Origin of the sequence: Roseovarius azorensis, from assembly GCF_900109455.1 — a bacterium.
Lineage (GTDB): Bacteria > Pseudomonadota > Alphaproteobacteria > Rhodobacterales > Rhodobacteraceae > Roseovarius > Roseovarius azorensis.
Genome location: NZ_FOAG01000004.1, coordinates 112582 through 166198, shown reverse-complemented (window position 1 = coordinate 166198; position 53617 = coordinate 112582). Strand labels below are relative to the sequence as shown.

Genomic DNA, 53617 nt, shown 5'->3' with positions numbered 1-53617 from the left:
GCGGTCGAGAACATCTGATCCTCGACCGAGCGGCCCGACCAGTAGACGGCGGAAAACGGTTTCTTCATCCAGACATCCGACCAGTAGCCGTCATTGGGTTCGCGCACCGGTTTGAGGGTGATACCGCATTTGGCAGCGGAGTTCTGGAACAGGACAGCCGCATCCACCGCGCCGACAAAGGCCGCGTCGGCGGCCGACAGAGACACTTCCAGGCTGTCGAGTCCCGCCTGCTTGAGGTGGAACTTTGCCTTGTCGGGATCATAGGCTTTCTGCTCCAGATCCTTGTTGTGGAAACGCTGCCCCTCGCCGATCGGGTGGTCGTTGCCGACCGAGCCGTAGCCGAACAGGATCTTGTCCACCAGTTCCTGCCGGTCGATGGCGTATTTCAGCGCCAGCCGGACATGGTTGTCGGTGAACGGATCGGTGGTGGTGTTCATCGCGAACGTATAGTGCTGCGTGCCCGCGACCGAATTGATCTGGATATCCGAACGGCGCGCCAGCATGCCCACTGTCTTGAGATCCAGCCGGTCCACGATGTCCACATCGCCCGAGACGAGCGCGGTGGTGCGGGCGTTCTGATCGACGATGGCCAGCACCTGCGCGCTGTCGAACCATGCCACGTCGTCGCGCCAGTGACCCGCGTGGCGCTCAACCGAGAAGGACACGCCAGGCTTGAATTCCTTGAGCACATAGCTGCCGCAACCGTCACCCGAGCGCCAGTCGATGCTGTCGCCCTCGGCCTTGCAGATCACCAGGTGATAGTCGCTGAGGATGAAGGGAAAGTCGGCATTGCCGCCATCGAGCGTAAAGACGACCGTGTCATTGCCTTCGGTCGCGATATCGGTGACAGAGGCCACGAGCGGCCCGGCCGCCGAGGTCGATCCCTCGCCACGGTGAAAGTTGATCGAATTCGCCACATCCTCGACCGTCACTTCCTTGCCCGAATGGAATGTCACGCCAGGCCTGATCTTGAACCGCCAGACCGAGGCGTCGTCAGAGGCCTCCCAGCTTTCGGCCAGTTCCGGTTTCAACGAGCCATCGGCGGCCACCTCGGTCAGGCGACCGTGAATGGCAAAGGACATCGAGGTGGTAAAGCTGTTTTCATAGGTGCCCGGGTTGAGCGTGTCGGTGGTCTGCCCATGCCCGATGGCGGCGCGCAGATGCCCGCCGCGGTTGGGCGCGGCAATCGCCCGGCCTGTCGGCAGGGTGGCGGCAAGGGCGGTGGCCGCCGTGGTCGCCATAAAGCCGCGGCGGTTGATGCGGCCCGAGTTGAGTAGTGTCATGATGGTCGTCTCCCTTTGGTTTATGTCCCAGACCTGCCTGTGCCCATGGTCACGGTTCTCGCGGCCCCCTGCCGCGCGGCGGTCGGTTTATACCTGCCAAGGCTAATATGACGTTGTGATGAAATACAACGCTATTCTGGCAGGGGGGGCGTCGGCTGATGTGTGCGGGTCCTCGTTATTATTGATTGACGAGTCAATTAAACACGATTAGGCCAGTCTGGCAACACATCTTTGAGAGGGGGCCGGATGCCGAAAACTGGAATGGAGCCGATCCGGCGCACGGCGCTCGTCGAGGCCACGATTTCCGAGATCGGCGCCCACGGCACGCTGGATGTGACGGTCGCGCAGATCGCCCGGCGCGCGGGCATGTCGAGCGCGCTCGCACATCACTATTTCGGCTCCAAGGAACAGATGTTCGTGGCCGCCATGCGGCATATCCTGACGCTCTACGGCGCCGAGGTGCGCGGCGCGCTGATCATGGCCAAGGGACCGCGCGAGCGGATCGAGGCGATCATCCGCGCCAGTTTCACGCCGGCGCAGTTCCGTCCCGAGATGGTGTCGGCCTGGCTCAATTTCTACGTGCAGGCCCAGCGCTCGGATGCGGCGCGGCGGCTCCTGCACATCTATCAGCGCAGGCTCCGGTCGAACCTGCATCATGCGTTCCGCCAGTTGGCCCCGGCGGAGGCACGCACGCTCACCCGCGGCCTCGCGGCGATGATCGACGGGTTATATATCCGTCAGGCGCTGCGCGAGGGACCGATGCAGCCCGCGCTCGCGGTCGATGTGCTGCTGCATTATCTCGACACAAGCCTACCCGAAAAGGAGGTGCAATGACCGCCCCGAACATCCTGATCTTCATGGTCGATCAGCTCAACGGCACATTCTTTCCCGATGGTCCCGCCGAATGGCTGCACGCGCCCAACCTCAAGAAACTCGCGGCGCGCTCGACCCGTTTCGCCAATGCCTATACGGCCTCGCCGCTCTGTGCGCCGGGGCGGGCCAGCTTCATGTCCGGCCTGCTGCCTTCGCGCAGTCGCGTCTATGACAATGCCGCCGAATTTGCCGCCGACATTCCCACCTATGCCCATCACCTGCGGCGCGCGGGCTATCAGACCTGCCTTTCGGGCAAGATGCATTTCGTCGGCCCCGATCAGCTGCATGGATTCGAGGAACGGCTGACCACCGATATCTACCCCGCCGATTTCGGCTGGACGCCGGACTATCGCAAACCCGGCGAACGGATCGACTGGTGGTATCACAACATGGGATCGGTGACCGGGGCGGGCGTGGCCGAGATTTCCAACCAGATGGAATACGACGACGAGGTAGCCTATCACGCGACCCGCAAGGTCTATGATCTGGCGCGCGGCGCGGACGCACGGCCCTGGTGCCTGACCGTCAGCTTTACCCACCCGCACGACCCCTATGTGGCACGCAGGAAATACTGGGATCTTTACGAGGATTGCGCGCATCTGCTGCCGGAAATCCCGGCCATGGCCTATGAGGATCACGATGCCCATGCAAAGCGCATCTTCGATGCGAACGACTGGCGTAATTACACGATCACCGAGGATCACATCCGCCGCGCCCGCCGCGCCTATTTCGCCAATATCTCCTATCTCGACGACAAGATCGGCGAGGTGATGGCGGCGCTCACTGCCACCCGTCAGGAGGCGGCGATTCTCTTTGTCTCGGATCACGGCGACATGCTGGGCGAGCGCGGCCTGTGGTACAAGATGTGCTTCTACGAGGGCTCTGCCCGCGTGCCGCTGATGATCTCGGCGCCGGGCATGACGCCGGGCCTCGTGACCGATCCGGTCAGCACCATCGACATCTGCCCGACGCTCTGCGATCTGGCGGGCGCGGACATGTCGGAAATCATGCCCTGGACCGAGGGTCAATCGCTCGTGCCGCAGGGGCAGGGGGTCGCACGCGATGCGCCGGTCGCGATGGAATACGCCGCCGAGGCCTCCTATGCGCCGCTCGTGTCGTTGCGCTATGGCAGGTGGAAATACAACCGCTGCGGGCTCGATCCCGATCAACTCTTCGATCTGGAAAACGACCCGCAAGAGCTAACCAATCTCGCGGACGACCCGGCCCATGCCGGCACCCTGGCGCAACTGCGCGCCAAATCCGAGGCACGCTGGGATCTTGACGTCTTTGATGCTGCCGTGCGCGAGAGCCAGGCCCGCCGCTGGGTGGTCTACGAGGCGCTGCGCCGGGGCGGTTATTACCCCTGGGATTATCAACCGCTGCAAAAGGCGTCCGAACGCTACATGCGCAACCACATGGACCTGAACGTGCTGGAAGAAAACAAGCGCTTTCCAAGGGGCGAATGATGGAAGCCGACTACATCATCGTCGGGGCAGGTAGTGCGGGCTGCGCCATGGCCTACAGGCTGGCCGAGGCGGGAAAATCCGTGCTCGTGATCGAGCACGGAGGTACGGACGCTGGCCCCTTCATCCAGATGCCCGGCGCGCTCAGCTATCCGATGAACATGAAACGCTATGACTGGGGCTACATGACCGAGCCAGAGCCGCATCTGGGCAATCGCCGCCTCGTGTGTCCACGCGGCAAGGTGATCGGCGGATCAAGCTCGATCAACGGCATGGTCTATGTGCGGGGGCATGCCCACGACTTCGACCACTGGCGCGATCAGGGCGCGGCGGGCTGGGGCTATGCGGATGTGCTGCCCTATTTCAAGCGGATGGAGAACTGGCACGACGGCGGGCACGGCGGCGATTCGGGCTGGCGGGGCACGGAGGGGCCGCTGCATGTGAGCCGAGGAAAACGCGACAACCCGCTGGTACGCGCCTTTGTCGAGGCGGGGGTGCAGGCGGGCTATCCCGAAACGCAGGATTACAACGGCCACCAACAGGAAGGTTTTGGTGCATTCGAGATGACGGTCTGGCGCGGGCAACGCTGGTCGGCGGCCAATGCCTATCTTCGCCCCGCCCTCAGGCGCGGGAATTGCGATCTGATCCGCGGTCTCGTGAGCCGGGTGGTGATTGAAGAGGGCCGCGCCGTGGGGGTCGAGATGATCCGAAAAGGTCAACTCGAGGTGGTGCGCGCCAATCGCGAGGTGATCCTTGCCGCCTCGTCGATCAACTCGCCCAAGCTGCTGATGCTGTCCGGCGTGGGGCCGGGCGCGCATCTCGCGGAGCACGGGATCGGGGTGATCGCCGACCGGCCCGACGTGGGCCGGAACCTTCAGGACCATCTGGAACTCTATATCCAGATGGCAGCCAGCCAGCCGGTCAGCCTCTACAAGTACTGGAACCTCATGGGCAAGGGCTGGGTCGGGCTGCAATGGCTCTTGTCCCGCACCGGCCCGGGGGCCAGCAATCAGTTTGAAAGCTGCGGCTTTATCCGGTCGCGGGCGGGGGTTGATTACCCGGATATCCAGTTCCATTTCCTGCCCATCGCAGTGCGCTACGACGGCAAGGCAGCGGCCGAAGGTCACGGGTTTCAGGCCCATGTCGGCCCGATGCGCAGCGAATCGCGTGGCGCGGTGACCCTGCGCAGCGCCGATCCCGGCGATGATCCGGTGATCCGCTTCAACTACATGAGCGCCGAGAGCGATTGGGTCGATTTCCGCCAGTGCATCCGCCTCACCCGCGAGATCTTTGCGCAGGAGGCGTTCGCGCCCTATATCCGGCACGAGATTCAGCCGGGGGCGGCGGTGCAGAGCGATGACGAACTTGACGATTTCATCCGCGCCCATGCCGAGAGCGCCTATCATCCCTGCGGCACCTGCCGGATGGGACGCGCAGACGATCCCCGCGCCGTGGTCGATCCCGAGGGGCGGGTGATCGGGGTAGAGCGGCTGCGCGTCGCCGACAGCAGCATTTTCCCGCGTATCACCAATGGCAATCTCAACGCGCCCTCGATCATGGTCGGCGAAAAGATCGCCGATCACGTGCTGGGCCGCGCCCCCATGCCGCCCGAGAATTCCGAACCCTGGCTGCATCCCGACTGGCAGCACGCGCAGCGTTAACTTTTCGTCAAGGCTTTGGCTTGATTTCACCCTTTTCGCTCCCGATAAGGGGGTATGTTAAGGATTTGTTCACTTGTCGTTCTGACATTTGGCACGGTTTCCCAAGCGGCGGCGCAGGGATTTTCCGGTCCGGTCCGGGTGATTGACGGCGATACGCTTGATGTGGGCGAGCGCCGCGTGCGCCTGCACGGGATCGACGCGCCGGAACTGGGTCAGATCTGCACCAACCCGGATGGCGCGCGCTGGGATTGCGGGACATGGGTGGCGCAACAGGTGCGTGCGCGGATCGGCGGCCGTCAGGCCCGATGCGAGGCGGTCGAGCAGGATCGCTATGGCCGCACCGTGGCGCGCTGCGCGGTGGCGGGGCAGGATATCGGGCGGATGCTGGTGGCCGAGGGGCTGGCGCTGGCCTATCGCAAATTCTCGATGGCCTATGATCTGGACGAAAAGGGCGCGGTCGTCGCCGGACGCGGTCTGCACGGCACACTGATGGCGCGACCCGAAGATCACCGCCGCAGCGTCCGTGAAGAGAACGCCGCCCCACAGCCCGCGCCGGAAGACGGTTGCGCGATAAAGGGCAATATCAGCGCGAAGGGCGCACGCATCTACCACATGCCCGGCCAGGAACATTACGACCGCACCGTGATCCGCTCCGACCAGGGCGAGCGCTGGTTCTGTTCACAGGCCGAAGCCCGTGCGGCGGGGTGGCGCAGGGCAAAACGCTGACTCCCGCGCCCCCGCGCCACGCCATGAAACCGGTCGGAGCGGCACGTTCAAACCGGCTTGCGTTCCCCCCGCCGTGCGTTTAAAGCGACGGCTGCGCGATCCGGTGCCGTGCCCCACGCACCGCACCCGCGCCAAAGACCAGAAGAACGCCGCTGTAGCTCAGCTGGTAGAGCACGTCATTCGTAATGATGGGGTCGGGGGTTCGAGTCCCTTCAGCGGCACCAGTCTTCACACTCTGCGGTCGTGGCGCGGGGGCTGCGTGCGGCCCATCCGGGCCGACCTGTCCAAGGATCATGCGCCATGCAGATTGCCTATGTTTCGGCCCCCGGGGCAGGTGCTGTCGACCGGCTGGTGCTGGGGATGGCGCGGCGGCTGACGGCGGCGGGTCTGCGCACCTGCGGCATCGTTCAGATCAACACGGAACGGTCGGGCGGCGCGGTCTGCGACATGGATGTGCATGTGCTGCCCGATGGTCCCGTGCTGCGGATTTCCCAGCGGCTCGGGTCCGGTGCGCGGGGCTGCCGGCTGGAGCCGGCGGCGCTGGAGGAGGCGGCCGGACTGGTTCTGGCGGGGCTGGCGCGGGGGGCTGACGTGCTCATCGTCAACAAGTTCGGCAAGCACGAGGCCGACGGGCGCGGGTTCCGGCCGGTGATCGCCGAGGCGCTGGCGCTGGATATCCCCGTGCTGGTCGGTGTGAGCGCATCCAACCGCGACGCCTTTCTGGCATTCGCAGGGGACATGGCGGTGGCGCTGCCCCCCGGGGATGACGCCTTGCCGGGCTGGTTGACGGGATGCCGCGGGGGCATGGGCGCTCCGACGGCCTGATCGCGGATCCGGCAAGGTCTTCACCCTTCGCGGGATCACGGCCAAAGGGCCCCGGATTGCTCCGGGGCCCTTGTCTGTCTGCCTCTGGCGCGGCTCAGTGGGCGTGCGCCTTGTCCCAGTCCGCACGCTTTGGAAGCGTCTCGAACGTATGCTCCGGCGGCGGCGAGGGCAGGGTCCATTCCAGCGTATCGGCATATTCGTTCCACGGGTTCGGCCGTGTCTCGCGGGCGCCGCGGAACAGCGCATAGATGACCACGCCAAAGAAGAACACGAAGGACGCGAAGGAGATGAAGGCCCCGACCGACGACCACCAGTTCCAGACCGCAAAGGCCTCGGGATAGTCGATGTAGCGGCGCGGCATGCCCTGACGGCCCAGGAAGTGCTGCGGGAAGAAGGTCAGGTTCGCCCCGATGAACATCGTCCAGAAATGCAGCTTGCCGGCCCATTCGGGCAGCATGCGGCCCGTCATCTTGGGGAAGTAGAAATAGATCCCCGCAAAGATGGCGAATACCGCGCCAAGGCTCATCACGTAGTGGAAATGCGCCACCACGTAATAGGTGTCGTGATAGGCGCGGTCCACCGCCGCCTGTGACAGAACGATACCCGTCACCCCGCCCACGGTGAAGAGGAAGAGAAAGCCGAAAGCCCAGAGCATCGGCGTGCGGAATTCGACCGAGCCGCCCCACATGGTGGCGATCCAGCTGAACACCTTGACGCCCGTCGGCACCGCGATGACCATCGTGGCAAGCATGAAATAGCTCTGCTGGGTCAGCGACATGCCCACCGTGTACATATGGTGCGCCCAGACGACAAAGCCCAGAACCCCGATCGCGATGAGCGCCCAGACCATCGGCAGGTAGCCAAAGATCGGCTTGCGCGCGAAGGTGGCGATCACGTGGCTGATGATGCCGAAACCGGGCAGGATGATGATATACACCTCCGGGTGGCCAAAGAACCACAGGATATGCTGATAGAGGATCGGGTCGCCGCCGCCGGAGGGATCAAAGAAGGTTGTCCCGAAATTGCGGTCGGTCAGCAGCATGGTGATCGCCCCCGCCAGAACCGGCAGTGCCAGCAGGATGAGCCATGCGGTGACAAAGATGGACCACGAGAACAGCGGCACCTTGAACAGCGTCATGCCCGGCGCGCGCATGTTCAGGAAGGTGGTGATCATGTTGATCGCGCCCAGGATCGACGAGGCACCGGAGACGTGAACGGCAAAGATCGCCAGATCCATCGACATGCCGCTCTCGGTCGTCGAGAGCGGCGGGTAGAGCACCCAGCCCACGCCCGAACCCGCCTGCCCGTTGCCGCCGGGCGCCAGAAGCGAGGCCACACCCAGCGCGGTGCCCGCCACATAGAGCCAGAACGACAGGTTGTTCATGCGCGGAAAGGCCATGTCCGGCGCGCCGATCTGCAGCGGCATGAAATAGTTGCCAAAGCCCCCGAAGAGTGCGGGAATCACGACAAAGAACATCATCAGCACGCCGTGATAGGTGATCATCACGTTCCACAGGTGGCCGTTGGGCGTGCAGTCGGCGACGTCCGAGGCGAAGAACCGGGCGCCTTCCATGCACATGTACTGAACGCCGGGTTCCATCAGTTCCATCCGCATGTAGACGGTGAACAGAACCGAAATCAGACCGACAACTGCCGAAGTGACCAGATAGAGGATACCGATATCCTTGTGGTTCGTGGACATGAACCACCGGGTGAAAAACCCGCGCTGATCGTCGTTCTCGTGGCCGTGAATGGCTGCATCTGCCATTGGGTGCCTCCTGCTGGTGTTTGTGCGGCGCGGCGAGATACCGTCTCACGCGCGCATGATCCCTTCGGGTTTTAGAATGTCTACAAGGGCGCGGCAATGCGCGAATGTGATGCAGTTCGAAGAATTTTGTCGCACCCTTTGGGGGGCTTGCGCGGCGGTCAGGACGAGGCGGCGTCGCCCCGCACCCGCCATGACAAGAGCCGCACGGCAGCAGCCGCACGGCTCCTGCGCTGCGATGCGGGCCGCTTACTCCGAGAAGGTCGCCAGATAGGCGGCCACATCCTCGGCGCCCTTGGCCAGCTTGAAGGTCATTTTCGACCGGCTGCCGAGAAAGGCGCTGGGATCCTTGACGTATTCGGCAAGGGTTGCCTCGTCCCAGACCTCGCCCGCCTCGGCCTTGGCGGCCAGTCCGTCGGAATAGTTGAAATCCTCGACGCCGCCCATGGTGCGGCCGATCACGCCATAGAGGTTGGGGCCGGTCTTGCCGCCCTTGACGATCGTCTCGGCGTCCGAAGCGATCATGTGGCAGGCCTTGCACTTGTTGAATTCCTTTTCGCCCTGGGCGGCGTCGCCTTCGGCCAATGCGGGCAGGGCGAGCGCGATGAGCGTGGCGGATGCGGCGAGAATGGTTTTCATGGCTACCTCTTTGTCAGGGTTGAATTCGTCCCCACGGAACAATAGCCCGACGATGCAGGCTTGCAACCTCGTTCTTGGCATTGGCGGGGGATTGCCTCAGTCAAAACTCTGCGAGAAGCACCGCCTGAGCGCCATATCAAGATCATCCATGCTGACCGGCAGGCCGAGATCGACAAGGCTGGTCACGCCGTGCTCTGTGATGCCGCAGGGCACGATGCCTGAAAAATGCGACAGATCCGGCTCCACATTGATCGAAATCCCGTGAAAACTGACCCATTTGCGCAGGCGGATGCCGATGGCGGCGATCTTGTCCTCCTGCTTCTGCCCCGTGGGGCCGGGCGGTTTGTCGTCGCGCGTGACCCAGACGCCGACACGACCCGGACGGATCTCTCCCTTCACGTTGAATTCGGCCAGCGTGGCGATCACCCATGCCTCAAGCTGGCGCACAAAACAGCGCACGTCGCGACCGCGCTTTCCGACGTCGAGCATCACATAGACCACACGCTGTCCCGGCCCGTGATAGGTATACTGCCCGCCGCGTTGCGAGACATGCACCGGAAAGCGGCCGGGATCGGTCAGATCCTCGGGCCGGGCAGAGGTTCCGGCGGTATAGAGCGGCGGGTGTTCCAGCAGCCAGATCGCCTCTGGCGCGTCGCCAGCGGCGATTCGCGCGACCCGTTCTTCCATGGTGGTCACGGCATCGGCATAGGGCACCAGACCGGCGGAGATATGCCATTCCATGCCGTTCTGATCGGTGGAGAGCGGGGTTTGCAGCATCACGAAGGGACTCTTTTGCGCGTCTGGCCGGAATTCTGTGCTAGGATAACCCGGATTGTGCTGCACCTGATTAAGGGAGATGTGAGATGTTTTCAAAGCGATTTGTGATGACCGCGCTGGCCGCGAGCGTTGCGGCGGTGCCGGGCACACGGGTAACGGCGGATCTGGCGGACGGGATCGTCGGCGGTCTGGTCGGCGGTGCCGTGAGCGGGATCATCGTGAACGAGAGCGCCAAGGCGCGCGAACGCAACCGCACGACCACCACGACAACCACGCGCACCTACCGCGCGCCGGTCGACTCGGTGACGCGCCAGCAGGTGCGCGAGGAACAGACCGCGCTCAACTACTTCGGCTTTCCGGCGGGCACGCCCGACGGGGTGCGCGGACGCAACACGCGCGACGCGACCGCGCAGTTCCAGGCGCATATGGGCTATCCGGTGAGCGGCTATCTCGCCGATTACGAACGCCAGTTCCTGATCAGTTCCTATTACCGCGCGCAGAGCGGCGGGGCGATCACCTCGCAGATCATCGCGGAACGCGGGCAGGGCACGCGCGGATTGCTGCATGCCTACAGGGACGAGGCCACGGGCGTGCGCCCCGCCTATGGGACGGGCCCGGCACCGGCGCCAGCCGCACCGTCGCCGGTGATGGCGGCGGTCCCGCAAGAGGCGCAGGTGCCGCAGGCGACCGATCTGGCTGCACTGCCCAACCTGCTGGGCGGCGGTGGCGACGGGCCGTCGCTCGCGTCGCATTGCAATCAGGTCAGCCTGGTCACCAGTTCGAACGGTGGCTTCGTGACCGAGGCCTCGATGACCGATCCGCGCTTTGCCCTCAACGAACAATTCTGCCTGGCGCGCACCTATGCGATCGCCGAGGGCGAGACGATGGCCTCGGGACTCAAGGGGGTCACCTCGGCCCAGATGGAAGAACAGTGCCGCGCCTTTGGCCCGGCGATGCGCGATCATGTCGCGGCATTGTCGCTCAACCCGAAAGACGAGGTGATCCAGCAGGTGCGCGGGTTCGTCCTGCAAACCGGACAGTCCCCGGCGCAACTTGCGGGCACGGCCAAGATATGCCTGTCGGTCGGCTATCGGATCGACAACATGAACGTGGCGCTGGGGTCGTCGCTCCTGCTCACTGCGCTGGGCGAGGAGGTCTATGGCGAGTTGATCGGCCATCACCTCAAGGAGGGGTTCGGCACGACGCGGCGGCCTGATCTGGCCCTGGCCTGGTATCAGGGCGCCGTCGAAGCCGTCGACAACGGGGCCGAGCCGGTCTTTGCCCCCGGCGATGCCGGACGGGTCGATCTGATCCGCAAGGCGGCGCTGCAAACCTCTGACGGGGCGTTGCAATCGAGTGGCGAGACGGTGCAACCCGCGTCGTCGGCCCTGCCCACGTTCAAGCTGGACTGAGCAGGCGTAAACACCTCGGCAAAATCCGAAGGGGCAGCGTGTTTTGCCCCTTCACAAGCCGCATGGCATTGCTTATACGGCGCGCACCTACCTGATCACGTGCGGTCGTGGCGGAATTGGTAGACGCGCAGCGTTGAGGTCGCTGTGGGGTAACACCCGTGGAGGTTCGAGTCCTCTCGACCGCACCATCATCAGGCAACGGCGCCCGGCGCCCCGGTTCCGGCATCCCTTGCATGAGCATCAGAGGTCAGCCCGGACGCCCCTCAGACTGCAGACACCCGCCTTGACCGCATCCGACAGACCGCAGGAGAACTGCGTTCTCGATCTTGGACAGGTTGCGCAGATGCACATCCCGTGACCGACCGCAAAACTCGCGCCTTGAGAGGCCGGAGCGCCGCCTGATCCCCGTTGCGGCACGCAGGTCGAAATAGGCCAGGCCCATCCGCTCCGCCGCCTGTCGCAGGGCCTTCGCGATCTCGCCGTTGATCCGGCCATGCAGGGCCAGCGTGACCCCGCTCTGATCAAGCCAGTCCGCAAGGTCGCGCTCGGCAATCCCCAGCGCAGGCGCCAGATTGTTGCGTATCATCGTCCGCAGCGATCCCGTGTTGCGCAGGGCGATCGTGTTTAGGCCCTTGATCAGGATCCGCCGGTCCCCGGCGATCTCCTGGCAGTGGCGCAGATAGCGCCGGATCGCGCGTTTCCTGGTGCGGATCGCATCCTCGATCCGTGATCCGTCGCGCAGCGCCTGATAGTAAACGCTCAGTTCCGCATCGACCTGTCCGAAGCCGAAACAGATCATGTCCGGATTCAGCCGTTCGATACATCGTGAAACCCTGGAGTAAGAGCATTCCGGGTCTGCCTTGGGACGAAACCCCGCAGCTGTGGCCCCGCGCAGGCTGAAGATGTGAGAGGGATCGAATCCCTCCACGATGGTCGGACAAACACGCCCGTAGCGAAAGATTGCTCCGGGCGGTTTCAGACCGATCAGCCGCGAATGGGAATCACCGACACAAAGAAGGCTGCTCAACTGTTCGCCCCGGCAAGGATCATACGATTGTCCGGGACGCTGCGAGCATCAAGGGGGGCTTGTCAACATCCCGCGTCGCGCGCGTCAGTTTCGCAGCACAGCAGCGCCGACCGGCATCTGCCCCACGCGGGCCGGCAGGTAACCGCGACAGCGCGGCCACCTGCCAGTAACATTGTACCTACTCAAAACAGTTTACTCTTGAATGACTTGCACACTTGTTGCGGCAGGCCGGATGCTGTCAAATGCAGACGTGACTGCCCTGACGCCGGGCCATTGAGCGCTGCGTTTATGGCGGAATTTTGCGCGTGCGGCGGAGAGGTTTTGACATATCGCCGCCTGCGCAGCACTGGGGTTGCGGGCGATGCCGCGGCAATCGCGCTTGGGTTGTCCGATACATCGGACAGACTGAATCGATGTGAAAAAAGGGGATCGGGATGGAGATGAATCTGGGACTGCGACCGGAGATCGGGGGGCTTCTGGATCGGGTGGCGGCGATGGTGCGCGACGAGATCATGCCGTTGGAGGCCGAGTATCACGCCGAGACCGCAAAGGGCGACCGCTGGTCCTACACCCCCCGCCAGACCGAGATCCTCGAAGGGCTCAAGGCACGCGCCAGGGCGGCGGGCCTGTGGAACTTCTGGCTCACCGACAGCGCCCGGGGCCTTGGCCTGACGACGGTGGATTATGCCTATTTCGCCGAAACGATGGGCCGCACGCCGATGGCGGCAGAGGTGTTCAACTGCAACGCGCCCGATACCGGCAACATGGAGGTCTTTGAACGCTACGGCTCTGACGCGATGAAAGAACGCTGGCTGAAACCGCTGCTCGATGGCGCGATCCGCAGCGCCTATCTGATGACCGAGCCGGATGTCGCCAGTTCGGACGCCACCAATATCGCCATGTCCTGCGTGCGCGACGGCGATCACTACGTCCTGAACGGCGAGAAATGGTGGGCCACCGGCGCGGGCGATCCGCGCTGCGCGGTCTATATCGTGATGGTGCGCACCGGCGGCGATGATCTGTCCAAGCATCAGCGCCATTCGATGATCGTGGTTTCCGCCGACACGCCCGGCATCGAAAAGCTGCGCCCGATGCAGGTTTACGGCCATGACGACGCGCCGCACGGGCATATGCATTTCCGCTTTACCGATGTGCGGGTGCCGGTTGAAAACCTGCTTCTGGGCGAGGGGCGCGGGTTCGAGATCGCTCAGGGCCGCCTTGGACCGGGGCGTATCCACCACTGCATGCGCGCCATCGGCCAGGCCGAGGCGGCGCTTGAAATGATGTGCCGGCGCAGCCTGAAACGCGAGGCATTCGGCAAGCCGCTGGCGCAGCTGGGCGCCAATTACGACATCATCGCCGAATGCCGGATGGAGATCGAGCAGGCGCGCCTCTTGTGCCTCAAGGCGGCGTGGATGATGGACCAGGGCGATCCGCGCGCAGCCGCCCCCTGGATCAGCCAGATCAAGGTCGTGGCCCCGCGCGTGGCGCTCAGGGTCATCGACGAGGCGGTGCAGATGTTCGGCGCACAGGGGATTTCACAGGATGTGCCGCTCGCGGCGATGTGGACGCATGTGCGCACGCTGCGGCTGGCCGACGGGCCGGACGCGGTGCACCGCCGACAGGTGGCGCGGGCCGAGTTGCGCAAATACACTCAGGAAAGGGTCTGACACCGCATGTTCACGATATGGTGATCGTCTTGCGGTTTCAAAGTCGCCATCATCCGATTAGCTGGAGACTGACCAAAATCAAAGGAGAGGTCCAATGACTGCTGAATTTCGAGTTGAGACACCCCCTGTAAGCGACGATCAGGCCAAGGGAAAAGCAAAGGAACTGCTCGACGGCGCGCGCGCCAAGCTGGGGTTCGTGCCGAACATGTATCGCGGTATGGCCGTAAATCCGGGTCTGCTGGCGACCTATCTGCACGGCTACGCGCTGTTCCGCGAGTCGGGGAATTTCACCCCGCCCGAGCAAGAGGTGGTGTTCCTGGTGATTTCCGGTGCGAATGGCTGTGACTACTGCACCGCGGCGCACTCGATGCTGGCGGTCAAGATGTCCAAGCTGGGCGAGGCGCATACCCAGGCGCTGCGCGACGGCAAACCTCTGAGCGATCCCAAGCTGGAGGCGCTGCGCAAGTTCACTCATCACATGTGGCAAACCCGCGGTCTGCCGACACAGGCCGAGGCCGAGGCGTTCAAGGCGGCCGGCTATAGCGATGTGCATGTGCTCGAGATCATTCTGGCGCTCGCCGTCAAGACGATCAGCAACTATGCCAACCACGTCAACCACACCAATCTGGACGACGCCTTTGCATCCTTTGCCGTGGGCAAGACGGTCGAACCCGCCTGAGCCCCGATATCAGGAACTGCGTCCCCCGGCACCGGGGGCGCAGAACAGCTCGTAAACCACCTCGAGCACCTTGCGCGGGCGGTCATCCGCGAGACTGTAATAGATCGCCTTGCCGTCACGACGTGTCGTCACCAGCCCCTCGAGGCGCAGCCGTGACAGCTGTTGCGATACCGCCGCCTGACGGGCGCAGAGCAGTTCTTCCAACTCGGTCACGGATTTTTCACCCGATACCAGATGGCACAGAATCATCAGCCGCCCCTCGTGGCTTATCGCCTTGAGGAAATTTGCGGCCCTGGTCGCATTCTCGACCATCCGGTCCATTTCGGCAGGATCAACTGTGTCATCAGGCACGGGCAGGGGCATTTCGATAGGATCCGCTCCTCGGTTTCGTCTGTATCTAGGGCGTTTTGCGCGGTGATGCAAAAACTGACGGGGAGGGCTTGCGGGAAAGTGAGCGGCTGTGGCCCCAAACCGGCACCACAGGCGCGCGATGCCACAAATTCGCGCGATGCCCTTGCAGCCCTTTGGGCGCAACACTAAGACTCGCTTAGGAACTGGCCCGATACGGTCAGCATGACACCCAAGGCCGGATGACTGACGTTCTGGCGCATTTGCAGGCGGGCGACGATGAAAGACCCTATGGACATCTATATGAATACCCTCGTGCCGATGGTCGTGGAACAGACCAGCCGGGGCGAACGGGCCTATGACATTTTTTCGCGCCTGCTGAAGGAGCGGATCATCTTCCTCAGCGGCCCGGTGCATGACGGCATGTCGAGCCTGATCGTGGCGCAACTGCTGCATCTCGAGGCGGAGAATCCGTCCAAGGAAATCAGCATGTATATCAACAGCCCCGGCGGTGTGGTCACCTCTGGCCTGTCGATCTATGACACGATGCAGTATATCAAGCCCAAGGTCAGCACCCTCGTCGTGGGGCAGGCGGCAAGCATGGGCAGCCTGCTGCTGACGGCGGGCGAACCGGGTATGCGATTCTCGCTGCCCAACAGCCGGATCATGGTCCACCAGCCCTCGGGCGGATATCAGGGGCAGGCCACCGACATCATGATCCACGCGCGCGAGACGCAAAAGCTCAAGGATCGTCTGAACGAGATTTATGTCAAGCATACCAGCCAGACCCTGAAAAAGGTCGAAGAGGCGCTGGAGCGGGACAATTTCATGTCGCCCGAAGAGGCCAGGGCCTGGGGACTGATCGACGAGATCGTCGAAAACCGTGCCAAGGGCGACAGCGAGGATAAGTAAGAGGTGATCGGCCCCGCTCCGGGGTCGGACATTTTCGGATTGTGGTGCTTTTCCGCCTGACTTAAGCTGGCGGAAAGGAATACGCACAGATAAACGGCCCCGACGCGACCGCAAGCCAGGTGGCAGCGCAGAGTCTGAAAGGTACGAGATGGCGAACAACTCAGGCGACAGCAAGAACACGCTTTATTGCAGCTTCTGCGGCAAAAGCCAGCACGAGGTGCGCAAGCTGATCGCCGGGCCGACCGTGTTCATCTGCGATGAATGCGTCGAGCTCTGCATGGACATCATCCGCGAGGAAACCAAGAGCGCAGGATTGAAGTCGAGCGAGGGCGTGCCTGCGCCGCGCGACATCTGCAAGGTTCTGGATGATTACGTGATCGGACAGATGCGGGCCAAGCGGGTGCTCTCTGTCGCGGTGCATAACCACTACAAGCGGCTCAACAATTCCGGCAAGAGCGATATCGAGCTGTCGAAATCCAACATCCTGCTGATCGGCCCGACCGGCTGTGGCAAGACGCTGCTGGCACAGACGCTGGCACGGATCCTCGACGTGCCCTTTACCATGGCCGATGCCACCACGCTGACCGAGGCGGGTTATGTCGGGGAGGATGTCGAGAACATCATCCTCAAGCTGTTGCAGTCCAGCGAATACAATGTCGAACGCGCGCAGCGCGGCATCGTCTATATCGACGAGGTCGACAAGATCACGCGCAAATCCGAAAACCCCTCGATCACCCGCGACGTGTCGGGCGAGGGCGTGCAGCAGGCGCTCCTGAAACTGATGGAGGGCACGGTCGCCGCCGTGCCGCCGCAGGGCGGGCGCAAACATCCGCAGCAGGAGTTCCTGCAGGTGGACACCACCAATATCCTCTTCATCTGCGGCGGCGCCTTTGCCGGTCTGGACAAGATCATTGCGCAGCGTGGCAAGGGCAGCGCGATGGGCTTTGGCGCCGATGTGCGCGACAACGATGCCCGTGGCGTCGGCGAGATATTCAAGGATCTGGAGCCTGAGGATCTGCTGAAATTCGGCCTCATTCCCGAATTTGTCGGTCGCCTGCCGGTGATCGCGACGCTTGAGGATCTCGATGAGGATGCGCTGGTCACGATTCTGACCCAGCCCAAGAACGCGCTGGTCAAACAGTATCAGCGCCTCTTCGAACTTGAGGGCGCGCGGCTGAGCTTTACCGAGGACGCCCTGACCGCGATCGCCAAACGCGCCATCCTGCGCAAGACCGGCGCGCGCGGGCTGCGCTCGATCCTCGAGGATATCCTGCTCGACACGATGTTCGAACTGCCCAGCATGGCGCATGTCGAAGAGGTAGTGGTCAACGAAGAAGCGGTGAACTCCGACGCCACACCGCTGATCATCTATGCCGAAACCAAGGCCAAGAAGGGCAGCGCGAGCGCGGGATAACCTGTCCGCTGGACCGGATTCACACCGCCCGCACCGAACCTGCCGGGGGCCTTGCGGGCACTGGACCTTTTGCGCGGGATCGGCCATATCGGACAGAGCAAGCTTCGGAGGTTCGGATGGGTATTTTGACGACGCTCCTGCGGTCGGTCACCTGGTGGAACGGGCAGACGCTCAACACGCAGTTCTATACCTGGCGCAAGGGCGTCAGGGTCGGCGAGGATGCGCAGGGCAACCTGTTCTACCGCAACCGCGACGACAGCCGCCGCTGGGTGATCTTCAACGGCGAGGCCGAGGCAAGCCGCATCGATCCCGACTGGCACGGCTGGCTGCATCACACCTACCGCGAACCGCCCACCGACAGGCCGCTGCCGCACAAGACCTGGGAAAAGCCGCATAGCGAGAACCTGACCGGCACGCCGCTGGCCTATGCGCCAGCCGGTTCGATCCGGCGCGCGGTCCCGGCAGAGCGGCGCGACTACGAGGCGTGGTCACCGGAATAAGGACGAATGAATGTCTGAAAGCAAAACCGAAATACTGGTCGGCGGCGTGGTTCTGGCCGTGGCGATCGGCTTTCTTGTCTATGCGGGCAATACCACCGGGATGACGCGGGCGGGGGCCGAATACACGCTCAGCGCCAGCTTTCGCAGCGCCGACGGCGTCAGCGTGGGCACCGATGTACGCCTCGCCGGCGTCAAGGTGGGGCGTGTGACGCGGCTTGACCTTGATCCGGAAACCTATCGCGCCAGTGCGTTCTTTACCGTTCAGGACAGGATCCGCGTGCCCGATGACAGCGCGGTCTCGATTTCCTCCGAGGGTCTGCTGGGTGGCAATTTCGTCGAGATCCTGCCGGGCGGCTCCCCCTTTCATTTCGAGCCGGGCGACGAGATAGAATTCACCCAGGGGTCGGTCAGCCTGGTGTCGCTCCTGATGAAATTCGTCGCCGGCGGAGAGGACGAGGCCGCACAATGAAACGCCTCTGGCCTGGCTTTGCCCTCGGCGTGTTCGCCACGGTCGCGGGCGCACAGGAACCGGCCTCGGTTGGATCGGGGGCGGTGCTGCGCGGTCTCGACAAGATCAATGGCCAGGTGATTGACATCGACCTGGCCAATGGCGAGGGGGCGGATTTCGGCAGTCTCAGGATTGATCTGGCACAATGCCGCTACCCCGAAGGCAACCCGGCGGGCGATGCCTATGCGTTCCTGACGATCCGCGAACAGGTTGGCGGGCAAGAGCTGTTTTCGGGCTGGATGCTGGCCTCATCGCCCGCGCTCAACGCGCTTGAGCATCCGCGCTATGATGTCTGGGTGCTGCGCTGCAAAATCTGACCGGGGTCGGTTTCCAGCGGCAGCGCGGTGATGTCCGCCTCGATGGCCAGCGCCTCCTGCAACCGCCTGCGATATTCGGCACGCGGGATCTCCACCCCGCCCAGCCGGGCAAGATGCGGGGTCAGGAATTGCGTGTCGAACAGCACGAAACCACAGCGTTTCAGGTGATCGGTCAGATGCGCCAGCGCCAGTTTCGAGGTGTCGGTGCGGTATGAAAACATGCTCTCGCCACAGAACACAGCCCCCAGCGTGACCCCGTAAACCCCGCCCGCAAGCTGCCCCTCGCGCCAAACTTCCAGTGAATGCGCATGCCCCACCCGGTGCAGCGCCGTATAGGCACGATGAATGCGCGCACTGATCCATGTCTCGGGGCGGTCGGCGCACCCGTCCAGCACGCCCTTGAAATCGCGGTTCAGCGTGACCTCGTACCCGCCGCCGCGCATTCGCCTGGCCAGCGAGCGGGAGATGTGGAACCCGCCCAGCGGCAGGATGCCACGCCGCTGCGGATCGACCCAGAAAACGCTCTGATCGCCACGATGTTCGGCCATCGGAAACACCCCCGCCGCATAGGCTTCCAGCAGCAGTTCGGGGGTCAGGGCTGGGGTCATGGCGCGCCCGGTCAGTCCCGCAGGTTGGTTTCCAACCAGTGTTCCAGCCAGTGAATATTGTAATCGCCGCTCTGGATATCCTCTTCCTGCAAGAGCGCGTGAAAGAGCGGCACGGTGGTGTCCACCCCGTCCACGATCAACTCGCCCAGCGCGCGACCAAGCCGGGTAAGCGCGCTCTGCCGGTCCTTGCCATGCACGATCAGCTTGGCGATCAGACTGTCGTAATAGGGCGGGATCTTGTAGCCGTCATAGAGGGCCGAATCCATCCGCACACCCAATCCGCCGGGCGCGTGAAACTGGGTGATCTTGCCCGGTCGCGGCGCGAAATCCGGCAGTTTCTCGGCGTTGATGCGCACCTCGATCGCGTGCCCGTTGATCACCAGATCCTCCTGCGTGAACGACATCGGCAGCCCCTCGGCCACGCGGATCTGTTCCTGCACAAGGTCCACGCCAAAGATCGCCTCGGTCACCGGATGCTCGACCTGCAACCGGGTGTTCATCTCGATAAAGAAGAACTCGCCCTTTTCATAGAGGAACTCGATCGTGCCCGCGCCGCGATACTTGATCCGCGCCACGGCATCGGCGCAGATCTTGCCGATCCGGTCGCGCTCCTCGGTGGTGATGCAGGGGCCGGGGGCCTCTTCCAGAACTTTCTGGTGCCGCCGTTGCAGCGAACAGTCACGCTCGCCCAGATGCACGGCACTCCCTTTACCGTCACCAAACACCTGAATCTCGATATGACGCGGCGTGGTCAGGTATTTCTCGATATAGACCTCGTCATTGCCGAATGCCGCCTTGGCCTCGGAGCGCGCGGTCATGAACGCCTTTTCCAGCTCGGCGGCGCTTTGCGCCACCTTCATGCCACGCCCGCCACCGCCCGCCGTAGCCTTGACGATCACCGGAAATCCGATGTCGGCGCAGAGCGCCTGCGCCTCCTTGAGGTTGGCGACGCCCCCCTCCGATCCGGGCACACAGGGCACGCCTAGCGCCTTCATCGTGTCCTTGGCGGTGATCTTGTCGCCCATGATACGGATATGCTCCGCCGACGGGCCGATGAAGGTCAGGTCGTGATCCTCGACGATCTGCACGAAACTGGCATTTTCCGACAGAAACCCATAGCCCGGATGGATCGCCTGTGCGCCCGTGACCTCGCAGGCGGCGATGATCGAAGGGATCGACAGATAGCTCTCGGACGACGGCGGCGGGCCGATGCAGACGGATTCGTCGGCCATGCGCACATGCATCGCATCGGCATCCGCCGTGGAATGTACCGCCACGGTCTTGATCCCCATCTCACGCGCCGCGCGGATCACGCGAAGGGCAATCTCGCCCCGGTTGGCGATCAGGATTTTCTCGAACATGCGCGCCAGCCCTTATTCGATGATCATCAGCGGCGACCCATATTCGACCGCCGCGCCATCCTCGATCAGGATGCGCTTGACGGTGCCGCCACGCGGGGCGGGAATATGGTTCATCGTTTTCATCGCCTCGATGATCAGCAATGTGTCGCCCTCGGCAACCTGCGTGCCGACGCTGACGAATGCGGGCGCGCCCGGCTCTGCCTGCATGTAGACGGTGCCGACCATGGGCGAGGTTACGGCGCCCGGATGGCTTGCCGGATCCTCGGCCGGGGCGGAATGGGATACCGCTGCGGGGGCTGCGGCGGGCGCGGGGGCCACGGCCTGCGGTGCGGGGGCGCTGACATGGGTGGTGACGACCTCGCCCCGGCGGCTGACGCGCACGTTCAGCGTGTCGTCCTGACCGTATTCACGCTTGACCGACAGTTCGGTCAGATCGTTCTCGTTCAGCAGTTCCGCGAGGGCCCGGATAAAGGCCACGTCCGATTCATGGGATTTGTTCGACATATGCTTCCTCGACCACAGCGATGATGCCCGGCACAGGGCTCATGGCATTCGTTTTCGCCGCTTATAGGGCAAGGCCGCGCCTGAGAAAAGCGGCCATTGCCCCGACAGGTGACGCCGGACGGGTAATTTTGCGCCATCAGCGCCTCGTCAGAGCGGCATGCCGGAAAGTTTTGCCACCAGTTCCGCCAGCTTGCGCGCCTGGAATTTCTCCAGCAGACGCGCGCGGTAGACTTCGACGGTGCGATAGCTGAGCCCGAGATCAAGACCGATTTCCTTGGAGGTAAGCCCCCGGCAGGTCAGGATCGCCACCTCACGCTCGCGCTGTGTGAGCGGCACCAGCGGCCGCTCGTCCGAGAGATCCGAGAATGACCAGATGCCGCGCTGAAAAGGAGCCTCGGGCGTCAGCGACTGACCGCGCACCCTGCACCAGAACAGCGTGCCATTGCGCCGCTTCATAACGCGCTCGTCGGCATAGCGCCCGGTCTTGCGCATTGCCGCAAGGCCACGCTCGCCGATGCGACGGTAATCCTCGATCGAGGGGTAATAGCGCGCGAGAGGCATATTGACGTAATCCTCGGGCCTGTCGCCGAAGATTGCCGCGAATTGCAGGTTGCACGCTCTGATGATGCGATGTTCCAGCAGGACAAGGCCCACGGGGGCATGATCAAAGGCGAGTTTCTCGATCTCCATGCCGCGTTTATGGCGCGCCGCGCGCGGCAGGCCAAGCGATTTGCGTATATCTACGGAATTGTGCAACGCGCGCGCTGGTGCTTTGGTGAGGCATCAGGGAGGCACTACAATGAATATCGGAATCTGGCTGGAGCGGGCGGCACAGGCATGGCCCGCGCGCGCAGCGCTATATCATGGCCGCGCGCAGGTCGCGGATTACGCGGGCTTCGACCGCACGGCCCGCGCGGTGGCCGGCTGGTTGGCGGCGCGGGGGGTGACGCCTGGCGACCGGGTGGCGATCTTCATGGGCAACGCGCCCGACTACCTGCTGGCGCTCTACGGCATCTGGTATGCCGGGGCTGCCGCCGTGCCGATCAACGCCAAGCTGCATGGCGCAGAGGCCGCATGGATCATCGCCGACGCGGGCGCGCGGGTGGTGCTGGCCGATACGCCGCATCAGACGGCGCTGGCCGAGGCGGGCGTCGCGGCCTTGGCACCCGCTCAGGGCACGCCGGTCGAACGGCCCGCGCACCGCGCGCCGGATGACCTGGCCTGGCTCTTCTACACCTCTGGCACCACCGGACGGCCCAAGGGGGTGCGGATCACGCACCGGATGCTGATGGCCATGTCGCTCAGCTATCTGGCGGATGTGGATCAGGTGAGCGCCGACGACGCCACGCTCTACGCCGCCCCGATGAGCCACGGCGCGGGCCTCTATGCCCTGCTGCATGTGCTGCGCGGCGCGCGGCATGTCTGCCCCGCCTCGGGCGGCTTTGACGAGGGGGAAATCCTCGATCTCGCCCGCCATCATGGCCGCGTGCACATGTTCGCCGCCCCCACCATGGTCAAGCGGCTGACGGCCCACGCCCGCGCGCATGGCCAGACCGGCGAGGGGCTGCGCAGCATCGTCTATGCCGGCGGGCCGATGTATCTGGCGGATATCCTCGACGCGGTGGATCATTTTGGGCCCATATTCCTCCAGATCTACGGGCAGGGCGAATGCCCGATGGCGATCACCGCGCTGCCCCGTGCGGATGTCGCCGACCGCGCCCACCCCCGCTGGCGCGAGCGGCTGGCTTCCGTGGGCCGCGCGCAATCGGTGGCCGAGGTGATTGTCGCCGATGCCGTGGGCCGGGAATTGCCGCCGGACGAGACGGGCGAAATACTCGTGCGCGGCGATGCGGTAATGCCCGGCTACTGGCAGAACCCGGAGGCCAGCGCAAAGGCGCTGCGCGGCGGCTGGCTCTGGACCGGCGATCTGGGGCGGATGGACGCGGACGGCTATGTCACGCTTCAGGACCGCTCCAGGGACATGATCATCTCGGGCGGTTCCAACATCTACCCGCGCGAGGTCGAAGAGGTGCTGCTCACGCATCCCTCTGTCGCCGAGGTGGCGGTGGTCGGCGCGCCCGATGCGGAATGGGGCGAGGTGGTGGTGGCCTTTGTCGTCAGCCACGGCGCTCTGGACGAACGGGCGCTGGATGCCCATTGCCTGACCCAGATCGCCCGATTCAAGCGACCCAAGCGCTATATCGCGGTCGCAGACCTGCCCAAGAACAGCTACGGCAAGGTGCTGAAAACCGAACTGCGGGCGCGGCTCGATCCCTGATCAGTCGTCCTTGAGGATGCGATCCGCCTTCTTGCGCACCAGCACCGTGCGCAGATCGTGCATCGCCAGCAGCAGCGGGTCGGTCACTGCCTCCAGTTGCTCGTCCGTGGCGCGCGACTGCGCCCAGTGGGTCGTGGTGTTCAGGTAGTCCACCGCGCGCAGGATGTCGTCGATATCGCGGTGCTCGATCAGCTTCAGCCGTTCGGCCATCCATTCGGTGATCGCGGCCATGTCCCTGTCGGACAACTCGCGGTCGCCATGCGGCTTGATCTCGGACTTGCGGATATTGACCACGGCGATCTGATCCATGTCGATGCGCCGCTGACGGTTCTCGGTGTCCACCCGGAACACGAACGCGCCGTTCTCGCGGACCCTGAAATAATATTCCGGCAGATCGCCCGCCATGATCCCCCCGTTACCGCAGCCCGGCGCAGAACCTCTGTATCCGCGTGCAGGCGTCTTCCAAGGCCTCGTCCGACGTAGCGTAGCTGACACGAAAGTTCGGGGAAAGTCCGAAGGCGGCGCCAAATACCACCGCCACTCCGGTTTCCTCCAGCAGTGCCGTGGCAAAGGCCTCGTCGTCCATGATCAGTGCGCCGCCTGCGCTCGTCCTGCCGATCAGCCCGGCAATCGAGGGATAGACGTAGAACGCGCCGTTCGGCGTAGGGCATTCCACCCCCTCGATCTGGTTCAGCATCGCCACCACCAGATCGCGGCGGCGTTTGAACACCGCGTTGTTCGCGGCGATGAAATCATGGCTGCCATTCAGCGCCTCGACGGCGGCCCATTGGCTGATCGTGCAGGGGTTCGACGTGCTCTGGCTCTGGATCTTGCGCATCGCGGCAATCAGATCCTGTGGCCCCGCCGCATAGCCGATCCGCCAGCCGGTCATGCAATAGGCCTTGGAGACGCCATTGCAGGTCAGCGTGCGCCCGTAAAGCGCCGGTTCCACCTGCGCGGGCGTGCAGAACTCGAAATCGTCGTAGGCCAGATGCTCGTACATGTCATCGGTCATCACCCAGACATGGGGGTGCCGCATCAGAACATCCGTCAGCCCCTGCAACTCGTCCCGTGAATAGCCCGCCCCGGTGGGGTTGCTGGGCGAATTGAAGATGAACCAGCGGGTTTTGGGTGTTATTGCCGCTTCCAATGCCTCGGGCGTCAGCCTGAATCCGGTCTCGATGCCCGCCGGTGCGCTCACCGGCTCGCCGCCCGCCAGCAGCACCATGTCGGGATAGCTCACCCAATAGGGCGCGGGGATCACTACCTCGTCACCCGGATTGAGCGTCGCCATCAGCGCATTGTAGAGAATCTGCTTGCCGCCGGTGCCAACGCTGACCTGCGCAGGCACGTAATCAAGCCCGTTGTCGCGCTTGAACTTGGCGCAGATTGCCGCCTTCAGCTCCGGGATGCCGTCGACGGCGGTGTATCTGGTCTTGCCCTCCTGAATGGCCCGGATGCCCGCCGCCCGGATATGCTCGGGTGTGTCGAAATCCGGTTCGCCCGCGCCAAGGCCGATCACGTCGCGTCCGGCGGCTTTCAGCTCCTGCGCCTTGGTCGTGACGGCGATGGTGGGCGAGGGTTTGACGCGCGATAATGTCGCGGAAAGGCGGGACATGGACGGCTCCGGTTTGAATTTGCCTGCCAGATCTCTTAGGCTGCCCTCAGAGGTTGATCAAGCATGATCGCCGGAAAGGAAAACAATGACCACAGACACGACCGACAGCTGGTTCGACCCGGATGTGACCACCTTTGGCGACCGCGTGGCGGGCGCGCGCGAACGCGCAGGCATGAGCCAGGAGGATCTGGCCCGCCGTCTCGGCGTCAAGCTCAAGACCATCAAGGCCTGGGAAAACGATCTGGCCGAGCCGCGCGCCAACAAGCTCTCGATGATGTCCGGGCTCCTGAACGTGTCGCTGCTCTGGCTCCTGTCGGGCGAGGGCGAGGGGCCGGATGCGCCCGGTACCGGCGAGCTATCGTCCGATATCACCGGCATGCTGACCGAGATCCGCGATATCCGCGCGCAGCTTGCACTCTCGACCGACCGGCTGGGGCGGCTGGAAAAGACCCTGCGCGCCAGGTTGCGGGAACAGGCCGGTGAGTGAGGCGCATGACCATCGCCTGAAACGCCTCTCGATGCGCGCCATGCGCCGCGGGATCAGGGAAATGGACATCATCCTCAGCCGCTACGCCACGGCCCGGCTGACCGAAATGAACGGCGCGGATCTCGACGGTTTCGATGCGCTGCTGTCCGAGAACGATCAGGATCTCTACCAATGGGTTACCGGCCAGACGGCCCCGCCCGCGCGCTATGCCGGGCTTGTTGCCGACATAGCCGGCCATGCCTGCGCGGGAAAATGACTCGCATTTTAGGCGCTCTTGTCACGGTTTAACCGATTATTGGGTATTTTCGGACAATCTCCCCTGCAGGCAGTTTTGCAGGGGATAGTAGCATGAGCTTTCACAAGCCGCTGAATGCGCCCAGGGATCACACCGGATTCATCACCGGCTATCTTGAGGCGCTGTCGCTGGTCGAACGGCTGCACCGGTTGCTGCTCGATGTCATCAAGGACGAATTCGAACGTGTCGGCATTCTGGAAATCAACGCGGTGCAGGCGCTCTTGCTCTTCAACATCGGCGATCACGAGGTCACCGCCGGCGAGTTGAAGACGCGCGGCTACTACCAGGGCAGCAATGTCAGCTACAACCTCAAGAAACTGGTCGACATGGGTTATATGCACCACCAGCGCTGCGAGGTGGACCGCCGCTCGGTCCGCGTGCGGCTCACCGAAAAGGGCCGTCATATCCGCGATGTGGTGACGACGCTCTTCGAACGCCACGCCGAGGGGCTGGAGGCGCGCGGCGTTCTGGGTCCGGACGGGGTGGATCACATCACCACCGCCCTGCGCCGGGTCGAACGCTACTGGACCGACCAGATCCGTTATATCTACTGATCCACCGCGCTCAGCATGAGATCGCTGATCTCGCGGTAAAGCTTGCGCGCCATCGCCCGCTCGAAATCCTCGAACCCCTGCGCCACCTCCAGAAACGCCCCCGGTCCACGCAGCACCTCGGCCCGGTAATGCTCCAGCACCGCCGCGTCATGGCCCAGAATGACCAGCCCGTTCACCGTGATCCCGGAGAACGGAAAATGCCGGTAGGCCAGCGCCGGGCCGAACCCCTGATTGTTGACCCCGTCGCCCGACACGTCGATCACCCGCCGCGCGCAATCCGGCGCCCGCGTCATCAGCTGCGCGCCATAGCCCAGCGCCGACCCCAGAGCGGTAGGGTAATCCGAGGTGGACCGCTCCATCCCCGCCAGCACCGCCACCGCGCGGGTGATATCCGCCTCTGACCGCAACAGCACCCAGTCGAGATGCAGCTTTTCCTGGAACCGCCCGCTCCATTCATAGACCGCCAGCGCCACATCGCCGGCGCCGCCGCGCAGTATCGCCTCCCGGATCTCGGGCGCATCCAGCGCCGAGGCCAGCCCGATCCGCTGCAGATCATACTCCCGCGCATCGACCGAAGACGACACATCCAGCGCCAGCACCAGCGCCAGACGGCACGCCGCCGCCGCCGGTCCCGCCGCCACCAGCGCGATCAGGGCTGCCGCCAGCCTCACCAATGGCCGGTGTTTTCCATGCTCGCCCATGGCTCTGCCGGTTCCAGCGCAGCCCCCTCCTGCAACAGCTCGATCGAGATATTGTCGGGGCTGCGCACGAACGCCATCCGCCCGTCGCGCGGCGGCCGGTTGATCACCACGCCATTGTCCTGCAGATGCTGGCACATCTCGTAGATATTCCCGACCGAATAGGCCAGATGCCCGAAATGCCGGCTGTCGCTTGGCAGCCCCTCATCGCCATCCCAGTTCCAGGTCAGCTCGACCGGGCACTCCTCCTGCCCCTCGGGCGCCATGAACACCAGCGTGAACCGCCCCCCCTCGTTGTCCCAGCGCCGCGTCTCCTTCAGCCCCAGCAGCCGGTAAAACGCCATCGACGCCTCCAGATCCCTGACCCTCACCATCGTGTGCAGATATCTCACGCGCATCGTCACCCTCCATTCTCAACGGTTGGCTCAGAGGATAGTGGCCCCGGCCCGCGTGTCGAGCCAAAACCGCAGACCGCCCCCGATGCAGAAACCACCCGATATTGGCTTGGCCCAATGGGCATCCGCAAGATATAGTAGGCTCCGACTCATCCCCCGACTCATCCCCCTGACGAAAGGCCCCGCCATGCCCCTCAGCCCCGATCAACAGGCCGAAATCGACGCCCAGCGCGGCCAGACCCACACCACCCGGCGCGCCACCGCCGAGGGGATGGAAAAACACCTCTACACCGCGCACCCGGTGCTCGACCACGGATTTGTCCGCGTCATCGACTACATGGGCGACGATGCCGCGATCTGTCAGGCGGCGCGCGTGTCCTACGGGCGCGGCACCAAATCGGTGCAGAATGACGAGGGGCTGATCCGCTATCTGATGCGCCACTGGCATTCGACCCCTTTCGAGATGTGCGAGATCAAGCTGCACGTCAAACTGCCGGTCTTTGTCGCGCGTCAGTGGATCCGCCACCGCACTGCCAACGTCAACGAATACTCCGCCCGCTACTCGATCCTCGACCGCGAATTCTACATTCCCGCGCGCGACGCGCTCAACGCGCAGTCGGTGGTCAACAACCAGGGCCGCGGCGCGGCCCTCAGCGGCGAAGAGGCAGAGCGCGTTCTGCGCTACCTGCGCGACGACGCCATGCGCTGCTATGACCATTACGAGGAAATGATCGGCCAGGACGGCCAGCAGGGCCTTGCCCGTGAACTCGCCCGCATGAACCTGCCCGCCAATATCTATACCCAGTGGTACTGGAAAACCGACCTGCACAACCTCCTGCATTTCCTGCGCCTGAGGGCAGATAAACACGCCCAGTATGAAATAAGGGTTTACGCCGACACGATTTGCAACATCGTCGCCGATTGGGTCCCCGCCGCCTACCGCGCCTTCGCCGACTACCGCATGGGCGGCGCGACGCTATCCGCAACAGCTATTGATTGCGTGCGGCGGATGCTGAAAGGTGAGGTGGTGACGCAGGAAACCTCGGGCATGAGCAAGGGCGAGTGGCGGGAGTTCGAGGGGGTTTTGAACGACCCCGCGTAGCGGGGGCAAAACGCTCCGGTGGAGCGTTTTGAGTGAAAAACGGGCGAGCCCATGGCGCGGCCGGCATGGGGTTGGTGAGTTGAGCAAAACTACGGATTTCAGGCCCCCGTAGGGTGGATGCCAACCCACCATTCCCAACTCCAACCGTCGCGCGATGGTGGGTTTGCACCCACCCTACGCATGTCCCGCCCGGCGCTGCCGGGACGCCGCTGATCCCCGCACATCCTGCAACCGTCTGACCGGTCGAAAAATCGTACGGTTTTTGCCTTGAACCGTACGGGTTGCTTACTGGGGTCGGGCGATTTTCCCCGAAAAAATACTTTGATTCGGCAAGGCAATTCGGCCGTTCAACCCCGATCTGCTGCAAATCACCCACCACCCCCGTGCGCCACCGCAATCGCGGCGCACGGACCAGGCCGACCTGTCCGGCAGGGGGTCTCGGTCTGACACTGACGCGGGCGGGATACCGGATATGGGGGGCGCGTCATCCGCTGCCCCCGCATCTTGTCCGCCCCGGCGGTCAGAGCAGCTTGAGATCCGCCGCCATCTGACGCCCGTCGCGCCCTTCCTGAAGTTCGAAACCGACCTTCTGATTATCCGCAAGGCCCGTCAGTCCCGACCGTTCGACCGCAGAGATGTGCACGAACACATCCTTGCCGCCTCCATCCGGGGCGATGAACCCGTAACCCTTTGTTGTATTGAACCATTTCACGGTGCCGGTAGGCATTCCGCTTCTCCTTCCACGTCGCTTCCCCGGGATTATGCCGGGCCATGTCACGCCGGACCCTCAGGGACCGGCCAAGCGTTGCAAAGGCGGAATCTGAATGCCCATCGTCACAGGGGTGATGATTGCATTGCCAATGTAAAAATCAAGCGAAACTCCGTGACCTCACGTAAATTGCGCGCTATTCAGGCGAAAAACGAGGGGTTGAACCATGATCCTCTACGGTTTGAAAACCTGCGACACCTGCCGCAAGGCCTTGAAATCGCTTGGCAATGCGGAATTTCGGGATATCCGCACCGATGGCCTGCCCAAAGAAGTGGCAAGGGCTGCGCATGACCGTTTTGGTGCGGCGCTGGTCAACCGCCAATCGACCACCTGGCGCGGGCTGTCCGACGCCGAGCGCGCGCGCAACCCTCTGGAATTGCTCGCGGATTACCCCGCGCTGATGAAACGGCCGCTGATTGATGACGCGGGTACGCTCTATCTCGGCTGGGGCAGGGACACACAGGCCGCGCTGCTTGAATAGCGATGCGGAATTGCCCATATGGGCCAAGCGGTTAGGAGATGGACATGCGCAACGCGGCAACGGTTCTGGGGATCATCGGCGGTTGTCTGGCGATTCTCGTGGGGTTTTTCAGCTATGGCTACACCGAGGCGATCAACCGCTTTGGTGAGGTTGAGGGGCTGTTCAGTCAGGTCAACGACCCGGCGCTGATCCGCACGGCGAGTTTTCTGGCTCCGCTTCTTGCGATTGCCGGGGGCGCGATGGCCAAGATCCGGGCGCTGATCGGCGGCGTGCTGCTGCTCGTCTCGGCCGCGCTCATGTATTATGCATTTGGATTCAATGTCTTTACCATGTTTCCCTTGGGCATGACGGCGCTCGCCGGTCTGCTGGCCGTGGCAGCGGGCAAGCCGGACGAACCGAAATCGCATTTCTGAGGGTCAGAAGAGATCCGGCGGCGTGGCCTCTTTTGCCAGCTGTTGAACCACGTCCTCCAACCCCTGGACGATGGTCTGTTTTTCACCCAGCCGCCTGACGGACAAAGTTCTTTCCTCGACCTCGCGCGATCCGCAGGCAAGGATCACAGGCACTTTGCCTACCGAATGTTCGCGTACTTTATAATTGATCTTCTCGTTTCGCGTATCCGCCTCCGCCCGCACCCCAATCGCGGTAAGTTTCTCAACGATTTCATACACATAGGCATCAGCATCGGAGATAATCGAAGCCACTACCACCTGCCTTGGCGCAAGCCAGAAGGGCAGCTTGCCGGCGTGTTCCTCGATCAGGATACCGATGAACCGCTCGAAACTGCCAAGCGTGGCGCGGTGCAGCATGACCGGGCGATGCTTGGCCCCGTCAGGGCCGATATATGTTGCGTCCAGCCGTTCGGGCAAAACGAAATCCACCTGCAACGTGCCGCACTGCCAGTCGCGCCCGATGGCGTCGGTCAGCACGAACTCCAGCTTGGGCCCGTAAAACGCCCCTTCGCCGGGATTGAGCGTATAGTCGCATCCCGCTGCCTCGGTTGCGGATTTGAGCGCCGACTCCGCCCGGTCCCAGACCGCATCGCTGCCCGCGCGGGTTTCGGGGCGGTCGGAGAATTTGACGGAAAACGATTCAAATCCGAGATCGCGGTAAATCTTTGACAGAAAGTCGATAAATCGCTTTGTCTCAGTTTCGATCTGATCCTCGGTGCAGAAGATATGCGCGTCATCCTGAGTGAACCCGCGCACCCGCATGATGCCGTGCAGCGCGCCCGAGGGCTCGTAGCGGTTGCAGGATCCGAACTCGGCCATGCGCAGCGGCAGATCGCGATAGGATTTGAGACCCTGATTGAAAATCTGCACATGGCAGGGGCAGTTCATCGGCTTCAGAGCGTTGACCGCCTTTTCGCGGGCGTGATCTTCGTCTACCTCGACGATGAACATGTGCTCTTGATATTTCTCCCAATGCCCCGACGCTTCCCACAGCTTGCGATCCACGACCTGTGGCGTGTTTACCTCAACATAGCCGCCGCGCGTTTGCTGGCGCCGCATGTAATCCTGAAGCGTGGTGTAGATTTTCCAACCGTTGGGATGCCAGAATATCTGGCCGGGGGCCTCTTCCTGCATATGAAAGAGGTTCATTTCACGGCCCAGTTTGCGGTGGTCCCGGCGCTCTGCCTCCTCCAGGAAATTCAGGTATTCCTTGAGGTTTTCACGATTGGCAAAGGCGACGCCGTAGATGCGTTGCAACATCTGGCGGGTGCTGTCCCCGCGCCAGTAGGCCCCGGCCACGTTCATCAGCTTGAAAGCGTCGGCAGGCACCTGCCCGGTGTTCTGCAGATGCGGGCCACGACAGAGGTCCTGCCAGTGTCCGTGCCAATACATGCGCAGCGGTTCATCACCTGGAATGGCCTCGATCAGTTCGACCTTGAAGGGTTCATTGGTGGCCTCGTAATGCGCGATCGCGCGGGCGCGGTCCCAGATTTCGGTCGTGACCGGATCGCGCAGATTGATGATCTCTTTCATCTTTTTCTCGATGAGGCCGAGATCTTCGGGAGTAAACGGCTCTGCCCGATCAAAGTCGTAATACCAGCCGTTTGCAATCACCGGGCCGATGGTTACCTTGACATCGGGCCAAAGTTCCTGAACCGCGCGGGCCATGATATGGGCAAGGTCATGTCGGATCAGTTCGAGCGCCGGGGCCTCGTCTTGCAACGTGTTGATGTTGATCTTGGCATCACGTTCTACGGGCCATTGCAGATCCCAGTGCTCTCCGTCCACGTAGGCGGAAACTGCTTTCTTGGCCAGCGAGGGTGAGATGCTGGCGGCCACATCGGCAGGGGTAACCCCTGCTGGGAAAACACGCGCATTACCATCGGGAAATGTCAGGGAAATCTGGGCCATAGATCGGCTCCTCGTCGGTTTGGCGCCCACGGAACGCCCGGTTGCGGGTTATTTTGCCTCTAATGCCCGCGCGGACGGGGGGCGTCAAGGCCGGTATGTGTCTCGTTAGATACAACTGCGGTCTTTCATCGCATGCGAACGTATGCAGTAACATATTGACGCAGCTCGACAAATTATTGGACCTGTCGCAAATGATGGCTTAAATGTCGGATGTCGGGCGCGAACGGATGTTGCGCAAGCGCGAAAGGGCGGGGTCAAGACAATGCCGGGATACAATTCGAAATTCGAGCTTTCGGTCGAGGACGTGGAATTGATTGAGGGAGCACTGCGCCAGATCAAGGCGGACATGTCGGCGAAGACGCTTGCAAACAATCCGCAGCATGACAGAACCGCTGACAGCGTGACTGGCACGGATGAAACGCTGCGGCAAATCCATGATCTTCTGGGCCGGCTGCATAATCAAAAGGTATTTTACCGCCCCAGACGCGGTTCATATATCGGCGGGTAGCAGATCTAGGGAGAATCTGACGTCATGGTTGTGGCGTTCCCAGCGGCCACCATTCCGGGATTGGACGTAAAACAGATTTGTGCAATGTGCATGCCCGGTGCATGATCGCCCCTGCGTTGTAGCGGAGGTGGTGATGGAAGAACCCGACTATATGATATCGGAGACAGGTCGCCGTCTGGCTTATCATCTGACGCCGGGACGACAGCCGGGCGTGGTTTTCCTCGGTGGGTTCAAGTCGGATATGCAAGGGACCAAGGCGGTCCACCTCGAGCAATGGGCACAGAGGGCAGGACACGGGTTTCTGCGGTTCGATTATTCCGGGCATGGACAGTCATCGGGCGAGTTTACCGACGGGTGTATCGGTGACTGGGCCGCGGACGTCCGGGCAGTCATCGAGGCTCTGACCGAAGGGCCACAGGTTCTTGTAGGATCGTCGATGGGTGGGTGGATCGCACTCCTGATCGCGCGGGCTATGCCGGAACGGGTGGCGGGGCTGGTGACAGTTGCGGCAGCGCCGGATTTCACAGAAGATTCGATGTGGGCCGGGTTCGACGAAACACAGCGCGCCGATTTGCTTGGAAGTGGGCGGGTGACGCTGCCGAGTGCCTATGGTGAACCCTATATCATCACCCGGCGTCTGATCGAGGAGGGACGGCGAAATCTGGTGTTGCGCGAACCGTTGCATTTGCCATTTCCTGTTCGATTTCTGCAAGGGACGGCAGATCAAGATGTTGATGTCTCTGTTTCAACATCGCTTTTGGACCATGCCACTGGGCCGGATATGAGGCTGACTCTGGTGCGTGATGCCGATCATCGGTTCTCTGCTCCGGACTGTCTTGCACTGATCGTCACCTCTGTGGAAGAGGTGATCGCGCACGGCGGGGGCAACTGACCTGTCGGCTTGCAGACACTCTCCAGGACGGGCTTGCTCCCATGCCTCATCTGGTGTCATGCTGGGGGCGGCACCGTGCCCGAGCAAGCCGCACAAAGGATGTTGAATGAGCAGCGACCCGGTGGTGTTCTTGCCCGGAATGATGTGCGATGGACGGGTATTTGCGCGGCAGATCGATGATCTGAGCCGGGATAGGCCGGTGATGGTGGCCCCGATCACGGGCGGCGATAGGATTGAAGAGATTGCGTCGGGCCTGCTTGATGTGCTGCCGCGCAGGTTTGCGCTGGCTGGTCTTTCGATGGGCGGAATCGTGGCAATGGAAATCCTGCGTCGCGCGCCGGACCGGGTGGCGCGCATTGCCCTGATGGATACGAATTCCCTGGCCGAGACGCCCCAGTCCGTGGCCGGATATGAGCCTTTCATCATCAAGCTGCGGGCGGGTCCGCTGGCTGATGCGGTTCAGATGTTGATGCGCCCGGATGTGCTGGCGCCGGGACAGGGGCGGACCGATGTGTTGGCGTTGGTCGCGGATATGGCGCGGGCGATTGGTGCCGAGGCGATCATCCGTCAGACCTGCGCACTGCAACGGCGTCGCGACTATCAGGCCGAATTGCGGCGTTGTAAGGTGCCCGCACTGGTGCTCTGCGGTGAGCATGACGGGCTGACCCCGGTCAAACGGCACAGCTTCATGGCCGAACTGATTCCCTATGCCGAACTTGCGGTGATCGCAGGGGCGGGTCATTTGCCACCGCTCGAGCAGCCGGAGGCCACCACTGCGGCGCTGCGCCGCTGGCTTTGTCGGCCGCTCGCTCAGCAGAGGAGGGTTGATGCCTGAACCGGAGAACCTGCAAGACATGTCGGTCAAGGCAAAACTGCGACGGATGCGTCGGCGGGTGCAGCTTTGGTCTGGTCGCAGGCTGCCGCCGGGGCTGCGCCTTGTCGTCGGAATTTTGCTGATCGGCGGAGGGGTGCTTGGATTCCTGCCGGTGCTCGGGTTCTGGATGATTCCGCTTGGCATTGCCGTGGCGGCGCTTGATGTTGTACCGGTGCTGCGATGGCTGCGGGGCCACCGTTAGGGCCGGGCTGTATGCCTGTCAGCCGTTCGCCGCTGCATTCCGGTTGGCAGGTTTCGGTGCCATCTTGGGTTTCGAATTGACATCAATGAAGTTAAGCACCTGCGGACGGATGTTGTTGCGCCAACTGCGCCCTGCAAAGATACCATAATGGCCTGCCTCGGGCTCGAGATAGCTGGCCTTCATGCTGTCTGGCAGGCCGGTGCAGAGGTCAAGCGCCGCAACGCACTGGCCTGGCGCCGAAATGTCGTCCTTGCCGCCCTCGACGGTCTTGACCGCCACATTGGTGATCTTGCCGAGATCGACGCGATGGCCGTTCACGACAAAACGGTTCTGCGCGATCTCGAGTCCCTTGAAGATGCGCTCGACCGTTGAGAGGTAAAACTCTGCTGTCATGTCCATAACGGCGAGATACTCGTCGTAAAAACGGTTGTGGGCATCGTTGTCGCTGGCCTCGCCTCGGGCCACACGCAGGATCTGATCGGAAAACGCGCGCAAATGCCGTTCGCCGTTCATCGACACAAACGAGGCCAGTTGCAGGAGGCCGGGGTAAACCTGTCGGCCGACGCCCTTGTATTTGAAGCCTACGCGCTGGATCATGGTCTCTTCGAGTTGACCCATCGTGACGCGGCGGCCGAAATCGGTCACCTCTGTCGGGGTGGCGTCGGGGTCGATCGGACCTCCGATGAGCGTAAGCGTACGCGGCTGTGCCTCGGGATCGAACTCGGCCAGATAGGCGGTGGCGGCAAGGGTTAGCGGTGCAGGCTGGCAGATGGCGATCACGTTGATGTCAGGGCCGAGCGTCTTCATGAAATCGACAAGGTAGAGGGTGTAATCCTCGATGTCGAACTTGCCCTCGGAGACAGGAATGTCGCGCGCGTTGTGCCAGTCGGTGACATAGACCTCGCAATTGACGATCAGGGACTTCACGGTCGATCGCAGCAGCGTGGCATAATGACCCGACATCGGCGCGACCAGTAGGATCCTGCGCGGCTGTTCCTCGCGGCCCGAGACGTTGAAATGGATGAGATCGCCAAACGGGCGCGATAAGACCGTTTCAATGCTGACGAGATGGTCCCGCCCATCCTCGTGTGTGAAGGTGCGGATGCCCCAGTCAGGTTTGGCCACCATTCGCTCGAAGCTGCGTTCGGTCACCGCACCCCAGGCTGCCATCCACTGCAAAGCAGGATTTGGCACCATGCTGAAAACCGGATAGGATGCAAGTGAGAGAGCGGAAGCACCCAGCCATTGATTGGCATTTCGGAGGGATTCCATAAGGTCATATGTAGCCATATTGCGCATCGTTGTCTCCTGTACTGGCGCGTAGCCCGGTTTCACCCGTATAACCGCCCTCCGATCAGGCTCACGGTATGCTGCATGGCAGAAAATGTTAAGGGGAAATAATACAAATGGCAACGCAGGATGATGTCGCAGGCCAGAACCTTGAAAAGTTGAACGAAAATCTCGCCAAAGTCGAAGAACTCTCGCAGCGTTTCATACAGGCTCTGGCGGCCCGGACGCCTGCCAACCCCACTCTGAACGCGCCATCGCATGATCTTTTTGCCAAGGCAGCATCGTCTTACTGGAGCGAGATTCTGGAGAATCCGGGCAAGATTTATGAACAACAACTGGACTACTGGGGTAAATCGGTGCGGCACTTCGTGGAAGCCCAGCAAATGATGCTGCGTGGCGATGCGGCGGAAGATTCCGAGGCCCCTGATCCGCTGGCGGGCGATAAACGCTTTGCCAACCCGCTCTGGAACACGCATCCCTATTTCAAGTACATCAAGCAGCAATATGTGCTGAACGCCCAAGCCATCGAGAAGGCTGTCGGTGATGTGGATGATCTGGATCCCAAGGAAAAGCGGCGACTGGATTATTTCGCCCATCAGATCATTGATATGATGTCACCAACCAATTTTCTGGGCACCAATCCGGATGCGCTAGAGCGCGCGGTCGAGACCGAAGGCGAAAGCCTGGTCAAGGGCCTGGAGAACCTGATCGCGGATCTCGAGGCCAACAAGGGCGAGATGGTGGTGCGTCTGGCGGATGACAAGGCGTTCGAACTGGGCGGCAATATCGCCACGACGCCCGGTGAAGTTGTCTATCGCAATCGCATGATGGAACTGATCCAATACGCGCCTACCACGGATGAGGTTCATGAAGTGCCGCTGGTGATCTTTCCGCCCTGGATCAACAAATTCTACATCATGGATCTCAAACCTGAAAACAGTCTGATCAAGTGGATCATCGATCAGGGTTATACGCTGTTTGTTGTGAGTTGGGTCAATCCGGACGCGTCTTATGCCGATGTGGGTATGGAGGATTACATCAAGGAGGGGTTTCTGACCGCAATCCGCGAGGTCAAGGCGATCACCGGGCAGAAACAGGTCAACACGGTTGGTTATTGTATCGCAGGCACAACACTGCACCTCACGCTGGCGTCGATGGCCAAGCGGGGGGACAATTCGGTCAAGTCGGCTACGTTCTTCACCGCGCTCACCGACTTTTCCGAGCAGGGCGAATTCACGCCGTTTCTGCAGGATGATTTCATCGACGGGATCGAAGAGGAGGTGAATGCGCAGGGCGTGCTGCGCTCGTTCATCATGTCGCGCACGATGTCGTTTCTGCGCTCGCGCGACCTGATCTATCAGCCTGCGGTTCGCAGCTACATGATGGGCGAGGCGCCGCCTGCCTTCGATCTGCTCTACTGGAACGGGGACGGGGCGAACCTGCCGGGCCGGATGACGGTGCAATATCTGCGTCATCTGTGTCAGAGTAACGATTTCGTCACCCGTGGTTTCAGGATTATGGACGAGACGTTGCATATCAGCGATGTGAAGGTGCCCCTGATGGCCGTGACCTGCCAGAGCGATCACATCGCCGCCTGGAAGGATTGCTATCGCGGTTTTCAGCAGACGGCGGCAAAGGATCGTACCTTCATCGTGTCGGAGTCAGGCCACATCGCGGGGATCGTCAATCCGCCGTCGAAAAAGAAGTATGGCCACTATACCAATGACGACCTGACCCTCCCGGCAGAGGAATGGATGGCAGGCGCGCAGTACCATGAGGGGTCATGGTGGCCCATGTGGGAGACCTGGCTGCGCAAGCGTTCTGGCAAGAGGATTGCCGCGCGTGCGCCCGGTGATTCGGAGCATCCCCCTCTGGCGCCCGCTCCGGGCACCTATGTGCGCAAGAAGGCAACTATCTGATCTGGCCGACCTTTTCTGGCAGCCCTAAAAAGCTTTTGCTGCAGTGCAGAAAAAGCTTGAAATGCTGCGATGCAGCATGTATATGTCTTTGCAGTTGCAGAAACAGCGGGTGACCCCGCTAACCCGAAAGGACATTACCAATGGCAAAGACCCAAGATTTCACCGCGATGTTCAAAGACATCATGGGCGCGTTTCCCGTTGACACCAAAGCAATGGAAGACGCATTCAAGAATCAGGCAACCTTGAACGAAAAGCTGTCTGGCGTTGCTCTGTCGGCTGCCGAAAAATCGGCCGAAATCTCGAACAAATGGACCAAGGAAACCCTGGCCAAGCTGGCAGAAATGTCGAAAGCCAAGGCAGAACCTGCCGACTATGCCAAAGCGATGACCGATTTCGCATCGGCCAACGCCGAAGTGGCCGCTGAAAACATGGCCGCCTTTGCAGAAGTTGCAAAGAAAGTACAGATGGAAACCGTCGAGCTGATGCTGTCGGCCGGCAAATCCATTCAGGAAGACGCGACCAACGCAGTCAAGAAAGCGGCTGACGAAATGACCGCCGCCACCAAAAAAGCGACCGCTGCCGCGAAGTAAGCGCAGACACCATACCCTGACCCCTCCCTGAAGGGTATGATCCGTGAGGGCGAGCCATGTGGCTCGCCCTTTCTTTTTGCTGCGCATCCGTCTAAGCTGCGCTGCGGCACTGCATTTTCCGGGAGGATACCCCTTGGCCGATACGAAAAAACCGCTGCTGATCAAACGCTATGCCAGCCGCAGGCTCTATAACACCGAGACTTCCGATTATGTCACTCTCGAGGACATCGCCGAATTCATCCGGGCCGGGCGTGAAGTGCAGATCATCGACCTGAAATCCGGCGACGATCTGACCCGGCAGTACCTGCTGCAGATCGTGGCCGAGCATGAAAGCCGGGGCGAAAGCGTGCTGCCGATCAATGTTCTGACCGACCTGGTGCGCAGCTACACCACGCAGGCGACCAGTGTCGTGCCAGAGTTCCTGGCGGCCAGTTTCGAGATGCTGCGCGACGGCCAGTCCAAGATGCTGGAGAACATGACCAAGGCCAACCCGCTGGCCGGGATGCCGGGGATGGAGGCGATGCGCGCTCAGCAGGAGGCCTTCATGAAGGCGATGACGGGGGGCTTTTCGGGTCTTGGCGGCAAGGCTCCGCAGACTAACAGCGACAAGCCAGAGGATGACGGTGATCTAGAGGAGATCAGGAAACAGCTGGCAGAGTTGCAGGCGAAGTTGTCGAAGCTAGGCAAATAGGCCGGGATGGTCGAGAGTCCGGGTCGGATAACCCTCTGGGGCATCGAGGTGTTCATGGCGGCTGCTGATGAACGCTCCATCTCTGCGGCTGCGCGACGTCTGGGGGCAAGCCCCTCGGCTGTGAGCCAGCAGCTGACCAATCTGGAAGGGGCTGTCGGGGCTACCCTTCTGCAGCGCAACGAGCGCCCGATCCGTCTCACGCCTGCTGGCGAGATCATGCATCGTCGCGCGCAAGCAATCCTGAACGAGGCGGCGCAGGCGCGCGCGGAACTGGCGATGTCGCATCTCTCGACGTTGACGCGGTTTCGGTTGGGCATGATCGAGGACCTCGAGGCGGATGTGACTCCGCAACTTCTGACCCACATGGCCGGAGAATTGAAGGGCTGCCAGTTTCTGCTGGAAACCGGGGCCAGCCATCATCTCTATGATCAACTCGATACGCGCGCGCTCGATGTGATCGTGGCGGCCGAGCTTGGTGGCGGCGCGGACTGGACCGAAGTCCATCCGGTGTTGCGCGAAGGTTTTGCCGTCGCCGCGCCGCGCGGCGTGATCCGGCCCGACCGCGATATCCTTCGACAGTTGAAACGTCTGCCGCTCATTCAGTACACACAACGCCATTACATGGGGCGACTGATTTCATCGCACCTGGCGCGGCAAAACCTGAGCCTCCCGCACCGGTTCGAACTGGACAGCTATCATTCGATCCTTGCGCTGGTGGGGCAAGGGGCGGGCTGGTCGATTCTGACACCGCTGGCGCTGATGCGGGCGCGGCGGTTTGCCGATCAGATCGACGTGTTGGAATTGCCGATGGAACCGCTCACGCGCACGATCAGTGTGACCGCGCGCAAGGGGATATTGCAGGACATGCCTCAGACTTTGGCTCAAAAGCTAAAGCCCATCCTGCAAGAGACGATTCTGGATCCGGCAATTGCACGGCATCCGTTTCTGCAAGATGCGCTTACGTTATTCTGAGGGTGTCCGGCGGTCGCGAAAGAATCCCCGGAGCAAGATCTCGGACTCGGATGCTGCGATGCCGTCATAAACTTCGGGCACGTGGTGGCATTGCGGATGGGTGAACACCCGCGCGCCATGCGCCACTCCGCCGGATTTGGGATCAGCTGCGCCATAGTAGAGCCGCGCAATGCGTGCGGTGGCGATGGCGCTGGCGCACATCGCGCAGGGTTCGAGTGTGACATAGAGGGTGTGGCCGATCAGGCGTTCCGAGTCTGCCAGGGCACAGGCCGCGCGGATGGCGAGAATCTCGGCATGCGCCGTCGGATCGTTCAACTCGCGCGTCCGGTTGCCGGCCTGCGCCACGATCTGCCCATCGGGATCAACCACCACCGCGCCCACCGGCACCTCGCCGCGCGCGCCTGCGGCGCGGGCCTCGCTCAGGGCGGCGGACATGTGGCTCTTGAACGTCATGGACTGCTTGTGCCCGGCGATCACCGCTTTCGCAAGTCCGGCAATTGCGTTATGCGCGAGCGCATGAGCATCAAACCCCCGTCAGGCGAGCGGATCGCCAAGGTCATTGCCCGCGCCGGGATTGCCAGCCGTCGCGAGGCCGAACGCCTGATCGAGGCGGGCCGCGTCACTGTAAATGGACGCAAGATCGACCGCGCCGCGCTGAATGTGACGCCCAACGACAAGATTGCTGTCGATGGACGCGCGCTTGATGCGCCAGAACCTGCACGCCTCTGGCTGTATCACAAGCCCGTGGGCCGTGTGACCACCAGCCGCGACGAACAGGGGCGCCCCACGATCTATGACGATCTGCCTGAGGATATGCCGCGTGTGATGAGCGTGGGGCGCCTCGATCTCAATTCCGAGGGTCTTTTGCTGTTGACCAATGACGGTGCGCTCAAGCGCAAGCTGGAATTGCCCTCTACCGGCTGGCTGCGGCGTTACCGGGTGCGCGTCAATGGACGACCCACGGACGCCACGTTTGATCCGCTGCGCAAGGGGCTGGTCGTTGATGGCGAGATGTTTCAGCCGATGATCGTAACGCTGGACCGTCAGCAAGGGGCCAATGCCTGGGTCACCGTGGCGATTCGCGAGGGCAAGAACCGCGAGATCCGCCGCGCGATGGACGCGGTGGGTCTGGTGGTGAATCGGCTGATACGTCTCTCCTATGGTCCTTTCCAGTTGGGCCAACTTAAACCCGGCGCCGTCGAGGAGATCCGCCCCCGCGTGCTGCGCGATCAACTGGGGATGACAGAAGAGCCGGAGGCGGTCAAACCTGCCCGCCTCAAACCGCAGCGCCGCCGCCGGAACTGATCGCCCTTACTGCGCCCCCGATATCCCGGCTATGGGTTGCGCCCGCTTGCTTCGGCCATACTATCTCAGATCCTGATAGGCTCCATCACCTGCGGCTCGATGACCTTGACGCCGGGCAGGCCACGCACGAGTTCCTCCGCCGATTGTTCAAGGATCGGGAAGGTGCGGTAATGGCAGGGAATCACGGTCTTGAACTCAAAGAAGGTTCTGGCGGCATAGGCAGCGCGGCGCATGTCCATGGTGAAATACCCGCCTGCGCAGAGTATGCCGATATCGGGTTTGTGCAGCGCGTTGAACACGCCCATGTCGGCCGTCACGTCGGTGTCGCCCGAGACGTAGATCACATGCCCCTCGCCCGCGATCATGTAACCGCATTCGCTGCCCGTGACCTGAGGGCCGGCGTCGGTTGCGATGCTGCTGGAATGGGTGGCATGCACCATGGTGACTTTGACACCACCGAGATCGACGGTGCCGCCCTTGTTGAAGCCGATGGTCGCGATCTTTTCCTTTGCCTCCCAATGGGACATGAGATCATATTGCCCGACCACCGGCATACCCATCTTTTTGGCCAGCGGCAAGAGGCCGCCCAGATGGTCGAAATGCGCGTGGGTCAGCAAAATGTGAGTTGCGCCGCTCGTTGCGGCCTCGTGGCGCTCTGCGGGGAGCATTGGGTTTCCGTCAAGCCAGGGGTCGAGCAGGATGACCTGCCCGCCGATCTCGATGCGAAAGGAACTGTGCCCAAGCCATGTGATTTGCATTTTCGTCTCCCATGATTTGTGTTGAGCCCAGAGTAGCAAGCCTGTCAGCCGAGGAAAGGGTTTCTCTGCAACTCGCGGCACGGCCATCCGCTTGCGCCCGGATCGCCCCGGCGCTAAACGCAGGCACGACCGGACGATGGGAGATGCTCATGTCGATTGATCTTGAAACCGCCGCCAAGGTGGCCAAGCTGGCGCGCATCCGCGTGGATGCCGAGGCGCTACCTGCGCTGGCGCAGGAATTCAATACCATCCTCGGCTTTATCGAACAACTGAGCGAGGTGGATGTAGAGGGGATCGAACCAATGACCTCTGTCACGCCGATGCGACTCAAGCGGCGCGCCGATGTGGTGACGGATGGCGATCGGCAGGCCAAGGTGCTGTCGAATGCACCGGACGCGCGTGAGGGTTTCTTTGCCGTGCCCAAGGTGGTGGAATGATGACGGATCTCAACAGACTGACGATTGCCGAGGCGCGTGACGCGCTGCGCCGGGGCGAGGTCACGAGCATCGAGTTGACCGAGGCCTGTCTGGTAGCCATAGAGGCAGCAGGCGCGTTGAACGCCTTTGCACATCACACTCCGGATCTTGCGCGCACTCAGGCGCGGGCCGCAGATGACCGGATCAGGGCAGGTGATGCGCCCGCGATGTGCGGCATTCCGCTCGGGATCAAGGATCTGTTCTGCACCAAGGGTGTGCCGTCACAGGCCGCGAGTCGCATTCTCGAAGGATTCAAGCCGGAATACGAGTCAACCGTGACACAAAACCTGTTTGATGCAGGCGCGGTGATGCTGGGCAAGCTCAACATGGATGAGTTTGCCATGGGATCCTCGAACGAGACTTCCTGCTATGGCAATGCCGTCAATCCGTGGCGGCGCGGCAATGATGCTGCTGCCCTTACGCCGGGCGGCTCTTCGGGCGGGTCGGCGAGTGCGGTGGCCGCGGATCTCTGCCTTGCCGCGACCGGCACGGATACCGGCGGTTCGATCCGCCAGCCCGCTGCCTTTGTCGGCATCACCGGCATCAAGCCGACTTATGGACGCTGTTCCCGCTGGGGGATCGTGGCCTTTGCCTCTTCGTTGGATCAGGCCGGACCGATGACCAAATCGGTACGTGATGCGGCGATCATGCTGGAGACGATGTGCGGGCATGATCCCAAGGATTCCACCTCTGCCGAAATTCCTGTGCCGGATTTCGAGGCGATGCTGACCGGCGATATTCGCGGCAAGGTGATTGGTATCCCCAAGGAATACAGGATGGACGGAATGCCCTCCGAAATCGAGAGGCTATGGGCCGATGGCACCGCAATGCTAAGGGATGCGGGGGCCGAAATCCGCGACATCAGCCTGCCACATACGAAATATGCGCTGCCGACCTATTACGTGATCGCTCCCGCCGAGGCATCCTCGAACCTCGCGCGCTATGACGGGGTGCGCTATGGCCATCGGGCGAAACTGGCACAGGGTGACGGCATCACCGAGATGTATGAAAAGACCCGCGCCGAAGGCTTTGGCCACGAAGTGCAGCGCCGGGTGATGGTGGGGACCTATGTGCTCTCGGCGGGGTTCTATGATGCCTACTACAACCGCGCGCGCAAGGTGCGGGCGCTTATCAAGCGCGATTTCGAAGAGGTGTTTGACCAAGGTATCGATGCCATCCTGACTCCGGCGACGCCAAGCGCCGCATTTGCCCTGGGTGAGATGACAGATGCCGATCCGGTGCAAATGTATCTCAACGACGTTTTCACGGTTACGGTCAATCTGGCTGGTCTGCCGGGGATCGCCGTGCCTGCGGGACAGGATGGCCAGGGGTTGCCTCTGGGGCTGCAACTCATTGGCAGGCCCTGGGACGAGGGGGATCTGCTCAATACCGCCTATGCGCTTGAACAGGCCGCCGGGTTTGTGGCCAAACCGTCGAAATGGTGGTAAGACACCTCCCGAAATCAGCTTGTGGCAGGACAAAGCAAATGCGTTTCTTTATAGGTGCGGTGACCCTGGCGGTCCTGACTGCCTGTTCTCCGGCGATCCCCGACAGCGGCGCAGGCGTCGGTTTCGGTGATTATGACGCCTATCAGCGCGAGAAGGCGGCGCGCGAGGCTGCCCTTGCGGGCAATGCCCTGCCGCCGCCGACAGCTGTTTCAAGTGAACCGTTGCGCACCACCGGGGCTCTGGTTCCACCCTCGGATCCGGCAAGCATCGCCGCCGACACCCGCGCCGCGCTAGACCTCGGGGCGGCGTCTTCCGATCCGGCAGAAGTGCCGTCCGCGGTGGTGAACTCGGTCGGCATTTCACAGGAAAACAACTTTGACGCCGTAGGGGCAGAGCGCACGATTGAAGAGGACGCCGCGCGAATCGCACAGACGCGCGCGCAATATCAGGTGGTGCAGCCGGAGGCGATCGGCAGCCGCCCAGGCGATGTCGGCCCCAATATCGTGGCCTATGCGCTGGCCAGCAATCATGCAGTCGGCACGCCGATCTATCGCCGGATCGGACTGAACAAGGACAGCAAATTTGCACGCAACTGTGCTCAGTTCCCGTCGCCTGATCAGGCACAACTGGAGTTCCTGAAACGTGGTGGACCTGAAAGGGATCGCCTCGGGCTTGACCCGGATGGGGATGGTTACGCCTGCAACTGGGATCCCAGTCCGTTCCGCAATGCGGTTGGTGGATGATGCAGGGGTGCGCTGAGGCGCACCCTGCGGTCCTTCCGCACCCTTCGCCCAATTACGGGCCGCGTCGCGAAGGCGCGCAACCGGACATGATCGTGCTGCATTACACCGGCATGCAGAACCTTGACGCGGCATTGGAAAGACTATGCGATCCCGGTTCGGAGGTCTCTGCGCATTACCTGATCTCGGAGACGGGCGAGGTTCTGCGCCTCGTTGAGGAAGAGATGCGCGCCTGGCACGCGGGCGCTGGGCAATGGGGCGATGTAACGGACGTGAATTCGCGCTCAATCGGGATAGAACTGGTCAATACCGGCGCGCATCCTTTTCCCGAGCCGCAGATGGCAGCGCTAGAACGTCTCTTGCCGGAAGTCATGGGCCGTTGGGGTATCGCACCTGAAAGGATGATTGCTCATTCCGACATGGCGCCCTTGCGCAAATCCGATCCCGGACCGCACTTTGACTGGCGCAGGCTGGCGATGCGGGGCCTGTCGGTTTGGCCGCAGATGCAGGTAACGCCCGGGGCAGGGGATCTTGCCGCGCGCTTTGTGGGGGATGCGCAGGCGTTTGGTTATGCTGTAGCAGGCGAGAACATGCCAGATGACGTGCTCAGAGCCTTTCGCATGCGCTTTCGCCCCGCGGTCACAGGACCGCTCGATGCGGTGGATTCCGCATTGATTGGAGATCTTGCCCGACGCTTCCCCGTTGACCGCAGGAGGGCAAGCGCCTAAGTGGGGCGTTGCGCGGAGGGCCGGATGGCCGCGGTCCCGGAGAAGATCCGGGGGCGAGGAAAGTCCGGACTCCACAAGGCAACGGTGCCGGGTAACGCCCGGCCGGGGCAACCCGAGGGAAAGCGCCACAGAAAAGAAACCGCCCGCGCGTGTCGTAGGCAAGGGTGAAACGGTGGGGTAAGAGCCCACCGCGGGACGGGCAACCGGACCGGCACGGCAAGCCCCACCGGGAGCAATGCCAAATAGGGACCGCACGCGGGGGCTGGTCCGGGATCACGGTCCCGCGATACCGCCCGCAGGCACGTCTTGGCCCGGCGGTCCGGGTTGGCAGCTGGAGGCGCGCTGGTGACAGAGCGTCAAGAGGAATGGTCATCCATCCCGTTCCCCGGAGCGGGAGGACAGAATCCGGCTTACAGGCTCTCCGCGCGTTTCAAGCCTGCCATGAACATGTGGCAGCGCATTGCTCCTTTTCATTCTCAATAGTCAGGCTAGAACCCGGACATGCCGTATCAATGGACACAGCCGCACGGACCGGAACAGGATATCAGGTTGACGCTTTGGCCACATCGGTCGTTGCCGCGTCGCGGGTTTGCAGCCTTTGTGCTGACCACGTTCACGCTGATCACCATACCGCTTTACCCGCTTCTGGGCACTTTCGTGTTATGGGGCGTTCTGCCTTTTCTGCTGATGGCCGTAGGCGGCATCTGGTGGGCGCTGGAGCAAAGCTATTCCAGCGCCCGCATCGAAGAGGTGCTCACCATTGGGCCAGAAAAGCTGCATCTGAGGCGCACCAATCCGCGCGGCGATGTGCAGGAATGGAGTTGCAATCGCTATTGGGCAAGCGTGCATGTGCATCTGGATGGCGGGCCGGTGACTTATTACATCACAATCAATGGGGCCGGGCGCGAGGTCGAAATTGGCGCCTTTCTGTCCGAAGACGAACGCAAGACGCTTTATGCCGAATTGGCCGATACCCTTCGCTCGCCCGCGCCGCCTGCGGGTTAACCCAGCCGTGCCTTGACTTGCGGGCCCACGGCCCCGAAATCCATTTGCCCGGCGTGGCGCTCCTTGAGCTTTCCCATGATCTTGCCCATGTCGCGGATCGAGGTCGCCCCCACATCGGCGATGGCCTTGTCAATAGCATTTAGAATCTCGGCATCATCCAATTGACGGGGCAGGAATTCCTCAATCACCGCGATTTCCTCGCGCTCGCGCTCCGCCAGATCAAGCCGCCCGCCTTCTTCGTATGCGCGGACGCTTTCGTTGCGCTGCTTGGTCATCTTGGCGAGGATAGCGAGGATCTCGGTATCTCCCACTGCGGTGACGCCGTCTGCGCTGCGCCCGGCGATCTCCTGATCCTTGATCGCGGCGTTGATCAGTCTGAGGGTGGCCAGACGGCGGGTGGCCTTGTCCTTCATCGCCTGTTTCAGGGCCTGATTGACCCGTTCACGCAATTCCATTCATTCCATCCCCATGACCTGTCACAAGAGAAGGAGCCTATCGAAAAGCGCGGGGCATGGCAACCACCGGCTCGGCGCCTCATGTATTGAACTTGGCCTTGACCCGACAGGGGCTGGCCCGTAGGAATGCGCCAATTTGCACAGCCGGAGATACCTTTTCATGGCCCATGCGTCCCGCTCTCGTCCGACTGCATGTCTCGCGCTGGCCGATGGCTCACTCTTTTATGGCCATGGGTTTGGGGCAACCGGTGAAACCACGGCGGAACTCTGCTTCAACACCGCGATGACCGGCTATCAGGAGATCATGACCGATCCCTCTTATGCCGGGCAGATCGTGACCTTTACCTTCCCGCATATCGGGAATACCGGCGTCAACCTCGACGACGACGAAACCGCCGAGCCAGTGGCCGAGGGGATGGTGGTGAAATGGGATCCGACCGATCCGAGCAACTGGCGTGCACAGGAGCATCTGACGCACTGGCTGGCGCGACGCGGGCGGATTGCCATCGGTGGGGTCGACACCCGCCGTCTGACCCGCGCGATCCGTCAACAGGGCGCACCGCATGTGGCCCTTGCCCATGATCCGGGAGGCCGGTTCGACGCCGAGGCGCTGGTGGCCAAGGCGCGCGGTTTTGCCGGGCTGGAAGGGATGGATCTGGCGCGGCACGTGACCTGTGCGCAGTCCTACCGCTGGGACGAGATGCGTTGGGCCTGGCCCGAAGGTTATCAGCGCCAGACGCAGGCGCGTCACAAGGTGGTGGCGGTGGATTACGGGGCAAAGCGCAATATCCTGCGTTGTCTGGCCAGCGCCGGATGTGAGGTCACCGTATTGCCCGCGACTGCCACGGCCGAGGATGTGCTGGCGCATTCACCAGACGGTGTGTTTCTGTCGAACGGCCCCGGTGACCCGGCGGCGACGGGCGTATATGCCGTGCCGATGATCCGCGGCGTTCTCGACCGTGGCCTGCCGGTCTTTGGCATTTGCTTGGGCCATCAGATGCTGGCGATTGCATTGGGGGCGCAAACCATCAAGATGAATCACGGCCACCACGGCGCCAACCATCCCGTCAAGGATCTGGAGACCGGCAAGGTTGAAATCACCTCGATGAATCACGGCTTTGCAGTCGACAGCCAGACATTGCCCGAGGGCGTGATGGAAACCCATGTTTCACTCTTTGATGGTTCAAATTGTGGCATACGGATCAAAGACCGCCCGGTTTTTTCGGTGCAGCACCACCCCGAGGCCAGCCCCGGACCGCAGGACAGCTTTTATCTCTTCGAGCGGTTCGCGGCTTCGATGGCCGGGCATGCAGGCAGTTGATTTTGTTTTTGGGTCGCTTGTTAAAAGATAGTTAACCATACGCACCTTAGTCTTGTTTCCGAAAGCAGGAAAAGGCTAGGGCCATGGGCATTTCCGAATTGCGCCATCTGGGGGCGCGGAACCGGCTCGAAGGCGTGCAGATCCATCGGATTGGGCGCGATCTGGTGCGCGCAGGCGCGATCAGCGCATCCGACGCGGCACGCGCCGAGATGGTGCGGCAGTATTGCGATACCTCGGTCGACCAGATCTTGCAGGCCGAGGGCCTTGCCAGCGAGGACGATCTGCTCAGGGCGCATGCCCGCCGCCTTTCTGTGCGCCGGTTGACTTGCGACGATCTGGATGCCGCGCAAAGCTATGATATCGGGATTGATCCCCGGTTTCTGCTCCGGCACGAGATCATCGCGGTGAAATCGGCCTCCGGTGAGCCTGAACTTGTGACCGGCAGACCCGAAAACCTGGACGCCTTGCGTCCGATCCTGCCCCCGGGCATTGGTCGTTCGCGCCCGAGTCTCGCGTCCAGACGGGCGATTCAGGACCGAGTTGCCCACGATCATCGCGACCTGCTGCGTGACCTGGCAGAGACCCGCGTGCCCGAGAGCGAAAGCTGCCGCGCATGGGGCGGCTCCATCGTCAGGCGACTGCGGGTCAGCCTTGCGGCCATGACCGTGATCGCCGCGCTCAGCCTTGTCTTTCCGGTGGTGGTGTTCACCATCTTCGTGGTCTGGGCCTGTTTCACCCTGCTGATCTCTGCCGGGTTGAAAACCGCCGCTGTCCTTGCCGCCACGACCGATGATCGGGCGACCGGGCCAAAGGCCGTGGAATTGGACCCACTCCCCAAGGTGTCGATCCTGGTGCCGCTCTTTCGCGAGACCGAGATTGCCCATGCGCTGATTGCCCGTCTCAGCCGTCTGACCTATCCCAAATGTCTACTTGATGTCGTTCTGGTACTCGAGGAAGAGGATGAACTGACCAGGGCCACTCTGGCGGCTATTGATCTGCCACCCTGGGTTCGGCCGGTCGTCGTGCCCGATGGCAAGCCCCGGACCAAGCCACGTGCGATGAACTACGCCCTCGATTTCTGTCGGGGCGACATCATCGGCATCTTCGACGCCGAGGATGCCCCCGACCCGGATCAGATAACTGTCGTTGCCCGGCGGTTTCAGCAGGCCCCACGCGATGTGGCCTGTCTGCAGGGCATACTCGACTATTACAACCCGACGCAGAATTGGCTGGCGCGCTGTTTCACCATCGAATATGCCACCTGGTTCCGCATGATCCTGCCGGGCATGACACGCCTTGGTCTGGCAATTCCGCTTGGTGGCACGACGCTTTATTTCCGCCGCGACGTGCTAGAGAAACTGGGTGGATGGGACGCGCATAATGTGACCGAGGATGCCGATCTGGGATTCCGTCTGGCGCGGCACGGCTACAGGACCGAGATGGTATCTACTGTGACAGAGGAAGAGGCGAATTGCCGCCCCTGGCCCTGGATCAAACAGCGCTCGCGATGGCTAAAAGGCTACATGACGACCTATCTGGTGCATATGCGGCGACCACGCCTGTTGTTTCACCAACTCGGCGCTCGGAAATTCTGGGGGTTTCAGGCGCATTTTGTTTCGGCGTTATCACAATTCCTGCTGGCGCCGTTTCTCTGGTCGTTCTGGCTGGTTATCCTTGGACTGCCACATCCGCTGGATTCGGTTCTGCCGCGCAGTCTGATGGTCGGCGTCGGCAGCCTGTTCCTGATGGTCGAAGTGCTTGGTCTCAGCGTTTACATGCTGGCGGTTTCGGGACGCAAGCACCGGCATCTCTTGCTTTGGGTTCCGAGCATGCATTTTTATGCACCGCTCGGCGCAATTGCCGCATACAAGGCGCTTTATGAACTGGTGTTCAATCCCTTTTTCTGGGACAAGACGGCGCATGGTCTGTCGGTGGCTGCTGGCGGGCGGCGCATGTCAGACGGTGGATTTGACCTCTCCGGAATCAAGCTTGAGCCGGGTCACGAAGGCCTTTGAAATATGATCCCGCAGGGCCTGCGTAGCGGCATTTTCGTCCTGGGCCTCGATCGCGGCGACGATGGCGCTATGTTCCTTTAGAGCGTCCTCGTCTCGTCCCTCGGCGGCGAGCGATGTGGTTGCCAGAAGCGCCATGGAGCGATGCACCAGATCGAGTTGCTGCACCAGAAACCTGTTGTGCGAGGCAAGGTGAATCTGTTTGTGAAACCGGCGGTTTGCACGCGCCATCTCGGAGGGTTTGCCCAACAGCGATCGGTCATCCTCGACCATGTCGCGCAACACGCGCACCTCTTCGGGCGTGGCGTGACGGGCTGCAAGCCCGGCCGCCAACCCCTCGAGTTCAGCGCGCACCACGTATAGCTCGGCCAGTTGGTTGTAATCCAGCGAGGCCACGATCAGGCTGCGTCCATCGCGAGTCAACATGGATTGCGTCTCTAGTCGTTGCAGCGCCTCGCGGATGGGGGTGCGCGAAACCCCGAAGCGCTCTGCCAGATCGCTTTCGACCAGACGGTCGCCGGGTTTGAAAATGCCTACGTCGATGGCTTCGAGGATCAGCGAGTAGGCATCGGTCGGAGGCGGTTTCATCGGTGTGTCCGTTTCTTTTGTCTGACGTCGAAAGACCTTACGCGCTTTGGGCCGGGGATCAAGCCTTGGCCGATTGCGCCCGTTGTCACGCCTATCTATGTTTGACCCATGCCAATGCTCGATTTCAACCATGTCGTCACTTGGGTTTTCGACCTCGACAACACGCTCTATCCGCCCTCGGCGCGTCTGTTTGATCAGATCGAGGCGCGGATGACGCAGTTTGTGATGGACACGCTCAACGTATCCCGTGCCGAGGCGGACCGGCTGCGCCAGGCCTATTGGCGTGATCACGGCACGACGCTTGCAGGGTTGATGCGGCTCCATGATCTGGAACCAGGCCCTTATCTACGCGAGGTGCATGATATTTCGCTGGATCATCTGGAGGCCGATCCAGGACTGAACGCGGCGATCCGTGCACTGCCGGGGCGCAGGATCGTCTATACCAACGGGTCTGCCCCCTATGCCGAGCGGGTGATTGCGCGGCGCGGACTCTCGGGTGCGTTTGATGCGATCTATGGCGTTGAACACGCAGGCTATCGGCCCAAGCCCGAGCCGGAGGCGTTTCACGCGATTCTTGCTCGAGACGGGACGACGCCCGGCTCCGCTGCGATGTTCGAGGATGATCCGCGCAATCTGGCCGCGCCGCATGCGATGGGCATGCGCACCGTTCATGTGGCACCGGAACGGATCGAGGCGGAGCATATCCATCATCATACCGACGATCTCGGCGGATTTCTGGCCCGCCTGATCTGAAGCAGGTCCGCTGCGGCGAAACGTCTCTTTGAGTGGCCGGGGCGGTTCCTATTTGCAGGAATGGAATTTCATAATCTCAAAGAGGTCAATCATGACAATATCCCGCTCGGCACCTGCCTCCACGTATGACAAGACGCAGGACGATCCCGATGCATCCGTTGTTGGTCCCATTCTCGTGAGTGTGGCGATATTCCTTGCCGGATGGGCGACCAGCGTTGCACTTTGGGGTATTCCGGGGCTTTATATCCCCGCGCTGGCGCTGGTGCCGGTGATATGGATGCTCTTGCTGATGATCTCGCGCGGTTAAACTGAAGGCGATGCGTCCGGGCGACAGGGTGTTTGATGTGACATATGCGGAATATGACATCGTTGTTTCGGGCGGCGGTGTCGCCGGCCTAACGGCAGCGGCGGTTTTTGGCGGCGCGGGATTTTCCGTACTCTGCGTCGACCCCGCCCCACCCGTCATGTCGCGCGAGGCCGAAGGGTCGGATCTGCGCACCACCGCCTTTCTGCAGCCGGCGCAGGTACTCCTGGAGCGGGCCGGGTTATGGGGACGCCTTGCCTCATATGCCACCGATCTGCAGGTGATGCGGATCGTCGACGCGGGCGGAGAAATACCCGCGCCGCGTGTGGTCAGGGAATTTTGTGCCTCGGATATTTCCGATCAGCCATTTGGCTGGAACCTGCCCAACTGGCTCTTGCGCCGCGAGATGGTGGCGCATCTGGAGAGTCTGCCGGGGGTAACTTTCCTGCCCGGTATTGGTGCCGTCACGCTGTTCACCCGCGAGACCGAGGCGCGCGTGGGGTTGAGTAACGGCACTCGGGTGCGCTGTCGTCTGGTAATCGCCGCAGATGGCCGCAATTCACCCGTCCGCGAGGCTGCGGGAGTGGAGGTGAAAACTACGCGCTATGGGCAGAAGGCGCTGGCCTTTGCGGCCACGCATCCGATCCCGCATGAAAACGTTTCGACCGAGATTCACCGCTCTGGTGGGCCTTTTACGCTAGTGCCGCTGCCTGATCATGATGGACGGCCCTCTTCCGCCGTGGTCTGGATGGAGGAGGGGCCAGAGGCGGTGCGGCTCGCGGACCTGCCGGAAGCTGCCTTCGAGGCCGCGATGAACACGCGCTCCTGTCATATGTTCGGCCCCCTGACGCTTGCCTCGCGTCGCACGGTCTGGCCGATCATCAGCCAAATGGCGGAACGTATGTATGCCGAGCGCGTGGCGCTGGTGGCCGAGGCCGCGCATGTGGTGCCGCCGATTGGCGCGCAGGGGCTGAACATGAGCCTTGGCGATATGCGGGTGCTGCTGGAATTGGCCGAAGCCGCGCCAGAGCGTCTGGGCGATCGGCAGATGTTGGAAACCTATCACCGCCGCAGGCATCTGGAGGTGCGGGCGCGGGTGACGGGCATCGACCTGCTCAATCGTGCCTCGATGCTGCGCGCACAGCCCTTGCGGGATGCACGCGCGCAAGCGCTGAGTGCGATCTATTCGTTGGCCCCGGTGCGCAAGACCTTGATGCAGATGGGTCTTGGCGCGCGCGGTTGAGGTTAGAGTACCTTGTTCAGAACTGTTTCCAGCCGGTTCAGCGCGGCAGGCACATCATAGAGCTTGTCCAACCCGAAAAGGCCAAGTCGGAAGGTGCGGAACCCCTCTGGCTCATTGCATTTCAGCGGCACCCCTGCGGCAATTTGCATCCCTTTGGCGGCGAACTTCTTGCCGTTCTGAATGTCGGGATCATCTGTGTAACTGACCACTACACCGGGCGCACCAAATCCC

General features: G+C 62.3%; 61 protein-coding genes, 2 tRNA genes and 1 other RNA gene (2 of these 64 running past the window's edge). 42 read left to right on the top strand and 22 right to left on the bottom strand.

Annotation, left to right across the window (positions count from 1 at the left end; translation table 11 throughout):
• Window positions 1-1283 carry the 5' portion of an ABC transporter substrate-binding protein gene (locus tag BSG08_RS08005; protein ID WP_093034795.1) on the bottom strand. It extends 274 nt beyond the left edge of the window, so 1283 of the gene's 1557 nt are visible here — the first part of the coding sequence; the start codon lies at window positions 1281-1283; its stop codon lies off the left edge, out of view.
• Between the two features lie 246 nt (window positions 1284-1529).
• On the opposite strand from BSG08_RS08005, the gene betI reads away from it, so the two are divergent.
• The 6 genes from betI to BSG08_RS07975 all read left to right on the top strand — a co-directional run bounded on the left by betI (window position 1530) and on the right by BSG08_RS07975 (window position 6831).
• Window positions 1530-2117 carry a transcriptional regulator BetI gene (gene betI, locus BSG08_RS08000; protein WP_245770627.1) on the top strand — a complete coding sequence of 196 codons (588 nt, stop codon included), beginning with the start codon at window positions 1530-1532 and terminating at the stop codon, window positions 2115-2117.
• Window positions 2114-3622: a choline-sulfatase gene (gene betC / locus BSG08_RS07995; protein WP_093034790.1), complete on the top strand. Its 1509-nt coding sequence runs from the start codon at window positions 2114-2116 to the stop codon at window positions 3620-3622. Before betI ends, betC begins: the two co-directional genes overlap by 4 nt.
• Window positions 3622-5280 (top strand): choline dehydrogenase, encoded by a 1659-nt coding sequence (gene betA / locus BSG08_RS07990; protein ID WP_093034787.1) that lies wholly within the window; start codon window positions 3622-3624, stop codon window positions 5278-5280. Before betC ends, betA begins: the two co-directional genes overlap by 1 nt.
• A gap of 54 nt (window positions 5281-5334) precedes the next feature.
• Window positions 5335-6006: a thermonuclease family protein gene (locus BSG08_RS07985; RefSeq protein WP_093034784.1), complete on the top strand. Its 672-nt coding sequence runs from the start codon at window positions 5335-5337 to the stop codon at window positions 6004-6006.
• A gap of 148 nt (window positions 6007-6154) precedes the next feature.
• Window positions 6155-6230, top strand: a tRNA-Thr gene (locus BSG08_RS07980).
• Window positions 6231-6306: 76 nt separating this feature from the next.
• Window positions 6307-6831: a DUF2478 domain-containing protein gene (locus tag BSG08_RS07975; protein WP_093034782.1), complete on the top strand. Its 525-nt coding sequence runs from the start codon at window positions 6307-6309 to the stop codon at window positions 6829-6831.
• 94 nt (window positions 6832-6925) lie between these two features.
• Here BSG08_RS07975 and ctaD read toward each other — a convergent pair whose 3' ends face one another.
• The 3 genes from ctaD to lipB all read right to left on the bottom strand — a co-directional run bounded on the left by ctaD (window position 6926) and on the right by lipB (window position 10012).
• On the bottom strand, window positions 6926-8599 hold the full coding sequence (ctaD, locus tag BSG08_RS07970) for a cytochrome c oxidase subunit I (RefSeq protein ID WP_093034779.1): 1674 nt from the start codon (window positions 8597-8599) through the stop codon (window positions 6926-6928).
• A gap of 246 nt (window positions 8600-8845) precedes the next feature.
• A complete protein-coding gene (locus BSG08_RS07965; protein WP_093034777.1) occupies window positions 8846-9235 on the bottom strand; it encodes a c-type cytochrome in 390 nt (129 codons plus the stop codon).
• Window positions 9236-9331: 96 nt separating this feature from the next.
• Window positions 9332-10012, bottom strand: a complete 681-nt coding sequence (gene lipB, locus BSG08_RS07960; RefSeq protein WP_093034774.1) for a lipoyl(octanoyl) transferase LipB — start codon at window positions 10010-10012, stop codon at window positions 9332-9334.
• Window positions 10013-10098: 86 nt separating this feature from the next.
• Here lipB and BSG08_RS07955 point away from each other — a divergent pair, with 86 nt between their 5' ends.
• Window positions 10099-11424: a peptidoglycan-binding domain-containing protein gene (locus BSG08_RS07955; protein ID WP_093034771.1), complete on the top strand. Its 1326-nt coding sequence runs from the start codon at window positions 10099-10101 to the stop codon at window positions 11422-11424.
• Window positions 11425-11525: 101 nt separating this feature from the next.
• A tRNA-Leu gene (locus BSG08_RS07950) sits at window positions 11526-11612 on the top strand.
• Window positions 11613-11671: 59 nt separating this feature from the next.
• On the opposite strand, the gene BSG08_RS07945 is transcribed toward BSG08_RS07950, so the two are convergent.
• The gene (locus tag BSG08_RS07945) at window positions 11672-12451 is read right to left on the bottom strand and encodes a hypothetical protein (RefSeq protein ID WP_139274545.1); all 780 of its coding nucleotides are present in this window, start codon (window positions 12449-12451) and stop codon (window positions 11672-11674) included.
• Between the two features lie 434 nt (window positions 12452-12885).
• Here BSG08_RS07945 and BSG08_RS07940 point away from each other — a divergent pair, with 434 nt between their 5' ends.
• On the top strand, window positions 12886-14121 hold the full coding sequence (locus BSG08_RS07940; protein WP_093034765.1) for an acyl-CoA dehydrogenase family protein: 1236 nt from the start codon (window positions 12886-12888) through the stop codon (window positions 14119-14121).
• A 94-nt stretch (window positions 14122-14215) separates the two neighbouring features.
• Complete coding sequence (locus BSG08_RS07935; protein WP_093034762.1) at window positions 14216-14800, top strand: carboxymuconolactone decarboxylase family protein; 585 nt, start codon at window positions 14216-14218, stop codon at window positions 14798-14800.
• 9 nt (window positions 14801-14809) lie between these two features.
• Here the strand turns inward: BSG08_RS07935 and BSG08_RS07930 are convergent, their stop codons facing one another.
• A complete protein-coding gene (locus tag BSG08_RS07930; RefSeq protein WP_093034759.1) occupies window positions 14810-15163 on the bottom strand; it encodes an ArsR/SmtB family transcription factor in 354 nt (117 codons plus the stop codon).
• A 264-nt stretch (window positions 15164-15427) separates the two neighbouring features.
• Between BSG08_RS07930 and BSG08_RS07925 the strand changes: the two genes are divergently transcribed.
• The 5 genes from BSG08_RS07925 (at window position 15428) to BSG08_RS07905 (ending at window position 18799) form a co-directional block, all read left to right on the top strand.
• Entirely contained in the window at window positions 15428-16060 is a 633-nt protein-coding gene (locus BSG08_RS07925) for an ATP-dependent Clp protease proteolytic subunit (RefSeq protein WP_093034756.1), read from the top strand.
• A 148-nt stretch (window positions 16061-16208) separates the two neighbouring features.
• Window positions 16209-17474 (top strand): ATP-dependent Clp protease ATP-binding subunit ClpX, encoded by a 1266-nt coding sequence (gene clpX, locus BSG08_RS07920; protein WP_093034753.1) that lies wholly within the window; start codon window positions 16209-16211, stop codon window positions 17472-17474.
• A 116-nt stretch (window positions 17475-17590) separates the two neighbouring features.
• Window positions 17591-17974, top strand: coding sequence for an NADH:ubiquinone oxidoreductase subunit NDUFA12 (locus BSG08_RS07915; protein WP_093034750.1), 384 nt, complete (start codon window positions 17591-17593; stop codon window positions 17972-17974).
• A gap of 10 nt (window positions 17975-17984) precedes the next feature.
• A complete protein-coding gene (mlaD, locus tag BSG08_RS07910) occupies window positions 17985-18443 on the top strand; it encodes an outer membrane lipid asymmetry maintenance protein MlaD (RefSeq protein WP_093034747.1) in 459 nt (152 codons plus the stop codon).
• On the top strand, window positions 18440-18799 hold the full coding sequence (locus BSG08_RS07905; RefSeq protein WP_093034744.1) for a DUF2155 domain-containing protein: 360 nt from the start codon (window positions 18440-18442) through the stop codon (window positions 18797-18799). The genes mlaD and BSG08_RS07905 overlap by 4 nt, the downstream gene beginning before the upstream one ends.
• On the opposite strand, the gene aat is transcribed toward BSG08_RS07905, so the two are convergent.
• The 4 genes from aat to BSG08_RS07885 form a co-directional block, all read right to left on the bottom strand.
• Entirely contained in the window at window positions 18766-19407 is a 642-nt protein-coding gene (gene aat / locus BSG08_RS07900) for a leucyl/phenylalanyl-tRNA--protein transferase (protein ID WP_093034742.1), read from the bottom strand. The two genes, BSG08_RS07905 and aat, sit on opposite strands and share 34 nt — an antisense overlap.
• Window positions 19408-19418: 11 nt before the next feature.
• Window positions 19419-20768 carry an acetyl-CoA carboxylase biotin carboxylase subunit gene (gene accC / locus BSG08_RS07895; RefSeq protein ID WP_093034739.1) on the bottom strand — a complete coding sequence of 450 codons (1350 nt, stop codon included), beginning with the start codon at window positions 20766-20768 and terminating at the stop codon, window positions 19419-19421.
• Window positions 20769-20780: 12 nt separating this feature from the next.
• Window positions 20781-21272: an acetyl-CoA carboxylase biotin carboxyl carrier protein gene (accB, locus tag BSG08_RS07890; RefSeq protein WP_093034736.1), complete on the bottom strand. Its 492-nt coding sequence runs from the start codon at window positions 21270-21272 to the stop codon at window positions 20781-20783.
• Between the two features lie 147 nt (window positions 21273-21419).
• Window positions 21420-21962, bottom strand: a complete 543-nt coding sequence (locus tag BSG08_RS07885) for a LuxR C-terminal-related transcriptional regulator (protein WP_175544736.1) — start codon at window positions 21960-21962, stop codon at window positions 21420-21422.
• Between the two features lie 109 nt (window positions 21963-22071).
• Between BSG08_RS07885 and BSG08_RS07880 the strand changes: the two genes are divergently transcribed.
• Window positions 22072-23550, top strand: a complete 1479-nt coding sequence (locus tag BSG08_RS07880; protein WP_093034733.1) for an AMP-binding protein — start codon at window positions 22072-22074, stop codon at window positions 23548-23550.
• Here the strand turns inward: BSG08_RS07880 and BSG08_RS07875 are convergent, their stop codons facing one another.
• The gene (locus tag BSG08_RS07875; protein ID WP_093034730.1) at window positions 23551-23955 is read right to left on the bottom strand and encodes a hypothetical protein; all 405 of its coding nucleotides are present in this window, start codon (window positions 23953-23955) and stop codon (window positions 23551-23553) included. It lies immediately after the preceding gene.
• A gap of 10 nt (window positions 23956-23965) precedes the next feature.
• Complete coding sequence (locus BSG08_RS07870) at window positions 23966-25168, bottom strand: pyridoxal phosphate-dependent aminotransferase (RefSeq protein WP_093034726.1); 1203 nt, start codon at window positions 25166-25168, stop codon at window positions 23966-23968.
• Between the two features lie 85 nt (window positions 25169-25253).
• Here BSG08_RS07870 and BSG08_RS07865 point away from each other — a divergent pair, with 85 nt between their 5' ends.
• The 3 genes from BSG08_RS07865 (at window position 25254) to BSG08_RS07855 (ending at window position 26504) form a co-directional block, all read left to right on the top strand.
• Window positions 25254-25655, top strand: coding sequence for a helix-turn-helix domain-containing protein (locus BSG08_RS07865; RefSeq protein WP_093034722.1), 402 nt, complete (start codon window positions 25254-25256; stop codon window positions 25653-25655).
• Window positions 25648-25911, top strand: a complete 264-nt coding sequence (locus BSG08_RS07860; protein WP_093034718.1) for a succinate dehydrogenase assembly factor 2 — start codon at window positions 25648-25650, stop codon at window positions 25909-25911. Before BSG08_RS07865 ends, BSG08_RS07860 begins: the two co-directional genes overlap by 8 nt.
• Window positions 25912-26003: 92 nt before the next feature.
• Window positions 26004-26504 (top strand): MarR family winged helix-turn-helix transcriptional regulator, encoded by a 501-nt coding sequence (locus BSG08_RS07855; protein WP_093034715.1) that lies wholly within the window; start codon window positions 26004-26006, stop codon window positions 26502-26504.
• On the opposite strand, the gene BSG08_RS07850 is transcribed toward BSG08_RS07855, so the two are convergent.
• Window positions 26498-27205, bottom strand: a complete 708-nt coding sequence (locus tag BSG08_RS07850; protein WP_093034712.1) for a DUF1194 domain-containing protein — start codon at window positions 27203-27205, stop codon at window positions 26498-26500. The two genes, BSG08_RS07855 and BSG08_RS07850, sit on opposite strands and share 7 nt — an antisense overlap.
• A complete protein-coding gene (locus tag BSG08_RS07845) occupies window positions 27172-27600 on the bottom strand; it encodes a VOC family protein (protein ID WP_093034709.1) in 429 nt (142 codons plus the stop codon). The genes BSG08_RS07850 and BSG08_RS07845 overlap by 34 nt, the downstream gene beginning before the upstream one ends.
• 184 nt (window positions 27601-27784) lie before the next feature.
• On the opposite strand from BSG08_RS07845, the gene thyX reads away from it, so the two are divergent.
• Window positions 27785-28699: an FAD-dependent thymidylate synthase gene (gene thyX, locus BSG08_RS07840; protein ID WP_093034706.1), complete on the top strand. Its 915-nt coding sequence runs from the start codon at window positions 27785-27787 to the stop codon at window positions 28697-28699.
• Between the two features lie 520 nt (window positions 28700-29219).
• Here thyX and BSG08_RS07835 read toward each other — a convergent pair.
• Window positions 29220-29426 carry a cold-shock protein gene (locus tag BSG08_RS07835; protein WP_093034703.1) on the bottom strand — a complete coding sequence of 69 codons (207 nt, stop codon included), beginning with the start codon at window positions 29424-29426 and terminating at the stop codon, window positions 29220-29222.
• 208 nt (window positions 29427-29634) lie between these two features.
• Between BSG08_RS07835 and BSG08_RS07830 the strand changes: the two genes are divergently transcribed.
• Together BSG08_RS07830 and BSG08_RS07825 are read left to right on the top strand one after the other, a co-directional pair.
• On the top strand, window positions 29635-29949 hold the full coding sequence (locus BSG08_RS07830; RefSeq protein ID WP_093034699.1) for an arsenate reductase family protein: 315 nt from the start codon (window positions 29635-29637) through the stop codon (window positions 29947-29949).
• Between the two features lie 44 nt (window positions 29950-29993).
• Window positions 29994-30362 carry a hypothetical protein gene (locus tag BSG08_RS07825; RefSeq protein WP_093034696.1) on the top strand — a complete coding sequence of 123 codons (369 nt, stop codon included), beginning with the start codon at window positions 29994-29996 and terminating at the stop codon, window positions 30360-30362.
• A gap of 3 nt (window positions 30363-30365) precedes the next feature.
• Here the strand turns inward: BSG08_RS07825 and thrS are convergent, their stop codons facing one another.
• Window positions 30366-32312 carry a threonine--tRNA ligase gene (thrS, locus tag BSG08_RS07820; protein ID WP_093034693.1) on the bottom strand — a complete coding sequence of 649 codons (1947 nt, stop codon included), beginning with the start codon at window positions 32310-32312 and terminating at the stop codon, window positions 30366-30368.
• A gap of 262 nt (window positions 32313-32574) precedes the next feature.
• Between thrS and BSG08_RS07815 the strand changes: the two genes are divergently transcribed.
• The 4 genes from BSG08_RS07815 to BSG08_RS07800 all read left to right on the top strand — a co-directional run bounded on the left by BSG08_RS07815 (window position 32575) and on the right by BSG08_RS07800 (window position 34788).
• Window positions 32575-32820: a hypothetical protein gene (locus tag BSG08_RS07815; RefSeq protein ID WP_093034690.1), complete on the top strand. Its 246-nt coding sequence runs from the start codon at window positions 32575-32577 to the stop codon at window positions 32818-32820.
• Between the two features lie 133 nt (window positions 32821-32953).
• Window positions 32954-33712: an alpha/beta fold hydrolase gene (locus BSG08_RS07810; protein ID WP_093034687.1), complete on the top strand. Its 759-nt coding sequence runs from the start codon at window positions 32954-32956 to the stop codon at window positions 33710-33712.
• Between the two features lie 106 nt (window positions 33713-33818).
• A complete protein-coding gene (locus BSG08_RS07805; protein ID WP_093034684.1) occupies window positions 33819-34547 on the top strand; it encodes an alpha/beta fold hydrolase in 729 nt (242 codons plus the stop codon).
• The gene (locus BSG08_RS07800) at window positions 34540-34788 is read left to right on the top strand and encodes a hypothetical protein (RefSeq protein ID WP_245770626.1); all 249 of its coding nucleotides are present in this window, start codon (window positions 34540-34542) and stop codon (window positions 34786-34788) included. The genes BSG08_RS07805 and BSG08_RS07800 overlap by 8 nt, the downstream gene beginning before the upstream one ends.
• Before the next feature lie 18 nt (window positions 34789-34806).
• On the opposite strand, the gene phaZ is transcribed toward BSG08_RS07800, so the two are convergent.
• Entirely contained in the window at window positions 34807-36087 is a 1281-nt protein-coding gene (gene phaZ / locus BSG08_RS07795; protein ID WP_093034681.1) for a polyhydroxyalkanoate depolymerase, read from the bottom strand.
• Window positions 36088-36194: 107 nt separating this feature from the next.
• Between phaZ and phaC the strand changes: the two genes are divergently transcribed.
• From phaC to BSG08_RS07775, 4 genes are all read left to right on the top strand, one after another.
• Window positions 36195-37997, top strand: a complete 1803-nt coding sequence (phaC, locus tag BSG08_RS07790) for a class I poly(R)-hydroxyalkanoic acid synthase (protein ID WP_093034678.1) — start codon at window positions 36195-36197, stop codon at window positions 37995-37997.
• Between the two features lie 140 nt (window positions 37998-38137).
• Window positions 38138-38587 carry a phasin, PhaP gene (locus tag BSG08_RS07785; RefSeq protein WP_093034675.1) on the top strand — a complete coding sequence of 150 codons (450 nt, stop codon included), beginning with the start codon at window positions 38138-38140 and terminating at the stop codon, window positions 38585-38587.
• Window positions 38588-38720: 133 nt separating this feature from the next.
• On the top strand, window positions 38721-39278 hold the full coding sequence (gene phaR, locus BSG08_RS07780) for a polyhydroxyalkanoate synthesis repressor PhaR (protein ID WP_093034672.1): 558 nt from the start codon (window positions 38721-38723) through the stop codon (window positions 39276-39278).
• A 6-nt stretch (window positions 39279-39284) separates the two neighbouring features.
• Window positions 39285-40250 carry a LysR family transcriptional regulator gene (locus BSG08_RS07775; protein ID WP_093034668.1) on the top strand — a complete coding sequence of 322 codons (966 nt, stop codon included), beginning with the start codon at window positions 39285-39287 and terminating at the stop codon, window positions 40248-40250.
• Here BSG08_RS07775 and BSG08_RS07770 read toward each other — a convergent pair.
• A complete protein-coding gene (locus BSG08_RS07770; protein ID WP_093035163.1) occupies window positions 40242-40703 on the bottom strand; it encodes a nucleoside deaminase in 462 nt (153 codons plus the stop codon). The two genes, BSG08_RS07775 and BSG08_RS07770, sit on opposite strands and share 9 nt — an antisense overlap.
• A 63-nt stretch (window positions 40704-40766) precedes the next feature.
• On the opposite strand from BSG08_RS07770, the gene BSG08_RS07765 reads away from it, so the two are divergent.
• On the top strand, window positions 40767-41555 hold the full coding sequence (locus BSG08_RS07765) for a pseudouridine synthase (RefSeq protein WP_093035166.1): 789 nt from the start codon (window positions 40767-40769) through the stop codon (window positions 41553-41555).
• 65 nt (window positions 41556-41620) lie between these two features.
• On the opposite strand, the gene BSG08_RS07760 is transcribed toward BSG08_RS07765, so the two are convergent.
• Window positions 41621-42313 carry a metal-dependent hydrolase gene (locus BSG08_RS07760; RefSeq protein WP_093034665.1) on the bottom strand — a complete coding sequence of 231 codons (693 nt, stop codon included), beginning with the start codon at window positions 42311-42313 and terminating at the stop codon, window positions 41621-41623.
• Between the two features lie 149 nt (window positions 42314-42462).
• Here BSG08_RS07760 and gatC point away from each other — a divergent pair, with 149 nt between their 5' ends.
• The 6 genes from gatC (at window position 42463) to BSG08_RS07730 (ending at window position 46710) form a co-directional block, all read left to right on the top strand.
• Window positions 42463-42750, top strand: coding sequence for an Asp-tRNA(Asn)/Glu-tRNA(Gln) amidotransferase subunit GatC (gene gatC, locus BSG08_RS07755; protein ID WP_093034662.1), 288 nt, complete (start codon window positions 42463-42465; stop codon window positions 42748-42750).
• Entirely contained in the window at window positions 42750-44237 is a 1488-nt protein-coding gene (gene gatA, locus BSG08_RS07750; RefSeq protein WP_093035157.1) for an Asp-tRNA(Asn)/Glu-tRNA(Gln) amidotransferase subunit GatA, read from the top strand. The genes gatC and gatA overlap by 1 nt, the downstream gene beginning before the upstream one ends.
• A 38-nt stretch (window positions 44238-44275) precedes the next feature.
• The gene (locus tag BSG08_RS07745; protein WP_093034659.1) at window positions 44276-44980 is read left to right on the top strand and encodes a hypothetical protein; all 705 of its coding nucleotides are present in this window, start codon (window positions 44276-44278) and stop codon (window positions 44978-44980) included.
• Complete coding sequence (locus tag BSG08_RS07740; RefSeq protein WP_483880126.1) at window positions 44980-45705, top strand: N-acetylmuramoyl-L-alanine amidase; 726 nt, start codon at window positions 44980-44982, stop codon at window positions 45703-45705. The genes BSG08_RS07745 and BSG08_RS07740 overlap by 1 nt, the downstream gene beginning before the upstream one ends.
• Before the next feature lie 12 nt (window positions 45706-45717).
• An RNA gene (gene rnpB / locus BSG08_RS07735) (RNase P RNA component class A) lies at window positions 45718-46134 on the top strand.
• A 72-nt stretch (window positions 46135-46206) separates the two neighbouring features.
• Window positions 46207-46710 carry a DUF2244 domain-containing protein gene (locus BSG08_RS07730; RefSeq protein WP_093034656.1) on the top strand — a complete coding sequence of 168 codons (504 nt, stop codon included), beginning with the start codon at window positions 46207-46209 and terminating at the stop codon, window positions 46708-46710.
• Here the strand turns inward: BSG08_RS07730 and BSG08_RS07725 are convergent.
• On the bottom strand, window positions 46707-47165 hold the full coding sequence (locus BSG08_RS07725) for a GatB/YqeY domain-containing protein (protein WP_093034653.1): 459 nt from the start codon (window positions 47163-47165) through the stop codon (window positions 46707-46709). The genes BSG08_RS07730 and BSG08_RS07725 overlap by 4 nt on opposite strands.
• 160 nt (window positions 47166-47325) lie before the next feature.
• Here BSG08_RS07725 and carA point away from each other — a divergent pair, with 160 nt between their 5' ends.
• Window positions 47326-48486, top strand: a complete 1161-nt coding sequence (carA, locus tag BSG08_RS07720) for a glutamine-hydrolyzing carbamoyl-phosphate synthase small subunit (RefSeq protein WP_093034650.1) — start codon at window positions 47326-47328, stop codon at window positions 48484-48486.
• Window positions 48487-48569: 83 nt separating this feature from the next.
• Entirely contained in the window at window positions 48570-50501 is a 1932-nt protein-coding gene (locus tag BSG08_RS07715) for a glycosyltransferase (protein WP_093034647.1), read from the top strand.
• Here the strand turns inward: BSG08_RS07715 and BSG08_RS07710 are convergent.
• Window positions 50442-51086: a GntR family transcriptional regulator gene (locus BSG08_RS07710; RefSeq protein ID WP_093034644.1), complete on the bottom strand. Its 645-nt coding sequence runs from the start codon at window positions 51084-51086 to the stop codon at window positions 50442-50444. The two genes, BSG08_RS07715 and BSG08_RS07710, sit on opposite strands and share 60 nt — an antisense overlap.
• Before the next feature lie 108 nt (window positions 51087-51194).
• Between BSG08_RS07710 and BSG08_RS07705 the strand changes: the two genes are divergently transcribed.
• The 3 genes from BSG08_RS07705 (at window position 51195) to BSG08_RS07695 (ending at window position 53386) form a co-directional block, all read left to right on the top strand.
• Complete coding sequence (locus tag BSG08_RS07705; RefSeq protein WP_093034641.1) at window positions 51195-51839, top strand: pyrimidine 5'-nucleotidase; 645 nt, start codon at window positions 51195-51197, stop codon at window positions 51837-51839.
• A gap of 91 nt (window positions 51840-51930) precedes the next feature.
• Window positions 51931-52146 carry a hypothetical protein gene (locus BSG08_RS07700; RefSeq protein ID WP_093034638.1) on the top strand — a complete coding sequence of 72 codons (216 nt, stop codon included), beginning with the start codon at window positions 51931-51933 and terminating at the stop codon, window positions 52144-52146.
• A 37-nt stretch (window positions 52147-52183) separates the two neighbouring features.
• On the top strand, window positions 52184-53386 hold the full coding sequence (locus BSG08_RS07695; RefSeq protein WP_245770625.1) for a UbiH/UbiF family hydroxylase: 1203 nt from the start codon (window positions 52184-52186) through the stop codon (window positions 53384-53386).
• Between the two features lie 2 nt (window positions 53387-53388).
• Here the strand turns inward: BSG08_RS07695 and BSG08_RS07690 are convergent, their stop codons facing one another.
• A protein-coding gene (locus BSG08_RS07690) for an aminotransferase class V-fold PLP-dependent enzyme (protein WP_093034632.1) crosses the window boundary here: on the bottom strand, window positions 53389-53617 show its 3' portion. 899 nt of this gene lie beyond the right edge of the window; the window shows 229 of its 1128 coding nt (coding positions 900-1128); the start codon falls outside the window, past its right edge; it ends in the stop codon at window positions 53389-53391.

Bases quoted from the DNA above. Each gene is read 5' to 3' on its own strand.
- betI (WP_245770627.1), top strand. From the start codon at position 1,530: ATGCCGAAAACTGGAATGGAGCCGATCCGGCGCACGGCGCTCGTCGAG.
- betC (WP_093034790.1), top strand. From the start codon at position 2,114: ATGACCGCCCCGAACATCCTGATCTTCATGGTCGATCAGCTCAACGGC.
- betA (WP_093034787.1), top strand. From the start codon at position 3,622: ATGGAAGCCGACTACATCATCGTCGGGGCAGGTAGTGCGGGCTGCGCC.
- BSG08_RS07985 (WP_093034784.1), top strand. From the start codon at position 5,335: ATGTTAAGGATTTGTTCACTTGTCGTTCTGACATTTGGCACGGTTTCC.
- BSG08_RS07975 (WP_093034782.1), top strand. From the start codon at position 6,307: ATGCAGATTGCCTATGTTTCGGCCCCCGGGGCAGGTGCTGTCGACCGG.
- ctaD (WP_093034779.1), bottom strand. From the start codon at position 8,599: ATGGCAGATGCAGCCATTCACGGCCACGAGAACGACGATCAGCGCGGG.
- BSG08_RS07965 (WP_093034777.1), bottom strand. From the start codon at position 9,235: ATGAAAACCATTCTCGCCGCATCCGCCACGCTCATCGCGCTCGCCCTG.
- lipB (WP_093034774.1), bottom strand. From the start codon at position 10,012: ATGCTGCAAACCCCGCTCTCCACCGATCAGAACGGCATGGAATGGCAT.
- BSG08_RS07955 (WP_093034771.1), top strand. From the start codon at position 10,099: ATGTTTTCAAAGCGATTTGTGATGACCGCGCTGGCCGCGAGCGTTGCG.
- BSG08_RS07940 (WP_093034765.1), top strand. From the start codon at position 12,886: ATGGAGATGAATCTGGGACTGCGACCGGAGATCGGGGGGCTTCTGGAT.
- BSG08_RS07935 (WP_093034762.1), top strand. From the start codon at position 14,216: ATGACTGCTGAATTTCGAGTTGAGACACCCCCTGTAAGCGACGATCAG.
- BSG08_RS07930 (WP_093034759.1), bottom strand. From the start codon at position 15,163: ATGCCCCTGCCCGTGCCTGATGACACAGTTGATCCTGCCGAAATGGAC.
- BSG08_RS07925 (WP_093034756.1), top strand. From the start codon at position 15,428: ATGAAAGACCCTATGGACATCTATATGAATACCCTCGTGCCGATGGTC.
- clpX (WP_093034753.1), top strand. From the start codon at position 16,209: ATGGCGAACAACTCAGGCGACAGCAAGAACACGCTTTATTGCAGCTTC.
- BSG08_RS07915 (WP_093034750.1), top strand. From the start codon at position 17,591: ATGGGTATTTTGACGACGCTCCTGCGGTCGGTCACCTGGTGGAACGGG.
- mlaD (WP_093034747.1), top strand. From the start codon at position 17,985: ATGTCTGAAAGCAAAACCGAAATACTGGTCGGCGGCGTGGTTCTGGCC.
- BSG08_RS07905 (WP_093034744.1), top strand. From the start codon at position 18,440: ATGAAACGCCTCTGGCCTGGCTTTGCCCTCGGCGTGTTCGCCACGGTC.
- aat (WP_093034742.1), bottom strand. From the start codon at position 19,407: ATGACCCCAGCCCTGACCCCCGAACTGCTGCTGGAAGCCTATGCGGCG.
- accC (WP_093034739.1), bottom strand. From the start codon at position 20,768: ATGTTCGAGAAAATCCTGATCGCCAACCGGGGCGAGATTGCCCTTCGC.
- accB (WP_093034736.1), bottom strand. From the start codon at position 21,272: ATGTCGAACAAATCCCATGAATCGGACGTGGCCTTTATCCGGGCCCTC.
- BSG08_RS07885 (WP_175544736.1), bottom strand. From the start codon at position 21,962: ATGGAGATCGAGAAACTCGCCTTTGATCATGCCCCCGTGGGCCTTGTC.
- BSG08_RS07880 (WP_093034733.1), top strand. From the start codon at position 22,072: ATGAATATCGGAATCTGGCTGGAGCGGGCGGCACAGGCATGGCCCGCG.
- BSG08_RS07875 (WP_093034730.1), bottom strand. From the start codon at position 23,955: ATGGCGGGCGATCTGCCGGAATATTATTTCAGGGTCCGCGAGAACGGC.
- BSG08_RS07870 (WP_093034726.1), bottom strand. From the start codon at position 25,168: ATGTCCCGCCTTTCCGCGACATTATCGCGCGTCAAACCCTCGCCCACC.
- BSG08_RS07865 (WP_093034722.1), top strand. From the start codon at position 25,254: ATGACCACAGACACGACCGACAGCTGGTTCGACCCGGATGTGACCACC.
- BSG08_RS07855 (WP_093034715.1), top strand. From the start codon at position 26,004: ATGAGCTTTCACAAGCCGCTGAATGCGCCCAGGGATCACACCGGATTC.
- BSG08_RS07850 (WP_093034712.1), bottom strand. From the start codon at position 27,205: ATGGGCGAGCATGGAAAACACCGGCCATTGGTGAGGCTGGCGGCAGCC.
- BSG08_RS07845 (WP_093034709.1), bottom strand. From the start codon at position 27,600: ATGCGCGTGAGATATCTGCACACGATGGTGAGGGTCAGGGATCTGGAG.
- thyX (WP_093034706.1), top strand. From the start codon at position 27,785: ATGCCCCTCAGCCCCGATCAACAGGCCGAAATCGACGCCCAGCGCGGC.
- BSG08_RS07835 (WP_093034703.1), bottom strand. From the start codon at position 29,426: ATGCCTACCGGCACCGTGAAATGGTTCAATACAACAAAGGGTTACGGG.
- BSG08_RS07830 (WP_093034699.1), top strand. From the start codon at position 29,635: ATGATCCTCTACGGTTTGAAAACCTGCGACACCTGCCGCAAGGCCTTG.
- BSG08_RS07825 (WP_093034696.1), top strand. From the start codon at position 29,994: ATGCGCAACGCGGCAACGGTTCTGGGGATCATCGGCGGTTGTCTGGCG.
- thrS (WP_093034693.1), bottom strand. From the start codon at position 32,312: ATGGCCCAGATTTCCCTGACATTTCCCGATGGTAATGCGCGTGTTTTC.
- BSG08_RS07815 (WP_093034690.1), top strand. From the start codon at position 32,575: ATGCCGGGATACAATTCGAAATTCGAGCTTTCGGTCGAGGACGTGGAA.
- BSG08_RS07810 (WP_093034687.1), top strand. From the start codon at position 32,954: ATGGAAGAACCCGACTATATGATATCGGAGACAGGTCGCCGTCTGGCT.
- BSG08_RS07805 (WP_093034684.1), top strand. From the start codon at position 33,819: ATGAGCAGCGACCCGGTGGTGTTCTTGCCCGGAATGATGTGCGATGGA.
- BSG08_RS07800 (WP_245770626.1), top strand. From the start codon at position 34,540: ATGCCTGAACCGGAGAACCTGCAAGACATGTCGGTCAAGGCAAAACTG.
- phaZ (WP_093034681.1), bottom strand. From the start codon at position 36,087: ATGCGCAATATGGCTACATATGACCTTATGGAATCCCTCCGAAATGCC.
- phaC (WP_093034678.1), top strand. From the start codon at position 36,195: ATGGCAACGCAGGATGATGTCGCAGGCCAGAACCTTGAAAAGTTGAAC.
- BSG08_RS07785 (WP_093034675.1), top strand. From the start codon at position 38,138: ATGGCAAAGACCCAAGATTTCACCGCGATGTTCAAAGACATCATGGGC.
- BSG08_RS07775 (WP_093034668.1), top strand. From the start codon at position 39,285: ATGGTCGAGAGTCCGGGTCGGATAACCCTCTGGGGCATCGAGGTGTTC.
- BSG08_RS07770 (WP_093035163.1), bottom strand. From the start codon at position 40,703: ATGACGTTCAAGAGCCACATGTCCGCCGCCCTGAGCGAGGCCCGCGCC.
- BSG08_RS07765 (WP_093035166.1), top strand. From the start codon at position 40,767: ATGAGCATCAAACCCCCGTCAGGCGAGCGGATCGCCAAGGTCATTGCC.
- BSG08_RS07760 (WP_093034665.1), bottom strand. From the start codon at position 42,313: ATGCAAATCACATGGCTTGGGCACAGTTCCTTTCGCATCGAGATCGGC.
- gatC (WP_093034662.1), top strand. From the start codon at position 42,463: ATGTCGATTGATCTTGAAACCGCCGCCAAGGTGGCCAAGCTGGCGCGC.
- gatA (WP_093035157.1), top strand. From the start codon at position 42,750: ATGACGGATCTCAACAGACTGACGATTGCCGAGGCGCGTGACGCGCTG.
- BSG08_RS07745 (WP_093034659.1), top strand. From the start codon at position 44,276: ATGCGTTTCTTTATAGGTGCGGTGACCCTGGCGGTCCTGACTGCCTGT.
- BSG08_RS07740 (WP_483880126.1), top strand. From the start codon at position 44,980: ATGCAGGGGTGCGCTGAGGCGCACCCTGCGGTCCTTCCGCACCCTTCG.
- BSG08_RS07730 (WP_093034656.1), top strand. From the start codon at position 46,207: ATGCCGTATCAATGGACACAGCCGCACGGACCGGAACAGGATATCAGG.
- BSG08_RS07725 (WP_093034653.1), bottom strand. From the start codon at position 47,165: ATGGAATTGCGTGAACGGGTCAATCAGGCCCTGAAACAGGCGATGAAG.
- carA (WP_093034650.1), top strand. From the start codon at position 47,326: ATGGCCCATGCGTCCCGCTCTCGTCCGACTGCATGTCTCGCGCTGGCC.
- BSG08_RS07715 (WP_093034647.1), top strand. From the start codon at position 48,570: ATGGGCATTTCCGAATTGCGCCATCTGGGGGCGCGGAACCGGCTCGAA.
- BSG08_RS07710 (WP_093034644.1), bottom strand. From the start codon at position 51,086: ATGAAACCGCCTCCGACCGATGCCTACTCGCTGATCCTCGAAGCCATC.
- BSG08_RS07705 (WP_093034641.1), top strand. From the start codon at position 51,195: ATGCCAATGCTCGATTTCAACCATGTCGTCACTTGGGTTTTCGACCTC.
- BSG08_RS07700 (WP_093034638.1), top strand. From the start codon at position 51,931: ATGACAATATCCCGCTCGGCACCTGCCTCCACGTATGACAAGACGCAG.